Genomic DNA, 57671 nt, shown 5'->3' with positions numbered 1-57671 from the left:
GCGAAGGCCTCACGGAGGCGTTGCTCGGCACCCTCACGGATCTCAGCGCGCACCGTTCCCGCGGTGAGCGCGCACCCGGTGGCGACGTCGGTGAGGACGGGGATGAGACCCGAGCCGAGCTGGGAGACGGCGTCGAAGACGGCCGTGGACACCGCCTCGGCGGCATCGAGGTAGGAACGGGGCTGCTCCGTGGGGGGAGGTTCGGTCGCGAGCTCGCTCGGCGGGGCCCAGACGGGACCGATCGCGTCCCGGAGCTTCTGCAGGTCCTCACCGGCGGTCTCGGGATCGCCGTCGGTCACCGACGCCTCGGCGAGGATCCGGGCGATGCGATTGCGCAGCTCCTGGGAGGCATCGAGCGTCGGGATCTCCGGGGGAGTGTCGAGGCGCAGTCCGCACCCGGAGAGGAGGCCGAGCCCTGCCCCCGCCGCGCCGACGATGAGGACGGAACGACGGGTGAGGGGAGAACGCATAGGGCAATCGTAGCGGATGCTTAACCTTCGCCCGGGGTCTCGCATAGGGTGGGATGCACCGGTGACGGGACCGGCTCGGCGGCCCTCGGAAACGAGGGCGGGACGGCTCCCGACCGGTGTGGTCAGCAGTCGTCACGAGAGGAACGGAGAGAGCATGGACGAGGACGTCGCACGGATCGAGGCGCTGCTGAGGGAGCCCCTGGCCGAGGCCGGGTTCCACCTCGAGACCGTCAAGGCCGTCGCCGCGGGACAGCGGCGCACGCTCACGGTCGTCGTCGACCTCGACGAGTCGACCGCGGAGCCGATGTCGATGGACAAGATCGCTGAGTCCACGCGCATCGTCGGCGATGCCCTCGACTCCGTGGAGGTCTTCCGCGACAAGCCCTACCAGCTCGAGGTGACGAGCCCCGGAGCGACCCGGAAGCTCGAACAGCCGCGTCACTTCCGGCGGGTGCTCGGGCGCCGGCTCGAGGTGAGCACGAAGAAGGAGAGCTTCAAGCTCGACCTCGAGGAGGTCGCCGACGACGCGATCAGCGGTACCGACCCCGCCCGGCGGGAGAAGCGGACGGTCGGCCTCGGCGACATCGTCAAGGCCCAGGTGGAGCTGAAGTTCCGGTGAGGGCAACTGCGATACACTGGTTCGCCTGATAAGTGAACACCGACAATTCAATGCGTCAGGCGGTCAGCGGCACGACCGCACCGCCTGGGGCCGGAGAGGATAAGGGCCATGGATATCGATCTCGATGTTCTGCGCGTCATCGAACGTGAGCGCGAGATTCCGTTCGACACTCTGATCGAACTCATCGAGCAGGCGCTCTTCCTTGCCTACCAGAAGACCGAGGGCGCGTGGCCCGATGCCCGTGCCGAACTCGACAAGTCCACCGGAGAGGTGCGCATCTGGGCGGTCGAATTCGACAACGACGACAATCCCATCGGCGAATTCGACGACACCCCCTCAGGCTTCGGACGCATCGCCGCGCAGACCGCGCGCCAGGTCATCCACCAGCGTCTGCGCGATGTCGAGGACGAGACCCTGCTCGGCTCCTTCAAGGGGCGGGAGGGAGAGATCGTCTCCGGCACCATCCAGCAGGGTCGGGACCCGCAGATGGTCCAGGTCGACCTCGGCGAGGTCGAAGCGGTGCTGCCCCCGCACGAGCAGGTGCCCGGCGAGGAGTACAAGCACGGCACCCGTCTGCGGGTCTACATCGCCGACGTCCACAAGGGACCCAAGGGCACCTCGGTGACCGTCTCGCGCACCCACCCGAACCTCGTCCGCCGGCTCTTCGCCCTTGAGGCGCCCGAGATCGCCGACGGCACCGTCGAGATCGTCTCCCTCGCCCGAGAGGCGGGCCACCGCACGAAGCTCGCGGTCCGCGCGACGAAGCCCGGCGTCAACGCGAAGGGCTCGTGCATCGGCGAACTCGGCTCCCGTGTGCGTGCGGTGATGAACGAGCTCGGGCAGGAGAAGATCGACATCGTCGACTACAGCGACGACCCGGCGAAGTTCGTCGCCCACGCGCTCTCCCCGGCGAAGGCCACCCGCGTCGACATCCTCGACGCCGGCAGCCAGGAGTCCCGGGCCGTGGTCCCGCGCGACCAGCTCTCGCTCGCGATCGGCAAGGAGGGCCAGAACGCGCGCCTGGCCGCGAAGCTCACCGGCTGGAAGATCGACATCGTCGCCGAGGACTGAGGGCGACCGCCTCGGCGAGGCGTGCTGCGGTCCCGACAAGGCGCCCGAACACCTCGGCGTGATCCCGACCACGTTCGCCGGTGGCGGAACCGGGAATGGAAGTGCTGTAGAATTGTTGACTGTGAATGCTGGCAGTGCACCTCAACGGACGTGCATCGCCTGCAGGCAGACAGCGGATCGGGACGAGCTCATGCGCTTCGTGCATCGCCCCGACGAGCGGCCGGCCATCGTCCCCGACGTGTCGAAGACACTGCCGGGACGAGGGGCCTGGATGCACCCGGATGCGAAGTGCCTCGAGAAGGCGCGGACATCCGCTCCCTTCGCCCGAGCCTTTCGGACGAAGATCACCGCTTCGGACCTTCCGGAGCTGGACACCGAACCCAGACAGAACGGGTGAGCCAAGAATGGATGACAAGTAGTGAGTGTCGTGCGATGACACCCTCACCGGAATTCGAGAGAGCAGTGTAATGAGACCTGCTCTTCATTGATGAGGTTTCTTCCTGACCGGGAAGGAACCCGGACAGGAGAACTGTGGCAAAGCCCCGTGTCCATGAGCTCGCGAAAGAGCTCGGCACAACCAGCAAGATCGTCCTCGAGAAACTCAAGGACATGGGCGAATTCGTTTCGTCCGCCTCCTCGACGCTCGAAGCCCCCGTCGTGCGACGGGTGAAGGAGGCATTCGCCGATTCCGCGCCTGCCGGCGGCAAGGCCGGAGGCGATTCGACCAAGAAGCCGGCTGCGAAGCCCGGAAAGGCCGCGGCCAAGCCCGGCGCTCCGGCTGCCAAGCCCGCAGCGAAGCCCGGCGCCAAGCCGGCGGCGAAGTCCGAGTCCGCTGCCAAGCCGGCGGCGAAGTCGGCACCCAAGCCTGCCGCGAAGCCTGCGGCCGAGACCCCGGCCTCCCCAGCGGCCGGCGAAGCCCCGGCACGTCCGGCGGCTCCGAAGCCCGCAGCAGCCCCGAAGCCGGGTGCGGCCAAGCCCGGTGCTCCGAAGCCCGGCGGTCGTCAGGGCGGTGCGGGCAGCGCTCGTCCCGGCAACAACCCCTTCGCTCCCTCGCAGGGCATGCCGAAGCCCGGTGGACGCTCAGGTGCCCCGAAGCCCGGCGGCCGTCAGGGCGGTCAGGGCGGTGCGCGTCCCGGCAACAACCCGTTCGCGAACTCGCAGGGCATGCCCAAGCCCGGCCAGCGTCCTCCGCGCCCCAGCGGTGAGGCAGGCGCAGCCGGTCCTCGGCCCGGCGCCCCCCGCCCCAACCCGTCGATGATGAAGAACTCCGCGCTCAACAAGCCCGCTCCGGGCCGGGGACGCGGAGGCGGTCGCGGCAACGCTCCCGCCGGTGGACCCGGCGGTCCCGCCGGCGCACCCGGCGGCGCTCCGGCAGGACGTCGCGGACCGGGCGGAGGCCCGGGCGGCGGTCGCGGTTCGGGTCGCGGTCGCGGCAGCACCCAGGGTGCGTTCGGCCGCGGCGGCGGTCCCCGCCAGAAGGGCCGGAAGTCGAAGCGGGCCAAGCGCGCCGAGCTCGAGCAGATGCAGGCACCGTCGATCGGCGGTGTCACGGTTCCGCGCGGCGACGGCGAGACGCCGCTGCGCCTGCGCCGCGGCTCGTCGCTGGCCGACTTCGCCGAGAAGATCAACACCGACCCGACGAACCTCGTCACGGTGCTCTTCCACCTCGGCGAGATGGCGACGATCACCCAGTCCCTCGACGAGGACACCTTCCAGGTGCTCGGTGAGGAGCTCGGCTACAAGATCGAGATCGTCTCACCCGAGGACGAGGACCGCGAGCTGCTCGAGACCTTCGACATCGACCTCGATGCGGAAGCCGCCGAGGAGGACGACGACGATCTCGTCGCCCGCCCGCCGGTCGTCACCGTCATGGGTCACGTCGACCACGGTAAGACGAAGCTGCTCGACGCGATCCGCTCGGCCAACGTCGTCGCCCGTGAGGCCGGCGGCATCACCCAGCACATCGGTGCCTACCAGGTCGAGGTCGAGCACGAGGGCTCCGAGCGTCGCATCACCTTCCTCGACACCCCGGGTCACGAGGCGTTCACCGCCATGCGTGCCCGCGGTGCGAAGTCGACGGACCTCGCGATCCTCGTGGTCGCCGCCGACGACGGTGTGATGCCGCAGACGATCGAAGCGCTCAACCACGCTCAGGCGGCGGATGTGCCGATCGTCGTGGCGGTGAACAAGATCGACAAGGACGGCGCCAACCCGGCCAAGGTGATGCAGCAGCTCACCGAGTACAACCTCGTGGCCGAGGAGTACGGCGGCGACACGATGTTCGTCCCGATCTCCGCGCTCAAGCGCGAGGGCATCGACGAGCTCCTCGAGTCGGTCCTGCTCACCACGGACGCCGCGCTCGACCTGCGGGCGAACCCGAACAAGGCAGCCCGCGGCATCGCGATCGAAGCGAAGCTCGACAAGGGCCGCGGCGCCGTCGCGACCGTCCTCGTCGAGTCGGGCACGCTGCGCCAGGGCGATGCGATCGTCTGCGGCACCGCGTTCGGCCGTGTGCGTGCGATGTTCGACGAGAACGGCAACTCCGTCTCCGAGGCGGGACCCTCGCGTCCCGTCCAGGTGCTCGGACTCTCCTCGGTCCCGCGCGCCGGCGACTCGTTCATCTCCACCGATGACGACCGCACCGCACGCCAGATCGCGGAGAAGCGCGACGCCATCGAGCGCAACGCCGCCCAGGCCCGCGGCCGCAAGCGGATCAGCCTCGAGGACTTCACCAAGGCACTCGCCGAGGGCAAGGTCGACATGCTCAACCTCATCCTCAAGGGCGATGTCTCCGGTGCCGTCGAAGCGCTCGAGGACTCGCTGCTCAAGATCGACGTCGGCGACGAGGTCGACCTCCGGATCATCCACCGCGGCGTCGGTGCGATCACGGAGAACGACATCAACCTCGCCACCGTCGACAACGCGATCGTCATCGGCTTCAACGTCCGACCCGAGGCCAAGGCCCGCGACCTGGCCGACCGCGAAGGCGTCGACGTGCGCTACTACTCGGTCATCTACCAGGCGATCGACGACATCGAGAACTCGCTCAAGGGCATGCTCAAGCCCGAGTTCGAAGAGGTCCAGACGGGCTCGGCGGAGATCCGCGAGGTCTTCCGGTCCTCGAAGTTCGGCAACATCGCCGGTTCGATCGTCCGCGACGGGGTCATCACGAGGAACTCGGCGGCGCGGGTCACCCGCGACGGCGTGGTCATCGGCGACAACCTCAAGGTCGAATCGCTGCGGCGGTTCAAGGACGATGCGACCGAGGTCCGCGAAGGCTACGAGTGCGGCATCGGACTCGGCAGCTTCAACGACCTCAAGGTCGGCGACATCATCGAGACCTTCGAGATGCGCGAGAAGCCGCGCGACTGACGCTCTCGTGAGCTGATTGGCCAAGCGGCCGGTGCGATCACGCACCGGCCGCTTCGCTCCTTATAGACTTCTTCCCAGCACTCACCGGCACCCGACCGGCCACGACAAAGGACACCACATGGCAGACGCAACCCGCGCACGCAAGATCGCCGACCAGATCAAGGTCATCGTCGCGAGCACGATCGAACGCAGGCTCAAGGACCCCCGGCTCGGCTTCGTCACCGTCACCGATGTCCGCGTCACCGGCGACCTCCAGCACGCGACGATCTTCTACACCGTCTACGGTGACGGCGCCGACCTCGAGTCGACGGCCAAGGCGCTCGAATCCGCGAAGGGCTTCATCCGCTCCGAGGTCGGCAAGGGTCTGACGATCCGGCTGACCCCGAGCCTCGAGTTCATCGCCGACGCCGTCCCCGAGGAGGCGCTGCGCCTCGACAACCTCCTCGCCCGAGCGGCCGCCGACGACGCGCGCATCGCCGATCTCAAGAAGGATGCGAAGCCCGCCGGCGACGCCGACCCGTACAAGCGGTCCGAGGTCGAGTCCGACGAGTCCTGAGACATCCGCCGAGGTGAGGGCGGGCGGTCCCGGCGCCGACCCGTGTGCCGCACCCTCGCCGAGGCGGTACCCGGGTGGGGGAGCGGAAGCGACCTTGCTCACGATGGGCAGAAAAATCCTGCGTAACAGTTTTGTTATCTTTCCGCGATGCCCTAGACTTTTTCGGGTAACGATCTGATTACGACTCTGTTAAGGGATTTCTGCATTGGGTAAGCACTCTTCACCAAAGCCCGGCTTCGCCAAGCAACTGATCCGGGACCTCGCTCCCGCGGCCAAGCGCTCGACCGGTCGGCACTCGGCTGAGGCCCCCTCGACGGCCACGTCCGTGCTCGCCACGGTCAAGCAGCGGCCCGTCGTCGCAGCGATCGCCGTGCCGGCCGCCGCGACGGCCGCCGTCGTCGGTTCGAGCGTCGTCATGGGACCCCCGCAGACCGGGGAAGTGACGACCGAGGCCGCGAGCACCTCGCAGCAGCAGGAGGCGCCCGCCTCCACCGGCGTGAGCCAGGAGGAGATCGACGCACAGCGCGAGAAGGCCGGCAAGGAGTACATCGAAGAGGTCAAGAAGGACCCGAAGTACAAGAACAAGACCTCCTCGAAGACCACCCTCAACGTCAAGACCCCGAAGCCGAAGCCGACCCAGGAGTCGAGCGCGCAGGCCTCGAAGAGCGCGTCGGGCTCGAAGGGCGAGGAGAAGTCGGAGTCGAAGGGCGGCGGCAGCACCCCGTCGGGCGTCGAGACGCCCCCGTGCAAGGTCTCGTCCTCGATCGAGTCGGGTCTCCTGCCCAACGCCGTCAACGGCTACCGTGCCGTGTGCGCGAAGTTCCCCGAGGTCAAGACCTTCGGTGGCCGTCGCCCCGGCACCGGCTCGGACCACAACACCGGCGAAGCCGTCGACATCATGATCGCCGGCTCGACCGGCGACCGCATCTCCGAGTACCTCATCAAGAACGCGAAGGCGCTCAACGTCAAGTACGTCATCTTCGAGAAGCGCATCTGGATGCCCGGCCGCGGCTGGAAGTCGATGGAGGACCGCGGTTCGGCGACGCAGAACCACATGGACCACGTCCACGCCTCGTTCAACTGACCAGGTGAGCGAGACTTCCCCGCAGGGCATCCTCGTCTGCGACAAACCGCAGGGGCTGTCCTCCCACGCCGTCGTCTCCCGCATCCGCCGCGGGTACGGCACCCGCAAGGTCGGCCACGCCGGCACCCTCGACCCGATGGCCACCGGCGTCCTCGTCCTCGGCCTCGGTCGGGGAACGAAGCTGCTCGGCCACATCACCGGGGTGTCGAAGACCTACGCAGCGACGATCCGCCTCGGCGCCGGCACCCCGACCGACGACGCCGACTCCGAACCGGACGTCTTCGCGGACCCCGCGCGCCTGGCTGCGGTCACGGACGCCGACATCGCCTCCGGGGTCACCGCCCTGCGCGGGCCCATCGACCAGGTCCCGAGCGCCGTCTCGGCGATCAAGGTCGACGGCAAGCGCTCGTATGCGCGCGTGAGGGCCGGCGAGGACGTCGTCCTCGAACCCCGCCGAGTCGAGGTGACGCAGTTCGACGTCCTCGAGACCCGGCGGGACAGTGCCGGGGGCGGACACATCGACCTCGACGTCGTCGTCGACTGCTCCTCGGGAACGTACATCCGGGCCCTCGCCCGCGACCTCGGTGCGGGCCTCGGGGTCCACGGTCATCTCACCGCACTGCGCCGCACTCGGGTCGGGCCCTTCGACCTCCAGGGCGCCGTGACGATCCCCGACGACCTCGACACCCCCGCCCCGCCACTCATCCCGCTCGCCGAGGCGGCCTCCCAGCTGCTCCCGACCGTGACCGTCGATGCGGCCGGGGCGAGGGACCTCATGCAGGGCAAGCCCCTGGCCGGACCGTGGACGACGACCGGGGTCGACGGCAGCGACGTCGCCGTGACCAGTGACGGCGAACTCGTCTCCGTCGCCGAGGTCCGCGCAGACGGCAGCCTCAAGTCCCGCACGGCCTTCGCCATCGGCCTCGCCTGAGCCGAGGCGGGGCGTCGCGAACAGACCGATCGGGCGGAAACCGACTCGCTGCGGCCGCTCCGCGCGCATGCAGGGCCCCGCTGAGGACCGGTTCGCACGCGTCATCCCACTGCGATACTCTGAGTCGGTGCACGGAAGGAGCAGCGCTCGAGTGGAGATCTATCACGGGCTGGACGAGGTCCCGCAGGACGGCATCGGCACCGTCATCACCCTGGGCAACTTCGACGGCGTCCACCGTGGCCACCAGACCGTGCTGCGCGCCGTCGCCGCCGAGGCTGACGAGCACTCCCTGCGATCGGTCGCGATGACCTTCGACCCGCACCCGCGCACCGTCCACCAGCCCGAGACGCCGACGCAGATGATCACGAGTGTGCGCCAGAAGTCGCAGCTCATCGCTGAGACCGGCATCGACGCCCTCTTCATCCAGCCCTACGATCTCGACTTCGCCGCTCAGACCCCTGAGGAGTTCGTCTCCCGCTACTTCGTCGACGGCCTCGACTGCCGGTGCGTCGTCGTCGGCGACGACGTCCGCTTCGGCCACGACAACGCCGGGACCATCGAGACCCTGCGCCGCCTCGGCGAGGAGTTCGGGTTCACCACCGTGACGATCGACGAGGTCGGACGCGGGGGACGGTACTCGTCGTCGCGGATCCGTGACCAGATCATCTCAGGCGATGTCGCCGAGGCGGCTGATCAGCTCGGCCGCTACCACCGGGTCGAGGGCACCGTCGTCCACGGCGACGCCCGCGGACGCGATCTCGGCTTCCCCACGGCGAACCTCTCCGCCGACGGCGAGGGCCTCATCCCCGCTGACGGCGTCTACGCGGGCTGGGCGAGCTTCGAGGGGGAGGACCACCCGTTCCCCGCCGCGATCTCGGTCGGCACGAACCCGACCTTCGAGGGCTGCGACCGTCGGGTCGAGGCCTATGTGCTCGACAAGGAGTTCGGGGAGTTCGACGTCTACGACCGGCACATGGTCCTCGAGTTCGTCGCCCGCATCCGCGGTCAGGTCGCCTTCTCCGGCCTCGACGACCTCATCGCGCAGATGCACGAGGACATCGCCGATGTGCGCGAGGTGCTCCACACCTGATAAGCTGATCTCTGCCGTTTTCACCGGCCGCGGTCCCATAGGGCTGGAACAGACAGGTTCCGGCGCCGCGCAACGATACGTCAGGAGAACTCCATGGCTCTCGATACTGCCACCAAGCAGGAGATCATCAAGGAATACGCGACTCACGAGGGCGACACCGGTTCTCCCGAGGTTCAGGTTGCCCTGCTCACCCGCCGGATCACCGATCTCACCGAGCACTTCAAGGACCACAAGCACGACCACCACTCGCGTCGCGGCCTGCTGCTCCTCGTCGGCCAGCGCCGTCGTCTGCTCAAGTACCTGCAGGCGGTCGACATCGAGCGCTACCGCTCGCTCATCAAGCGCCTCGGTCTGCGCCGCTGATCGCATCCGATCTCGTCCAACGCCCCGCCCTCACCGGCGGGGCGTTCGTCGTCTCCGGGCCTGGGAGTCGTCTCCGGGCCTGGGAGCAGGCTCACTGGCCGTCATCGGCGTCTGCTGTAGACTGACCGGCGGACGCCCATGGACGTTTCGGTCCTCGGTAGTGGCCTCCGGAGGGAACCTTCCGTGGGCCCCGATCGATGACCGGCCCTGATTCCATGGCGTCTTCCACACTGTCCGCCGACAGGGCGAGCACCCGTCGCCCGGACTCGGCACCGAACAAGGAGATCACGTGGGAACCACCCCTGAATCCACGGTCGCAACGATCGACAACGGTCGCTTCGGCACGCACACCATCCGCTTCGAGACCGGTCGCCTGGCCAAGCAGGCCGCCGGCTCCGCCGTCGCCTATCTCGACGACGACACCATGCTGCTGTCGGCCACGACGGCCGGTAAGAACCCCCGCGAGGGCTTCGACTTCTTCCCGCTCACCGTCGACGTCGAAGAGCGCATGTACGCCGCCGGCCGCATCCCCGGCTCGTTCTTCCGCCGCGAGGGCCGTCCCTCGACCGATGCGATCCTCACGTGCCGCCTCATCGACCGCCCGCTGCGCCCGTCCTTCGTCAAGGGCCTGCGCAACGAGGTCCAGGTCGTCGTCACCGTGATGTCGATCAACCCCGACCACATCTACGACGCCCTGGCCATCAACGCCGCGTCGATGTCGACCCAGCTCTCGGGTCTGCCGTTCTCCGGCCCCATCGGCGGTGTCCGCATCGCCCTCATCGACGGCCAGTGGGTCGCGTTCCCGAACTTCTCGCAGCTCGACGACGCCGTCTTCGACATGGTCGTCGCCGGTCGCATGGTCGGTGACGACGTCGCCATCATGATGGTCGAGGCCGAGGCCACCGACCAGGCCCTCGACCTCGTCAAGACCGGGGCCAAGGCCCCCACCGAAGAGGTCGTGGCCGAGGGGCTCGAGGCCGCAAAGCCCTTCATCGCCGAACTCTGCCGCGCCCAGCAGGAGCTCGCCGACCTCGCCGCGAAGCCGACCGTCGAGTTCCCCGTCTTCCGCGACTACCAGGACGACGTCTTCGAGGCCGTCAAGGACCTCGCCGAGGCGAAGCAGACCGAGAACTTCCAGATCGCCGACAAGCAGGAGCGCGAAGCCGCGGGCGAAGAGCTCCTCGCTGAGCTCTTCGACAAGCTCGGAGAGCGCTTCGAGGGCCGTGAGAAGGAGATCGCGGCGGCTCTCAACGCGCTGACGAAGCAGATCGTGCGCAAGCGCATCCTCACCGAGCAGATCCGCATCGACGGTCGTGGGCTCAAGGACATCCGTCCGCTCTCGGCCGAGGTCGACGTCATCCCGCGCGTCCACGGCTCCGCTCTCTTCCAGCGCGGTGAGACCCAGATCCTCGGCATCACGACGCTCAACATGCTCAAGCTCGAGCAGCAGATCGACTCGCTGTCCCCGGTGACCTCGAAGCGCTACATGCATCACTACAACTTCCCGCCCTACTCGACCGGTGAGACCGGCCGTGTGGGCAGCCCGAAGCGCCGCGAGATCGGTCACGGCGCCCTCGCCGAGCGCGCGCTGGCTCCGGTCCTGCCCTCCCGTGAGGACTTCCCGTACGCGATCCGTCAGGTCTCCGAGGCCCTCGGCTCGAACGGGTCGACCTCGATGGGCTCGGTCTGCGCCTCGACCCTGTCGATGCTCTCGGCCGGTGTGCCCCTGCGCGCGCCTGTCGCCGGCATCGCCATGGGCCTCGTCTCCGACGTCATCTCCACCGACCAGGGCGAGCAGACCGCGTACGCGGCACTCACCGACATCCTCGGTGCCGAGGACGCCTTCGGCGACATGGACTTCAAGGTCGCCGGCACCCGTGACTTCGTCACCGCGATCCAGCTCGACACGAAGCTCGACGGTCTGCCCTCCTCGGTGCTCACTGCCGCCCTCAAGCAGGCCCGCGAGGCCCGCATGGTCATCCTCGACGTCATGGCCGAGGCCATCGACGCCCCGGGTGAGATGGCGGCGACCGCCCCGCGGATCATCTCGGTCAACATCCCGGTCGACAAGATCGGCGAGGTCATCGGCCCCAAGGGCAAGATGATCAACCAGATCCAGGAGGACACCGGCGCCGACATCAGCATCGAGGACGACGGCACCGTGCTCATCGGCGCGACCGACGGCACCTCCGCCGAGGCGGCCCGGTCGATGATCAACGCGATCGCCAACCCGCAGGTCCCCGAGGTCGGCGAACGCTACCTCGGCACCGTGGTCAAGACGATGAGCTTCGGCGCGTTCGTCTCGCTCACCCCGGGCAAGGACGGCCTCCTGCACATCTCCGAGCTGCGCAAGCTCAACGACGGCAAGCGCGTCGAGGACGTCGAGGACGTCGTCGGCGTGGGCCAGAAGGTCCAGGTCGAGATCACGAAGATCGACGACCGCGGCAAGCTCTCGCTCGCTCCCGTCGTCGACGGTGAGGACGAGGACTCCGAGGGATCGGACGAGGAGTCGGAGAACTGATCTCCCAGTCTGCCCACACCGGGGAGGACGCACCGATCGCTCGGTCCGTCCTCCCCGGTGGTCTCACGGTCATCACCGAGCACATGCCCGGTCTCGCCTCGGAGACCATCGGCATCTGGGTCGCAGCGGGCTCCCGCGACGAATCCGCGGACACCGCCGGATCGACCCACTTCCTCGAGCACATGCTCTTCAAAGGCACCTCGACGAAGGACGCCCTGGCCATCGCCGCCGCCTTCGACCGCACCGGCGGGGACTCGAACGCGATCACGGCGAAGGAATTCACCTGCTACTACTCGCGGTGCCTCGTCACCGACCTGCCCGACATCACCGCGCTCCTGCTCGACATGGTCTCGGACTCCACCCTCGAGAGCGCCGAGTTCGAGCGTGAGCGCGGCGTCATCATCGAAGAGCTCGCCATGGCCGCCGACGATCCCGGCGATGTCCTCTTCGAGGACTTCGACACCCTCGTCTTCGGCGACCACCCCCTCGCCCGCCCGGTGGGCGCGACGAAGGAGCAGATCCGCGTCCTCGGACACCACACCCTCCTCGACCACTACGCGTCGACGTACGTGCCCCGCCGGCTCATCATCGCCGCCGCCGGGGGAGCCGACCACGCCGAGGTCGTCGGAATGGTCGAGCGGGCGCTGGCCGAGACCGGGGCCTTCGCCACGACCGTCGCCCGGGACGCGGAGACGACCGACCGCCTCGGCGGGGCGCAGATCCTCACCCCGGGGACCGTCGGGGGCGGACATCCCCACGCTGCCGCCTCGGCGCGGACCCGGCCGGACTTCCTCACCGGACGCTCTCACACGGCCAAGGACACCGAGCAGCTGGGGATGCTGCTCGGATGCGAGGGGCTGCCCGAGGGCCACCCGGACCGGTTCGTCTATTCGGTCCTGCTCACCCTCCTCGGGGGCGGGATGTCGTCGCGGCTGTTCCAGAGCATCCGCGAGGAGCGGGGGCTGGCCTACGCGGTCAACACCACCGCCAGCCAATTCACCGACACCGGGACGTTCGGGATCTATGCCGGATGCAGCCCCGAGAACGGGCAGGCCGTCCTCGACCTCGCGCTGAGCGAATGGGACCGTCTCGCGCAGCACGCGCCGAGTCGCAGCGAACTCGACGAGATCGTCTCCCAGCTCTCGGGCTCGATGGTCCTCGGACTCGAATCCTCGGCGGCGCGGATGAATCGCCTCGCTCGGGCCGAGATCTTCGGGATCCCCATCGAACCTCCGCTCGACCTCATCGAGCGCATCCGCTCCGTCACCCCGGAGCAGGTGAGCGGCATGGCCGGACAGCTGCTCGGCCAGCCCAAGGCGCTCTCCCTCGTCGGACCTCCCACCGACGTCGCGATCTGAGCAGACCGTCCCGCGCCTGAACGACCGTTGAGTACGATGGACGCTCATGGGGCACTCCGCCCCGCTACCGGACGGCAGCGTCCGGGACTGAGCAAGGATCCGTCGAGGGGATGGCAATGGGCCGGAAGCGGGCATCGGTGCGCCGGGAGGAGATCCTCGCGGCGACCGTCGACGAGATCGAGGCGACCGGACTGCGTGCGCTGCGCGTCGCCGACGTCGCCGGGCGCCTCGGCCTGAGCGCGAGCCTCGTCATCTACCACTTCCAGACGAAGGAGGCCCTCGTCGCGGCCGCCTTCGCCCACGCCGGCGAGTCCGACCTCAACCGCGCCCGCGAGATCGTCGACACCGACGCCCCGGCGACGGCACGACTGTCCGACCTCCTCGCGTGGTACCTGCCCAGCGGGTCGACGCGGGCGTGGACGATCTGGATGGACGCGTGGTCCTCGGCGCTCTTCGATGCGGAGATCCAGAGCACGCTCACCGTCCTCGACCGGGAATGGCAGGACGTCTTCGCCAGAGTCATCGCCGACGGCGTCGCCACCGGGGAGTTCGCCCTGGACGGCGAGGACCCGGGGGAGCCTGCCGCGGTCGCGGCGACCCGGCTGCTCGCCTACCTCGACGGCCTCTCCGTCCGCCTCATGGTCGGCCCGGGAGAGGAGGAGCGGGCGACGATGCTCGCGTGGGTCGAGGAGTTCGCTGACACCCTCCTCGCCCGCGATGCCACGTCCGCGGCACCGGGCGGCAGAGCACCCGGGGAATCACTCCCACCGCACTCTTGACGCACGGTCCTCCGGCGCGTCAGACTGGGTCTCAGACGTTACTGAACCGCGGTTCAGTTAAAGACTCGGAGGCCCCATGTTCTTGGACATCACCTGGCAGGATCCCGTCACCGGCACCCACGGATTCGTCGTCATCGACACGCTCGTGCGGGGAAGCGCGTCCGGCGGGCTGCGGATGCGGGAGGGCTGCACCCTCGAGGAGGTCCGCGGTCTCGCCGAAGGGATGACCCGCAAGGAGGCGATCCACCTCGTGCCCGGCCGACGCTACGTCCCGCTTGGGGGCGCGAAGGGCGGCATCGACTTCGACCCGCGCGCCGAGGGTGCCACGGACGTCCTCGAGCGCTTCCTCGTCGCCGTCAACCCGATCATGCGGGCGTACTGGGCGCTCGGTGAGGACCTCGGGGTGCGCCAGGACGACATCGACGAGATCCTCGAGCGCCGGGCCCTCGGCAGCGGACTCGCCGCCGTCGAGAAGCTCATGGACGATCCCGAGGACTCCGCCAGGCGCTCGCTCGCCGCATTCGACACCGTCGTCGACGGCATGCCCCAGGACGAGCTCGTCGGCGGGCTCGGCGTCGCCACCGCGGCGCTCACCGCACTTGCGGCCGACGGACGCTCCCCGGAGGGGGCGACCGCGGTCATCCAGGGGTTCGGGTCGATGGGCGGGGCCACCGCCCGCTTCCTCGCCGAGGCGGGGGTCCGGGTCGTCGGCATCGCCGATGCCGACGGCTTCGTCTCCAACCCCGAGGGCCTCGACGTCGAGACCCTGCTCGCGACCCGGGACCCCTTCGGCGGGGTCTCCCGAGACGCCCTGCGCCCCGGCGACCAGGTCGGCGACCGCGACGACTGGCTCGCCGCCGACGCCGACATCCTCATCCCTGCCGCCGTGAGCTATGCGATCACCCCGGAGAACGCGGGACGGATCACAGCGAAGTACATCGTCGAGGCCGCGAACATGCCCGTCCTGCCCGAGGCGGAGGAGCTGCTCGCCGCGCGCGGTGTGGTCGTCGTTCCCGACTTCCTCGCGAACTCCGCGACCAACGCGTGGTGGTGGTGGGTCGCATTCGGCGACATCGACGGCAGCTGGGAGCAGAGCCGGGAGATCATCACCGACACCCTCGGGGCGCTGACGAGCGAGGTCCTCTCCACGGCGAAGGACGAGGGCATCAGCCCGCGCGCCGCCGCGCAGCGGAAGGTCGACGCGAACCTCGTCGAGCTCGAGGCTGTCACAGCTTCAGCGGGCGGGAGGTAGGTCCGACGTGGACGTGTTCTTCGATCCGCGCAGCGTCGCCGTCCTCGGGGCCTCGAACGACCCCGCGAAGTGGGGGTTCTGGCTCGCCGCCGGAGCGCTGACCGGAGCGGAACGACGCCGGGTCTTCCTCGTCAATGCGCGCGCAACCTCGATCCAGGGGGAGCGGACGTGGGCACGACTGCGCGACCTGCCCGAAGTGCCCGAACTCCTCGTCGTCTCCATCCCCGGCACCGCCGTGGCGGGCGTCGTCACCGAGGCGCTCGACCTCGGCGTGCGCGCCTTCCTCATCATCTCGACCCGGGTTCCGCAGGCGGAGGAGCTCGCCGAGGCGATCACCGCGGCCGGCGCCCGTCTCATCGGACCCGGGTCGCTCGGGCTCGTCGACTCCGCCAACGAGCTCCTCCTCGCGTGGGGGCACTTCACCCCGGGATCGCTCGCCGTGGTCACCCAGAGCGGACAGCTCGGTTCGGAGATCGCCACGCTCTCGGCGCGCAGCGGACTCGGCATCTCCCGTTTCGCCTCGATCGGCGGACAGTCAGACGTCCGCGCCGCAGAGATCCTCGATTCCCTCGTCGACGATCCGGACACGAGCCAGGTCGCGCTCTACCTCGAATCCTTCACCGGAGGCACGGCCCTCGTGGCGGCGATGCAGCGCCTGCGGGCGGCAGGGAAGCCGACGATGATCCTCACCACCGGGGCGTCGAATGCGGGACAGCGACTCGCGCGCTCGCACACGGGCTCGCTCACCTCGGCGATCGATGCCGTCGACGCCGCGTGCCGGAAGGCCGGCGCGATCCGCCTCGCTTCGCCCTCGGAGATCGTCGAACTCGCCGGCTTCTTCGCCTCGTCGTGGCTGCCCGGCGGGCGTCGGGTCGGCATCGTCTCCGACTCCGGCGGTCAAGGGGCGATCGCCGCGGACATCGCCGAACTTCACGGGCTCACCGTCGACCCCGTAGCCGAGCCCGTGCGCGCCCGCGTCGAGGCGCTCCTACCCGAGGCCGGGCACGTCGAGAACCCCGTCGACCTCGACGGGGCAGGAGAGTCGGACCTCGGCATCTACGTCCGCGTCGTGCGCGAACTCCTCGCCGACGAGCGCGTCGACGCCGTCGTCCTCAGCGGCTACTTCGGGTGCTACGGGGAGAACACCCCCGAGCTCCTCGAGGCGGAGCTGGCCGAGGTCGAGGAGCTCGGCCGGGCGGCGATGGAGCACCGCAAGCCGCTGCTCGTCCATTCGATGAGTGCGGACTCCCAGGCCGTGGCCGACATGTGGGCCCGCGCCGTGCCCTGCTACCGGTCGATCGACACGACGATGCGGGTGCTCTCCCGCGCCGCCTTCTACTCCTCCCATGCGGGGCGGATCGCCGAGGCGTTCGAGCTCTCGGGCACCGTCACCCCGTGGGGCCGCGGGTACTCGGCGGCGCGCGAGACGATCATCTCCGCAGGTGTTGAGGTGCCCCGTGCCGTGACCGTGGCCGAGGGTGATGACCTCGCCGAGGCGGTCGGTGCCGCCGAGCTCACCCCGCCGTTCGTCCTCAAGGCGGGGTGGCCTGCGCACAAGACCGAGGTCGGGGGCATCGCCCTGGGCCTGCGGGATCTCGCCGCACTCGAGGCAGCGCACAAGGACATGGTCTCCCGCCTCGGCGCCGGCGAGTACATCGTCGAGGAGATGGACGGACGCAATCACGTCGTCGAGATCCTCGTCGGCGGGCGGCAGGACGAGAACTTCGGGCCGATCGTCATGGTCGGGGCCGGCGGCACGGAGACCGAGCTCTACAACGACACCCGGCTCGAGCTCGCCCCGGTCTCGCGCGCGGAGGCCCACGACATGCTCACCCAGCTCACGTGCTACCGCCTGCTCCAGGGCTGGCGGGGCCGGCCGGCGGCCGACGTCGAGAGCCTCGTCGACGTCGTCGTCTCCGTCTCCCGGCTCATCGCCGCGAACAACGAGATCGCCGAGGTCGAGATCAACCCCGTCCGCGTCGCCGAATCCGGCGCCATCGCCGTCGATGCCCTCGTCCTCACCGCGACCGGAGACGACGCCGAGGCGACCGGAGAGGACGCCGAGGCGGGCAGCGAGGACGCCGCCTCCACGGCGGCGGCTCCCGTCCACCGCACGAACGACGTTTCAGAGGAGATGCGAGCATGACCGAACTCACCGGCGGCGGCCACCTGGCCAAGGCACTGGCGGCCGAGGGCGTCACCCGCGTCTTCGGCATCCCCGGCACCCACAACCTCGAGGTCTTTGCGCAGCTGAGCGCCGAGGGCATCGACATCGTCTCCCCGCGCCACGAGCAGGGGGCGGGGTACATGGCCGACGGTGCGGCCCGGACCACCGGCGACATCGCGGTCGTCGTCACCACCACGGGCCCAGCCGTGCTCAACGCGCTCACCGCGCTGCTCCAGTCGTTCACCGACTCCGTCCCCGTCCTCCTCATCGGCCCCGGCATGCCGCTGACCCACCCCGGCCGCGGCACCGGACTCCTCCACGAGGTGCGCAACCAGGCGCTCGCGATCGAGGCGATCCTCGGTGACAGCCACCGGGTGACGAGCGTGCCCGAGGTCTCCCTCGCCGTCGGTCAGGCGCTCACCGTGATGCGCTCGGGACGGCCGCGGCCGGCGTTCATCGAGATCCCCCTCGACCTCATCGAGGCGAGCGGCCCCGGCGTCCTCCACCCGTCCGTGACCCGTCCGCTGCCGCAGGTGAGCGTGTCCGCGATCGAGTCCGCCGCCGAGGCGCTCGCCGACTCCCAGCATCCTCTCCTCATCGTCGGGGCCGGGGCCCACGGGGCGGGGGAGGAGGTCATCGACCTCGCCGAGGCGCTCGGGGCGGGGATCGTCCTCTCGTCGAACGCGAAGGGCGCCGTCGCCGATGACCATCCGGTCGTGCTCGGGGCGATCGGGTTCCTCCCGGAGCTGCCGGAGATCCTCGGGCAGGCCGACGCCGTCGTCGCGATCGGCACCGAACTCGCGCCGAGCGACTTCTGGCCCCAGCCACTGCCCCTGCCCGGCACCGTCGTGCGCATCGACATCGACGAGATGCAGATGCTGAGGAACGCCGTCGTCACCCACCCGATCGTCGCCGATGCCAAGGAGGCGACCGCCGCACTGACGGCCCAGGCGGGAAGGGTGCGCGAGGCGGGGTCGACGGACGCAGCACGGTCGTGGCGGGTCGGACTCAGGGACGAGGCGATCGCCGCCGCCCGTGAGGGCGCGCCCTGGGCGCCGCTGTGCGAGGGGCTCAACGCATTCACCGCGCTCTCGGAGTCGCCCGTGGTCATCGCCGCGGATTCGACGATGGCCTGCTACTACGGCGTGCAGACCGGGTGGCGGGCCAGACACGGCGACCGTTTCCTCTATCCCGCCGGTGCCGGCACCCTCGGCTACGGGCTGCCCGCGGGGATCGGGGCGAAGATCGCAGCCCCCGAGTCGCGTGTCATCGCCGTCGAAGGCGACGGCGGGTCGATGTTCACGATCGCCGAGCTCTCCGCCGCAGTCCAGGCGCAGGTTTCGCTCACCCTCGTCATCGTCGACAACGGCGGCTATGGGGAGATCCGCAATGAGATGGCCGACAGGGGCGACGTCCCGTCCGGCGTCGTCCTCACCGCCCCCGACTTCCCGGCGCTCGCGACGGCGATGGGTGCCCACGGCGTCCACGTCGAGAGTGCCGAGGAGCTCGCCGCCGCCCTCGCCGAGGCGGTCGAGCGTCCCGGTCCCACCCTCATCCACCTGTTCGAGGACTCCCGCGCCGCCGCGGACATGCTCGGACCCTGACCCGTACCGGCTGACCCTGACCCGCAACGACCGACCCTGACCCAAGGCGACCCACCCCGGCCGACCCCGACCCCACGATCGACCGCCCGCCGACCGGGCGAGACGAAGGAGAACCATGAGCTACACCCCCTGGCCGCTCAGCGACGAGCAGCGCGACGTCATCGACCTCTGCCGGTCCTTCGCCGCCGAGGAGATCCGACCCGCTGCCCGCGCCGTCGACGAGGCCGACACCGAGTCCCCGGTCGGCATCTTCCGGGCTGCTGCGAAGGTCGGGATCACCGACTTCATGATCCCCGAGGAGTACGGAGGCGGCGGATTCACCGACGTCTTCACCCAGTGCCTCGTCCAGGAGCAGCTGTGCTTCGGGGACCCTGGCATCGGGAACTTCGTATGCTCGAACGGCTTCTTCGCCGACCCGATCCTCGCGCTCGGCACACCCGAGCAGAAGGAGGCGTGGCTGCGGCCGCTGACCGGCGACGACCCGAAATTCACAGCACTGGCGACGACGGAACCGGGGTCGGGGTCGGACTCGGCGTCGATCATCACCCGCGCCGACCGTGCCGACGGCGGCTATGTCCTCAACGGGCAGAAGGCATGGATCTCCAATGCCGGCCTCGCCGACTTCTACGTCGTCTTCGCCAAGACCGACCCCGCCCAGCGCTCCCGCGGCGTCACCGCGTTCCTGCTCGAGAAGGACACCCCGGGCATGGAGTTCGGGGCGCCCATGAAGAAGATGGGGCAGCGGGCTATCGTCTGCCGGGAGATCTTCCTCTCCGACGCCTTCGTTCCCGAGGCCAACCGCCTCGGCGGGGAGGGAGAGGGCTTCTACGGGCTCATGCGCACCTTCGACATCTCCCGCGTCGTCCTCGGGGCGGCGGCACTCGGGACCGCGCGGGCCGCGTACGAGTACGCGCGTGACTATGCGCGGGAGCGCACCCAGTTCGGCAAGGCGATCATCGACCATCAGGCGGTGGCGTTCCGGCTCGCGGATATGTCCGCCCGCATCGACGCGGCGTGGCTGCAGGTGCTCAATGCGGCGCGGATGATCGACGCTGGGTCCGCGGTGCCGCGTCAGCGGGTGACCGCCTCGGCGGCGATGGCGAAGCTCAACGCCTCGGAGACGGCGATGTTCTGCACGTGGGCGGCGGTCCAGACGCTCGGGGGCTGGGGCTACTCGCGCGAGCACCCGGTCGAGCAGTGGATGCGCGATGCCAAGCTCGAGGAGATCGAGGAGGGCACGAGCGACATCATGCGCGTGCTCATCTCCCGCAACCTCGTGTGAGGCGCGGCAGCGGGCCTCACACGGGTGGGGGCCGAGATCCGGCACAGGTGGGGTTGTGCCCGCGCACGAGCGGGGCAGAAGGCGTCGAGCGACGACTCGACGCGCGACGATCATTTCTCGTGAGAACCGGAATAGCGCGGTCGATGGGTGTGTTGTTCGAGATGAGGCCCTGATATAGGGTCGAAAATGAAGCCGCCGGACCAGGCGGGCATCAATTCTCTTCAGGAGGAATCACATGGCTGAGCAGTACACGCTTCCGGAACTGCCCTACGACTACTCCGCTCTCGAGCCGCACATCTCGGCTCGCATCATGGAGCTGCATCACGACAAGCACCACGCGACCTACGTCAAGGGCGCGAACACCGCGGTCGAGCAGATCGCCGAGGCGCGCGAATCCGGCAACCTCGCGAACCTGCCCAAGCTCATCCGTGACCTCTCGTTCAACCTCGGCGGTCACGTCAACCACTCGATCTTCTGGCAGAACATGTCCCCGGACGGCGGCGACAAGCCCGTCGGCGAGCTCGCTGCCGCGATCGACGACCAGTTCGGCTCGTTCGACAAGTTCCGCGAGGTCTTCACGACCGCTGCGACGACGATCCAGGGCTCGGGTTGGGCCGTGCTCGTCTACGATCAGCTCGGCGGCAACCTCTTCGTCGAACAGCTCCACGACCAGCAGTCGGACATCCAGCAGGGCGGAACCCCGATCCTCCAGCTCGACATGTGGGAGCACGCGTTCTACCTCGACTACCAGAACGTCAAGCCGGACTACGTCAAGGCCTGGTGGAACATCGTCAACTGGGAGGACGCCGGTGCCCGCTTCGACCGCGCGGTCAACCAGACCAAGGGTCTGCTCCTCGGCTGAGGCCCTTCTGATCTGAGCGCTCGCCCCGACCGGGTATGAGGTGGGTGGCGATCACGCTCGCGCGACGGCTCGGACTCCATGGCGGAGTCCGAGCCGTCGTCGTGTCTGCGGAGCACCAGCGGCACCATCGCGGTCTGCCCGCACACATTCGAGCAACCCTCCGGGGCGTTCAACAACCCAGCGTGAGGTTGCCGAGTGCCCGGAGGGTGGCTGGAGTCGACACCGCTAGGGTGAGACCATGACCGTGCACGTGAGATCGTGGTCGACGGACGACGCCGAGGCGCTCGTCGACATCTACGCGAACGCCGACGCTGAGCTGCGATCGAATATCCCCGACGACCGCGGAATCTCCGGGGCCCGCGAATGGCTCGACCGCGTGCTCGCTGCGAAAGCCGACGGTACCGGGTGGGCGCTCGCAATCGTCGAAGCCGACGGCGACCTTTTCGGCAATGTCATGGCCTCATGCATCGAACAGCGGCATTCGACGGCGTGGATCTCGTACTGGCTCACCGCCTCGGCGCGCGGTCGCGGGCTTGCATCGTCGGCGTTGCGCACCCTCGTCGATGTCGCCCATGACGAGCTCGACGTCTACCGCCTCGAACTCGGCTACCGGGTGAACAATCCCGCGTCGGCCGCTGTCGCACGGGCTGCCGGGTTCCTCGTCGAAGGCCGGGAACGCGAGAAGCTGCTCTATGACGGCGTCCGCTTCGACACTGAGGTGTGCGCCCGCCTCTCCGGCGATCCGCGGTCACCGGGTCGCCGCCTCCCGGTTCGGCAGTGACGCAACGTCGCGGTTGCTGAGTGTGCTGCTCGTGTCGACCCCGCCATCCGAGCAACCCTCCGGGGCGCTCAGCAACCCAGCGTGAGGTTGCCGAGTGCCCGGAAGGTGGCTGAGCGCGGCTCGATCGCTGACAACGGCACCGAACCCGAGTCGCTAGACTGTCCTGCGGACGAATGCGTCCGGACACAGCAGGTTCTCAGAGGGAGTGAGCGCACATGAAGGTCGCCGTCATCGGAGCACACGGGCGCATGGGTGCGCAGGCCGTCGAGGCAGTCAAGGACGCCGACGGGCTCGACCTCGTCGCCGCGCTCGGCAGCTCCGACTCGCTCGAAACGCTCACCGACCTCGATGTCGACGTCGCCGTCGAGCTCACCGTGCCCAAGGCGACCGAGGACAACGTCCGCTTCCTCGTCGAGCACGACATCGACACCGTCGTCGGCACCACCGGTTGGGACGCGGACCGGCTCGACCGCCTCCGCGACCTCCTCGCCGACCACCCTGACACCGCCGTGCTCATCGCCCCGAACTTCTCGATCGGCGCGGTGCTGGCGATGCGCTTCGCCGAGGTGGCCGCCCCCTACTTCGATTCCGCCGAGGTCGTCGAGATCCACCATCCCCGCAAGCTCGACGCCCCCTCCGGCACGGCCGTGCACACCGCCCAGCGGATCGCCGCTGCCAGGAAGGCCGCCGACCTGCCAGCCGTTCCCGACGCCACCGACTCCGATCCTGACGGTGCGCGCGGAGCGGTCATCGACGGCATCCACGTCCACGCCATCCGCCAGCTCGGCATGACCGCCTCCGAGGAGATCCACTTCGGTGCGGCAGGGGAGGCCCTGACGATCCGCACGGACTCGTTCTCCACCTCGGCGTTCATGCCGGGGATCATCACCGCGGTCCGCGCGATCGGGGACCGCACCGGCATCATCCACGGCCTCGAGAACATGCTCGACCTCTGATGTCGAAGGCGAAGATCGGAGCGATCGTCGTCTCCGTCCTCCTGGCGTTCTACTTCGTCATCATGGGACAGCGGGCGTGGATCCTCATCCGCGAACCCGACCTCGTCCCCAAGCTCATGGGGGTGGCGCTCTTCGTCCTGCCCGTCGTCGGTGCCTGGGCGCTCATCATGGAGCTCCTCTTCGGCGCGCGCATGGAGAAGCTCGCCCGGATCCTCGAAGCCGAGGGCGGCCTGCCCGTCGACGACCTGCCCCGCACACCGGGCGGCCGGATCGTCCAGGAGGCCGCCGACGAAGCCTTCGCCCAGTACCAGTCGGAGGCCGAGGCCGCACCCGAGGACTGGCGTTCATGGTTCCGTCTCTCGTGTGCCTACGACGCGAGCGGCGACCGCAGGCGAGCCCGGTCGACGATGCGCAAGGCGATCACGATGGAGCGGACTGGCCGGGCCTGAAGCCTGCGCGTCGGGACTGACGTCTGCACGGAGGTTTCCGAGGGCTCAGGCCTCGCGGCTCAGACTCCGCCGGACCCCTCGCGGGACTCCTCTCGCTCCGGTCGTTTCGGACTGACCGCTTTGACGAGCGAGGCGATCACCCCTTCGAGCGGTCCGCGCGGGCTGACGAAGAGCTTCCACACGATCGCGAAGACGATGAAGCTCACCGCATGGATGGCGTACTCCGTCGTCAGCTTGACGGGGTCGCCCGACTCGACCATCGGCGCGGGCTGGAAGTACGGGTGCGTGATCTCGACGAGGATGACGTGAGCGGCGTAGACCGTCAGCGGCATCGACCCCGGTGCGCTGAGGGGAGCGAGGAGCCATGACCGCCTACCCAGCAGAATCGCGGCGGCCTGGCAGACGGCGATCGCCGCAAGCGAAGTGCCGGCGGTGGAGATGAGGTCGAAGGGCGTGGCCGAATGCGGTCCCGCGATCGCCAGCCACCACCATGAGTCCGGCGGGGTGACGCCGTAGCTGTTGACGTACAGCGCCGCTGTCAGGTCGGCGCCGCTGGCCGCGGCGACGGCTTCGAGCTCCTGCAGGCCGCCGGCGACGTTGAGGAGCAGCCACGACGCTCCGCGGCCGATGAGGAAGAGCGCGACTCCTGCGACGAACAGCGCAGTGAGGTGCTTGCCGATGTCGATCTTCGCCACCGCCATGCCGAGGAGGATGTACGCCATCCATTGGAGGATCGGATAGTACCCGGTGAGGACGAGTTCGAGTGCCGCGTTCTCCAGGGATCCGAGGTCGGTCCACGACATCGGCAGGTATGAGGGCTCCAGGCCGAAGCTGCTTCGCAGCCACATCGAGACGATCGGGCTGACCACCATCCATACGCCGGCGAGCGTGAACAGCGCCCAGGCCCGCAGGCGGAGGAAGAGGAGGGCGATGCCGAACATCACCCCGTAGTTGACGAGGATGACGGCGAGGTTCGTCGTGATCGCACCGAGGAACAGGCCGATGACGATGATCGAGGCCGCTCGGACGAGCACACCCGGCGCGACGTCGCGCAGACGCCCGGTCGCAGCCAGCGTGCTCCGCGTCGAGAGCACCAGCGAACACCCCGCGAGCACCGCGAAGAGCGCCGAGGCCCGACCGGAGAAGACCGTCGCCCACGTCGGCATCGCCTCATCGGTGAGGGGGAAGATGTGCGTGATCATCATCGTCAGCAGCGCGAGTCCGCGGGCGGCATCGAGGCCGACGAGGCGACCGTGGGGGCTCAGGCGGGCGAGGATCCCCGCCGAGGTGGTCGCCGGTTGAGTGCTCATGGAACGATTCTCACATGGTTGCCCAGATATCAGGGCACGTTGGGTATCTTATTGCCATGACCTTCAACCCGAACGCTGACATCAGCACCAACCGGACGAGCCGCCGCGGCCGGAATACGGCGATCGCCGGAGGCGGTGTCGGTGTGGTCGGCCTCCTCGTCTTCCTCATCGGTCCCCTCCTCGGCGTCGACCTCACAGGGCTCATGGGCAGCACGATGCTCGACAGCGGCGAGCAGCAGGGAACCTCGAACGAAGCGGCGATGCTCCAGTGCGACACCGGCGAGGACGCCAACCGCTCGACCGACTGCCGGATGGCCGGCGCACAGGTCGTCCTCGACGACTACTGGGCGCAGAATGTCGAAGGGTACACCCCGCCGCGCCTGACGATCGTCGACGGTCAGACACCCACCCAGTGCGGCACAGCCTCGAACGCGGTCGGCCCCTTCTACTGCCCACCCGAGCGCGGGGTCTACATCGACCCGTCGTTCTTCGACGTCATGCGCCAGCAGTTCGGCGCCTCCGCCGACGACCTCGCGCAGCTCTACATCGTCGGGCACGAGTGGGGCCACCACATCCAGAACATCACCGGCACGATGGAGAAGTACCCGAACAACGGCACCGGACCGGAGAGCAACGGTGTGCGCACGGAGCTTCAGGCCGACTGCTACGCCGGAGCGTGGCTCGGCGACGTCACCACGCTCACCGACGACAACGGCACTCCGTACCTCGAGCCGCCGACGCAGAAGCAGCTCGACGACGCCCTCAACGCGGCATTCGTCGTCGGCGACGACTACATCCAACAGCAGTCGGGCTTCGTCAACCCCGAAAGCTTCACGCACGGCACGAGCGAGCAGCGTCAGCGCTGGTTCACCAGCGGCTACAACGAGGGCCTCGGCAGCTGCGACGCGTTCGCCGTACCCGGCAGCCAGCTCTGACCGTTTCCCGAAGCAGACCCTGACCGTGCGGCGAGCCCGCCCTGACCGCGCGGCGAGCCCGCCCTGGCCGCGCGGCACACAGAGACGAGACACCTCTTCCGCGGTTATCCATACCGTGATATGAATTACGGGTCAGCACCCGCATGCATCAAGGACGATCCATGTCTCACCTCTTTCCGCACCTCTTCGAGCCGATCACCCTGGGTCCTCGGACCATCCGAAACCGCATCGTCTCATCCGGTCATGACACGGTCCTCGCCGACCATGGGCAGATCGGCCCCGACCTCGTCGCCTACCACGAGGCCCGGGCACAGGGAGGCTGCGGACTCATCGTCCTCCAGGTCTCCGGCGTCCACGAGACCGCCCGCTACACCAACCACGTCCTCATGGCCACCGATGACTCCGCGATCCCCGGCTATCGCGCCGTCGCCGAGGCCGTCCACCGCCACGGCGCGACGATCTTCGCCCAGCTCTTCCACCCCGGCCGCGAGGTCATGGACGGCGACCAGGGCATGGCACCCCGTGCCGTCGCTCCGAGCGACGTCCCGGAGGAGCGGTTCAGAGTCGTCCCCGAAGCCCTGAGCACCGCCACGGTCAAGGACATCATCGCCGGGTACGCGGACTCCGCGGCGCGGATCGCCTCGAGCGGCATCGACGGCGTCGAGATCGTCGCCAGCCACGGCTACCTGCCCATCCAGTTCTTCAACCCGCGCATCAACACCCGCACCGACGACTACGGCGGAACCCCGGAGAACCGACGCCGCTTCCTCACCGAGGTCGTCGAGGGCGTCCGCGCCGCAGTCGGCGACGATGTCGTCGTCGGCCTGCGGATCTCCGGGGAGGAGAAGACCGAGGACGGCCTCGTCGCCGACGAGATCCTCGACCTCATCGGCCACCTCGATGCCCTCGACTGTCTCGACTACTACTCCGTGACCGCCGGGGACTCCTCGACCCTCCAGGGCGCCGTCCACATCGTCCCCTCGATGCAGATCGACCCGGGATACGCGACGACCCTGTCCGCACAGGTGAAGAAGGTCACCGACAGGCCGGTCATGGTCGCCGGCCGGATCAACCAGCCGCACGAGGCCGAAGCGGCGATCGCCGAAGGCCGCACCGATATGGCGATCATGACCCGGGCGATGATCTGCGACCCGGACATCGCAGAGAAGTCCGCGCGCGACGCCGTCGACGAGATCCGCGCGTGCATCGGCTGCAACCAGGCCTGCATCGGCCACTTCCAGATGGGCGTGCCCATCTCGTGCATCCAGCACCCTGAGACCGGCCGCGAGCTCACCTTCCTGCCCCGCCCGCGCGTGCGCCGGGCCGAGCGCGTCCTCGTCATCGGCGGGGGACCGGGCGGTCTCAAGGCAGCCGCCGTCGCCGCCGAAGCAGGACACGACGTCGTCGTCTGTGAAGCGAAGCCCCACCTCGGCGGGGCCGTCCTGCTCGCCCAGACCCTGCCGTACCGGGCGGAGTTCGGTGGGGCCGCGACGAACCTGACCGCCGAGGCGGCCCGCGCCGGAGCCGAGCTGCGCACGTCGACGCCGGTGACCCAGGACGTCCTCGACGATCTCGCCCCCGATCATGTCATCGTCGCCACCGGCGCCGTCGAGCGGATGCCCGCTCTCGAGATCGCCGACGACGCCCTCGTCATCGGGGCCCGCACCTACCTCACCGAGGAGCCGACCCTGCCGACCGGGCGCATCCTCGTCGCCGACTGGAAGGGCGACTGGATCGGGTTGGGAATCGCGCTGCGCCTCGCCGAGGCGGGCCGGCCCGTCACGCTCGCCACCGCCGCGAACTTCGCGGGAGCAGCGATCCAGCAGTACACGCGCACCTTGCTCGTCTCGCAGGCGATGCGGGCCGGGGTCGAGTTCCTGGCCGACGCGCGCCTGGTCGGCATCGACGAGGACACGGGCTACCTCCAGTCGACGCTGTGCGAGATCGTCCACGAGGTCGCGGGGGTGACGGCGACCCTCGTCTCCGCCGCGCCCCGTTCGTCCACCCCGGACCTCGACTTCAGGGGAGCGGACGTCACGGTCATCGGCGATGCCCTGGCCCCGCGCACCGTCGAAGAGGCCGTCTACGAAGGGCTCGTCGCCGCGACAAACCTCTCCCGCACCGAGGCGGTCGGAGCGTGAGCCCGCGACCTCAGCTCGACCCCGCCGAGGTTGCCGCGAGACGCTCGGCGATCCTCGAGGCGACGATCGACGAGATCGTCCGGCGCGGACCCGAGAACGTGCGGATGAAGGACGTCGCCGCCGGTGCCGGAGTCTCCGTCGGCACGGTCCAGTACTACTTCGCCTCCCGCGACGACCTCCTCGTCGAGGCGTTCTCCGCCCACAGCCGAGCCGTCATCGCGGCGATCGCGGACCTCTCCGGCGGATCGGGGACCGCATGGCAGCGGCTCCGGTCGACCTTCGCCGCCGTCCCGACCGTCGGGTCCCACGAGCAGCGGGCGATCGTCTGGGTCGAACTCGTCGCCGCATCCCGCCGCAGTCCCGTTCTCAAGGATTCCGTCGCCGAGGTGTTCGCCGGGTGGCGGACCCACCTCCGTGATCTCATCGCAGGGGGAATCGCCGAGGGCTCCTTCACCCCGCGCATCGGCATCGACCTCATCGTCGACACCCTCATCGCGCAGATCGACGGTTTCGATCTCGCCGTCGCGGCGGGACGGACCGACTTGCGACCCGACCGGATGAGCACGTCGCTCGAAGCGACGGCCGCGTCGCTCCTCGGCGTCGACGCCGCAGCGGCGGCTCACCGGTGACGCGGCTCACCCTGGCATCAGCGCTGCACTGACGCGGCTCGCCCCGGGCCTCAGTCCGGCACTGGCCGAGCCCCGCTGTCAGAGCCTGGCGATGGTCTGGACGTCGTCGCGGAACTCCCGGGCCGTCTCCTCGGACACGGTCGCCCTGGTCGCCCGCAGCGCGTCGAGGTAGTTCTCCGTCGTGAGCACGTCCGTGCGGGCGTCGATGGGCACCCGGTCCTTGCCGAGCGAGGCGGCCAAGGCCTCCTGCGAGGCCCGTCTGGCCGCGTACTCGATGTCGGCCGGGGTGAGCCCGCTGCTGGCATCGACGAGTGCGTCGACGTCGATGTCGCCGATGACGTGGTCGGGGATGTAGCGGGACCAGATGGCGTGCCGGGCGGTCTCGTCGGGCAGGCCGATGGGGATGACGTAGTCGAAGCGGCCATGCCGGAGGAATGCGGCGTCGAGGGCCCGGACGAAGTTCGTCGCACAGATGAGCAGCCGGCCCTCCCGGTCCCGGAACTCCGCGACCTGTTTGAGGAGCTCGTTCGTCACCCCCTGGGTCGGCGACGGCGGTTCGCCGCCGCGCTTCGAGGCGATCTCCTCGACCTCGTCGATGAAGACGACCGCATGCTCGAGCTCGCCGATCTGCTCGAACGAGGTCCGCAGACCCGCGGCCACCCCACCGGGCTCCCCGGACAGGCGGGAGGGGAAGAGCTCGACGAACGGCCAGTCGAGACGGGAGGCCACCGCCTTCGCAAACGTCGTCTTCCCGGTGCCGGGAGGACCGAAGAGCATGACCGCCCGTGGTGGGACGACACCGAAGTGATCGGCGAGGTCGGGTTCGGACAGGGGCACGACGAGACGATCCTCGAGCATGTCCTTCTCCTCCTGCATTCCGCTCACCGCATCCCACAGATGGCGGGGGAGGATGCGGCCGCCGACGCTGCGGAGCAGATCGAGCTCGCGCCGCTGCACCGGCATCTGCCGTTCGAGATAGCGCAGCTGCGAGCGGACCTGGAAGCCGTTGGACTCGAGCCCCGCGAACGCCGGGGACTCCTCAGGCACGAGGATCGAGAGCTTCCCCAGCCCCAGCGGCATGAAATGGCGTTCGAGGGCGTCAAGCAGCCCCGCCTCGGCGTGCTCACCCTGTCCGGACTCATCGGCCACCTCGGCGAGGACATGGAAGAAGACGATCCACCCCTGGGCGTGCGCGGCCCGGCCGACGGCGGCACCGACGATCTCCTCACCGCGGACGGCGACGACGGCATGGTCGTTCTGGCACGACGCGATGACCTCGGGCAGCGAATAGACGGGGGCGGCGGGGGAGGCCTGCGCCGCCTCCCAGAGGCGGACGATCCCGTCGAGGTCGTCGTCGTGGAAATCGCGGATGCGTGTGCGGCTCATCGAACTCTCCTTCGGTGCAGTCGTCACGGGGCGTGAGCACAGCCTATGTGATCTGCGTCTCAGCCGACCACCTCGGCGCGCCTGGACCGGTTCCCCGCAGGTGAGGGCGGCGGCGGTATCCTGGTTCCATGGCGATTCTCGGGGACAGTGCGGCGACCGCCGCGATCGAAGCGTTCGGCACCGTCGGCACGGCAATGGTGACTCCGTTCAACGACGACGGGACCATCGACTGGGCGGGCGTGGAGAAGGTCGCCGACCACCTCGTGAACCTCGGCAACGACATGCTCGTCGTCTCCGGCACCACGGGGGAGTCCCCGACGACGACCGACGACGAGAAGATCGAACTCCTCCGCGTCGTCCGCGGTGCCGTGGGCACCCGCGCGAAGCTCATCGCCGGCACCGGGAACAATGTCACCGCGCACACGGTTGACCTCAGTGAGCGCTCGGCAGCCGCCGGCGCGGACGGCCTCCTCGTCGTCACCCCTTACTACTCGAAGCCGACGCAGCCGGCGATCGCCGCGCACATGCGGGCGGCGGCGGACTCCACGGACCTGCCCGTCATGCTCTACGACATCCCCGGTCGCTCCGGGGTGCCGATCACGACGGAGACGCTCCTCGGACTCGCCGACCACCCGAACATCCTCGCGGTCAAGGACGCCAAGGGCGACCTCTTCGCCTCGCAGACGGTGATGGCCGAATCGTCCCTCGTCTACTACTCGGGGGAGGACGCCCTCAACCTTCCGCTACTGGCCATCGGCGCCCTCGGACTCGTCTCCGTCGCCGGACACGTGTGCTCCGACCGCTTCGCGGCGATGGTCCAGGCCGTCTACGACAACGACCTCGACACAGCGAGGCGGCTGAGCTACGAGACCGCCGGCGTCGTCGACGCCCTCATGAACCACATGCCGGGAGTGATCTCGGCGAAGGCCGCATTGCAGGCCCAGGGAATACTGACCAACCGCGGTACCCGGATGCCGCTGCTCCCAGCAGATGAGGAGCAGACGGCGTTCGTCACCGCCCAACTGACCAGGAGTGGTTACCTCAGTGAATAACGCATTGACCCAAGAGCTCGGTCCACCGCCGAAGATGGACCCGGAAGCGGTCCGCATCGTCGCCCTCGGCGGCCTCGGCGAGGTCGGGCGCAACATGACCGTGTTCGAATACCACGGCAAGATCCTCATCGTCGACGCCGGCGTCCTCTTCCCCGAGGAGGAGCAGCCCGGCGTCGACCTCATCCTCCCCGACTTCTCCTACCTCGACGACCGCCTCGACGACATCGTCGGCCTCGTCCTCACCCACGGCCACGAGGACCACATCGGAGCCGTGCCCTACCTCCTCAAGCGCAAGCCCGACATCCCGATCCTCGGCTCGAAGCTGACGATCGCGCTCATCGAGGCGAAGCTCAAGGAGCACCGGATCAAGCCGATCACCCGCGTCGTCGCGGCCGGTGACACCGACCAGCTCGGGCCCTTCGACCTCGAGTTCGTCGCCGTCAACCACTCGATCCCCGACGCGCTCGCCGTCTTCATCCGCACCGGTGCCGGCAACATCCTCCACACCGGTGACTTCAAGATGGACCAGCTCCCGCTCGACGGCCGGATCACGGACCTGCGCGCCTTCGCCCGCCTCGGCGAGGAGGGCGTCGACCTGTTCATGACGGACTCGACGAACGCCGAGGTCCCCGGCTTCACCGCGCTCGAGAAGGACATCGGCCCGGTGCTCGAGAACCTCTTCGGCCACGCCGAGCGCCGCATCATCGTCGCCTCGTTCTCCTCGCACGTCCACCGCGTGCAGCAGGTGCTCAACGCCGCGAGCGCGCACGGACGCAAGGTCGCCCTCGTCGGCCGGTCGATGGTGCGCAACATGAAGATCGCCGCCGACCTCGGCTACCTCGACGTGCCCAAGGGCGTGCTCATCGACATCAAGGACGTCGACGACCTGCCCGACGACCAGGTCGTGCTCATGTGCACCGGGTCCCAGGGCGAGCCGATGGCAGCGCTCTCCCGCATGGCCAACCGCAACCACCGCATCGAGGTCGGCGACGGCGACACCGTCATCCTCGCCTCCTCGCTCATCCCCGGCAACGAGAACTCCGTGTTCAAGGTCATCAACGGCCTCATGAAGCTCGGCGCGAAGGTGATCTCGAAGGCCGATGCGAAGGTCCACGTCTCCGGTCACGCGTCCGGCGGCGAGCTCCTCTACTGCTACAACATCGTCAAGCCCCGCGGCGTCATGCCCGTCCACGGCGAGTGGCGACACCTGCTCGCCAACGCCCGCCACGCCGAGGCGACCGGGGTCGACCCCGACAACATCGTCCTCGCTGACGACGGTTGGGTCGTCGACCTCAAGGACGGCCACGCCGAGGTGGTCGGTGCCGTCGACTGCAACTACGTCTTCGTCGACGGTTCGTCCGTCGGTGAGATCACCGAGGCGGACCTCAAGGACCGTCTCGTGCTCGCCGGTGAGGGCTTCGTGACGATCTTCCTCGCCGTGAACTCGCAGACGAAGACGCTCATCGCCGGCCCTGAGATCCATGCCCGCGGCGTCGCCGAGAACGACTCCGTCTTCGACTCGATCATCCCCAAGGTGACCAAGGCCGTCGAGGAGGCCCTCGAGTCGGGTACGACGGACCAGTACCAGCTCCAGCAGGTCGTGCGCCGCACGGTCGGGCGCTGGGTGTCCTCGAAGCTGCGGCGCAAGCCGATGATCGTCCCCATGGTCGTCATCGTCTGAGGATCTGCGCGGTCGCCCGCGGCCGGTCGCTTGTCGGCGACCGCTGGGTGCTGCTTGAGCGCGGTGAGCCGACACGCGCGTGGTGATTTCACCGCGTTAGTGTCGGTTCACCGCGCTTTTGCCGTTTCGGGCCGTGTGTGCGGCGGCATGGCGGGCGGATTGCCCGGAGTCGAGGACGCCCAGTGTCGATTCTGGACACCCGAATCGACACTGCGGGTCCTCAAGTCGCGGGGTGAGAGAGGTGCCGGCGCCCGCCGGCGTCAGGCTGAGCGCCCGCTCGCGCCCAGTGCCCACCACGTCAGGCGTTCGCGACGAGCGGCTTTCCTGCCGACTTCCGCGCGAGGACGACGAGGACGATGAGGCCGACGACGACCGCGCTGAGCACCACCGTGCCCGCATTCGCGCCCAGGCCGTTGATGCCAATGAATGCGAGAGCCCCGGCAGTGAGCGCGTAGACGAGCATGGGGATCGACGTGCGCCGGATGAGCTCGCCCTCGCGCCCGATGAGACCGACCGTCGCCGAGGCGGCCACGACGTTGTGGACGGCGACCATGTTTCCCGCCGCCCCGCCGACGGCCTGTGCGGCCACCACCGTCTCCGGCGAGGCCGCACCGATCGCGACGCCGGTGGAGAACTGGAACTGGGAGAACATGATGTTCGAGACCGTGTTCGATCCCGCCACGAATGCGCCGAGCGCCCCGATGAAGGGGGCGAGCAAGGGCCAGGCGTCGCCGACGGTGGAGGCGGCCGCCTCGGCGAGGGTGACCGGCATCGAATCGAGGCCCGCGTTGTTGTAGTCCGACCCGGAGTTGATGAACACGCGCACGAGCGGCAGGGAGCACAGCAGGGCGACGGCGGCCCCGGCGATCTGGCCACCGGCGATCCGCCACGACGACCCGATCTGCTCCTTCGTCATTCGGTGGATGAGGTAGGTCAGTCCGCACGCGAGGGCGAAGATCGCGCCGGGCGACCAGAGCAGATCCATGTTCTGGTTGATGGGGGTGCCGAAGATCCCCTCGATCTTGATCACGGCCGGCCCGTTGAGGAACTCCTTGATCGGGGGCACGTTGCGGGTGATGAGGAGGAGGGCGACGACGATGAGGTAGGGCGCCCAGGCTCGGGCCAGTGACATCTTCTTCTGCAGGTGGGCGGCCTCGTCGGCGGGGTCGACGGTGCCCATCCAGAAGGCCGGCCACATCGACCGGGGCGCGAAGTCCCAGGTCTGCTTCGGCATGAGGAAGCCCATCCGGGAGGTGGTGACGACGATGGCCAGCCCGATGAGGCCGCCGAGCAGGGAGGGGAACTCAGGGCCGAGGAACCTCGCGACGAGGAGGTAGGGCACGATCATCGCCAGAGCCGAGTAGATCGCGAACGGTGCGACGGCGAGCCCGTCGGCGAAGCGGCGCCGCTCCCCGAAGAACCCGGTCATCAGGCATGCGAGCAGCAGCGGGATGAGGATGCCGCACACCGCGTGGATGAGCGCGACCTGGACGGCGGTGTGGGCGACGAACTGCGACTGGTCGAGTCCGAGCTGGGCGGCGCGGGCGGCGACGTCAGGCGACATGCTCCCGTCCTCCTGCGCGAGGCCGGTGCCGATGCCGACGACCATCGGCGTGCCCACGGCACCGAAGCTCACCGGCGTCGACTGGATGATGAGCCCGGCGAGCACAGCGGCGATCGCGGGGAACCCGAGGGCGAGCATGAGCGGAGCGACGACGGCCGCCGGAGTGCCGAAGCCCGCGGCGCCTTCGATGAAGGAGCCGAAGAGCCATGCGACGATGATGACCTGGACCCGCCGGTCGGGGGAGATCGAGACGAATCCTGCGCGGATCGTCTCGATCGCCCCGGACCGGGTGATCGTCGCGAGCAGGAGGAGCGCGCCGAAGACGATCCACAGCAGCCCGATCGCCACGAGCAGGCCCTGGACGACGGAGGCGGCGATCGTCACCCATTCGATCTGCCACGCGAAGTTCGCGACGAGGGCTGCAGCGATGAGTCCGATCGGCATCGCGTACTTCGCCGGCCAGCGGAAGCCGATGAGGAGGACGCCTGCGAGCAGGATCGGGGTGAGCGCGAGGAGCGCGGCCACGGCAAGGTTGTCCATCGTCGTTCCGATCCGTGGCGACGCTGCCACTGGTAGGGGAGCCGCGGTGGGCACGGCCTCTGGTGTCATCTTTGCCCGGACCGATGTCCCTGGTCAAGGGTGCAGTCCGCTCGCCGAGGCGGGGTGAGGTCGATCGGTCGGGTGGCGTCATCGGTCCGCCGAGGTGGCCCGCCGCCCCCCGCCGAGGCGGCCCAGCCGTGTCCGCCGATGCGGCCCGGCCATCCCCGGCGAGGCAACTCACCCACCCGCTCCGAGGCGGCCCCCACCCCCCCCGCCGAGGCGGCCCAGCTGTGCCCGCCCGACCGTCACCGTGGCCGCCAGCCCATCCTCCCAACCGGCCTGGTCCGGACGCCAAGGTCGCCTGTGGGTCTTGAGTCGGCTCGCCAGGGCCGATAATGTCGTCAGTGTCGGGCGTCACACGATCTCCGGCGGGAGAGCTCCACCCGGAGAACTCCGGCTGGGGACCTCCACCAGGGGCGTGGGCCGCTCGCTCGCACACAGCGCACCGCTGGCAGTCGGCTGCCCGCGGCTGACGAAGGAGTCGGAGCTCATGACGTTCATCCCCAGAGAGTCAGACGAGACGATTCCCGGCCTGCCCGAGGTCGTCGACGCCGACACGTGGCGCGACGCCCGGGCCCGGCTGCTCGACCGGGAGAAGGCCCACACCGCCGAGGCGGACGCCATCGCCGCCGCCCGTCGCACCCTGCCGATGGTCGAGATCGACGGTGACGCCGAGGTCCATGGCGAGGACGGCGCCGTCGCCTTCCGCGAGCTCTTCGACGGCCGCGACGAACTCATCGTCTACAAGCACATGTGGTACGACGGCGCACCCCACCAGGGTCAGTGCGAAGGCTGCACCGCCGTGGCATGGAGCCTCCAGGACTCCGTCTACCTCAACGCCCGCGGCGTCTCCTTCGCCGTCCTCACCTCCGGGGCGTGGTCCGAGGTCCGCCCGTACGTCCACTTCATGGGATACGAGCAGCCGTGGTTCTCCGTCCGCGGTCTCGACGAACCGCTCGGTGGGGACATGGGGTCCCTGCTCAGCTTCGTTCGCCGAGGCGACCGGGTGTTCCTCACGTATTCGACGACCGGACGGGGTGTCGAACCGGTGACCGGGTTCCTCGGTCTCCTCGACATGACTCCCTTGGGTCGGCGCGAGGGGTGGGAGGACGTGCCCGAGGACTGGCCTGAGGTCCCCGACGCGGGATCGCCCGTCGGCGGACGCGGGTCGCCGGTCGGATGGTACTGGCGCACCGACGACGCGGGACGGGCCACATGGGGCCCGACATCTCGCCCGGTTCCCCAGTGGACGCGGCACGGCGCGGCGCCGGTGACCTCGCTCGGACGCGACGGCCACAGTCACTGAGAACCGCGCCGCCTCGCCCGACGCGGAGACCGGCGCCCCCGGTCCCCGACGCGGGGTGCAGGCACGCGGCCCCCCGGTGCTGGGCACCCGTCCGGGGTCCCCGACGCCGACGCCGGGAACGGGGCGACTCGGGGTGGTCCCGCCTCGGCGAGGGGGTGTGCGGACACGGCTCCGGCAGAGGTTTGACGAGACGTGGATCACGTCATAGTCTTTTCGGTGTGTGAACAATAAATTTCACGATGTGAAAGTTTCGCCGGTCAAACCCCGTTGCCAGCGATACTCGACGCACCGCAGAGGTGCTGTAGAAGGAGAACCACCGATGACTGCTCATATCGAGAACCTCGACGTTCCCGCAGGGATGGAGATCAGGGGCGAGCTGCCCGACGGGGCGGAGAAGGTGCTCACCCCGCAGGCGCTCGAGCTCATCGCCGAGCTGCACCGGAAATTCAACGGGGACCGCCTCGAGCGTCTCGAGGCCCGACGGGTGCGCCAGCAGGAGATCGCGAACGGCGCCGACCTCGACTTCCTTCCCGAGACCAAGGAGATCCGCGAGGACGAGACCTGGCAGGTCGCCCCGCCTGCGCCCGGCCTCGAGGACCGTCGCGTCGAGGTCACCGGCCCGACGTACAAGAAGATGACGATCAACGCGCTCAACTCGGGCGCGAAGGTGTGGCTGGCCGACCAGGAGGACGCGAACACCCCGCAGTGGGACTCGGTCATCGGCGGTCAGATCAACCTCCTCGACGCCCTCACCCGCGAGATCGACTTCACCTCGCCCGAGGGCAAGGAGTACACGCTCGCCCCCGACGAGGAGCTGCCGACGATCGTCGTCCGCCCCCGCGGGTGGCACATGCCGGAGAAGCACATCCTCGTCGACGGTGAGGAGACCTCGGGGTCGCTCGTCGACTTCGCGCTCTACTTCGCCACCGCCGGGCAGCTCCAGATCGAGAAGGGCAAGGGCCCGTACTTCTACCTTGCGAAGATGGAGTCCCACCTCGAGGCGCGCCTGTGGAACCAGGTCTTCGAGCACGCTGAGGACTCCTTCGGCCTCGCCCGCGGTACGATCCGCGCGACCGTGCTCATCGAGACCTATCCGGCGGCGTTCGAGATGGAGGAGATCCTCTACGAACTCCGCGAGCACTCCGCGGGCCTCAACGCCGGCCGCTGGGACTACATCTTCTCCGTCATCAAGAACTTCCGCTCCCGCGGCTCCGACTACCTCCTGCCCGACCGTTCGGACGTGACGATGACGGTGCCCTTCATGCGCGCCTACACCGAGCTGCTCGTGCGCACGTGCCACAAGCGCGGGGCGCATGCGATCGGCGGCATGAGCGCGTTCGTCCCGGCCAAGGATCCCGAGGCCAACGAGGCGGCGTTCGCCAAGGTCCGCGAGGACAAGTCCCGTGAGGCCGGCAACGGCTTCGACGGCTCGTGGGTCGCTCACCCGGGCATGGTCGCCCTGTGCAAGGAGGTCTTCACCGAGACCCTCGGCGACAAGCCCAACCAGATCGACAACAAGCGCGAGGACGTCTCCGTCACCGCCGCCGAGCTCCTCGACGTCAAGTCCACCCCGGGTGCCATCACCGAGGCGGGGCTGCGGACGAACATCAGCGTCGGCATCCAGTACCTGCGGGCGTGGCTCGAGGGCAACGGTGCGGTCGCCATCCACGGGCTCATGGAGGATGCGGCGACCGCCGAGATCTCCCGCTCCCAGGTGTGGCAGTGGCTCGACGCAGGCGTCGAACTCGACACCGGTGAGAAGGTCACTCGGGAGCTCGTCGAGAAGCTCGTCGCCGAGGAGGTCGCGAAGCTTCCCGGTGACGAATCCGACTGGAAGGACGCCACCGACCTCTTCCTCTCCGTGGCCGTCGCCCCCGACTACGTCGACTTCCTCACCCTGCCCGCGTACGCGAAGATGGCCTGAGGTCCGAGGCCTGAGGCCTGAGGCGCGGGCGTCGTCCGGCGATCAGGCGGCACCGACGCGGTGATCCGACACTCCGCAACCACCGACGCGGTGATCCGACAAAAACGCGGTTAGCAGACCGCGTTTTTGCCGGATCACCGCGTTGTTGTTTCTGGTCGGTTGTGTCACCGCGTTGTTGTCGATGTGGTCCAGTGGTGTTCCCTCGCCGAGGCGGGGCCGGGGTCACGATGTCGTCGTGGAGTCGGCGAGGGCGTCGAGTTCGCGGGGGAGCGTGCGCATCCCGACCAGCGGGGAGATGAGCACCGGCAGGGCGGAGAGCACGGCGAGGCCCGCGAAGATCCACAGTGTGGCAACGATGCCGATCCCCTGCGCGATGGTCCCGCCGAGGAACGCGCCCACGGGCATCGGACCCCACACGAGGAAGCGGATCGAGGCGTTCATCCGCCCGAGCAGCGGCTTCGGGCACAGCCGCTGGCGGAAGCTCACCTGCGTGACGTTGTAGACGACGACGCAGCATGAGAGGACGAGCCACCCGATGAGCAGCGTCGGCAGCGACGGGAGGACGGAGGCGAGGGGGACGGCGAGTGAGGTGAGGCCGGACAGCGTCGCCGAGACCGCGATCGAGCGGCCCTCGCCGATAACCTTCTGCACCCACGACGAACTCAGTGCCCCGACGATGCCGCCGACGGCACCAAGGGACATGACGAGTCCGAGTTGGAACTGGTTGAGGTCGAGGGTGCGCAGCGCGTAGAGGACGAGGAGTGCGAAGATCGCCGAGGAGGCGAAGTTCGACAGGCCCGTGCATGCGACGATCCGGCGCAGCAGCGGGTGTCCGAAGACGAAGGCGAGGCCCTCGCGGATGTCGGCGACGAGCGTCGGTCTGCTGTCGGGCTGTGGCGTGTCTTCGCGGTGGCGGATGCGGCTGACGAAGAGGCTCGAGAGTCCCATGCACACGCTCGTCACCGCGATCGTCAGTGGTCCGCCGATGAGGCCGACAAGTCCTGACGCCGTCGAGGGGCCGACGACGAGGGCGGTCTGCTGGCTCGCCTGAAGTTTGCCGTTGCCGTCGCCGATCTGGTCGCCCGCGACGATCTCGGGCAGATAGGACTGGTTCGCGACGTCGAAGAAGACGGTGACGACGCCGACGCATGCTGCGACGATGCAGAGCTGGACCATGGTGAGCAGGTCGAGCGCCCACGCGAGCGGGATCGTGAGGAGGAACGCGGCGCGGAGCAGATCGCCTGCGACGATGACCTGCTGCTTGCGCATCCGGTCGACCCAAGCGCCGGCCGGGAGGCTGATGAGGAGGAAGGCGGCGTTCTCGAGCGCGGCGAGGACGCCCATCTCGAACGCGTTCGCCTCGAGCAGCTGCACGGCGATGAGAGGGAGGGCGAAGAGGACGAGCTGGTTGCCGAAGACGGAGACAGTGTCGCCCATCCACAGCTGCCGGAAGTCGTGGTGGCGCCACAGAGAGCGTGGTCCGGTCGGAGAGCCAGAGCTCGACGACGAAGTCGGCAGAGCGCTGTCCGCGGGTGAGGACCTTGGCTCGGTCTGTGTCGCAGTGTCGCTCGACGGTGCTGTCGGGGGCATGCTGCTTGACGACGTGCTTGCGTTCGACGGTGAGTCCGGGGGAGTGGTGCTCGGGCACGATTCCGCCGGCTCTGACTGAGAGGCCGGTGCGGGCAGCGGTGAAGGCATCGGGGGCGGTGTCGTCGGCACCGGTGTAGTCGGCGGATCAGTAGCGTCGTCTGTGCTCATGGGCTCTTCTTCGAGTCAGCGGGAATCACAGCAGTGATTGAGTTCTCTCAATCAGTAGTCTGACACCACTGCGCTCGGCGGACAATGCCCCATTACGAAGTGATTGACTTCTCTCAACCGTTGGCTAGCGTTGACGGCATGAATGCGGAGACGCCATGAACGCGAAGCCGGCAATGCCTGGCGAGGGGCGAGAAGGCCCACCGCCAAGCACTGGCCGCGACAGCGAGCCCCTGACCCGCGGCGCCGAGCGCCCCACCCGCGACGCCGAGCGCCCCACCCGCGACGCCGAGCGCCCCACCCGCGACGCCGAGCGTGTCGCCGTGGCGATCGAGCGCCGCGACGCCACCGACGCAGAGGCAAAGGCGCTCGCCTCGAGTGTGCGGCTCCGGATCCTGCGCCTGTGCCTCAATGAGGCGCTGACCAACCGTGAGATCGCCGAGGCGACCGGGCTCAATCCTGCGACCTCCCTCCACCACGTGCGGATGCTCGCCGACACCGGGTTCCTCGCGGCCCAGGAGGTGCGCCGCGGTCGCCGCGGCGCACGGGAGATCCCGTACCTCGCGACCGGCAAGAGCTGGTTCATCGACGCCGGTGACGTGACGAACCCGATGATCGATGCGTTCTCCGCGGAGTTCTCGGCAGCTCCGTATGAGGAGCGGACGATGAGTCGGATGGCCGCGATGCTCACCGCTGAGGAGGTCGACGAGTTCCGGCAGCGACTCGAGGACCTGCTCGAGGACTTCCGCTCCCGGAACTCCGCTGCCCGCAGTGACGGCGCCGAGGCGCGCGAGTGGGCGGTCTTCGTCGCCATGCACCCGAGCGCGCGCACCAGTTCTCCCGGCGACCGCCTCGGCGGCCCCGACGACGAGCAGCCACCGACGCGGTGATCCGACACAAACGCGGTGACGCGACGCCCCTCCGAACACCGACGCGGTGATCCGACAAAAACGCGGTTAGCAGACCGCGTTTTTGTCGGATCACCGCGTCGAAGCAACACGACCCTCAAGGCGCGCCGAGACCTCCGGATTTGCAGGCCCCGCGCGCCGAATCGCCCTAGGATATGGAGCATGGCGACCAGAACGACTTCCCCCGCTTCTGGTACCGGAAAGCGCTCTGCCTCTAAGGCGGCCTCCAAGGCGAAGGGCGGTTCCGGACAAGCGGGGACCGAAGACCCCGGGACAAACGTTGTCACCGGTGCGTGGAGGGGAGTGGCCCACATGGCCGGAAACCGTGCGCGAAAGATCCTCAGTGACGAACCGGACGAGCAGTCACCGACGAAGAGGGACGGCACGGCCTTCTTCCTCGTCGGGCTCTCGATCGTCATCGCCGCCTTCGAATGGTGGAACATCCCCGGCGCGATCAGCGATGTGGTCCGCAACGTCGTCGAAGGCACCTTCGGCCGCGTCGCACTCGCCCTGCCGGTGGTCTTCCTCGCCTATGCGATCCGCCTCTTCCTCCGCGGCGACGACAACCGCGGCAACAACCGGATCCTCATCGGCATCGTCCTGCTGCTCCTCTCGGCGGCCGGACTCGCCCACATCGCCGCGGGCAACCCGAGCTTCGTCAACTCCCGCGAGGCGATGGCCAACGGCGGCGGAGCGCTCGGCTTCGTCATCTCCTCCCCGCTCGTCATCGCCACGACCGTCTACGTCGCCGTCCCCCTGCTCGTCCTCCTCGGACTCTTCTCCCTCCTCGTCGTCACCGCGACCCCGGTCCGCGCGATCCCGACCCGGCTCACCGCGCTTTACCAGCGCCTGACCGGCGGAGCCCGGCCGACCCCGAACGCCGAGGATGCCGACACCGCCGAGGCGAACTCGACCGATCTCGTGGCCGAGAACACCCATACCTCGAGCCTCAAACCGGTCATGGGCGCCAAGCGCCGCAGCCGGAAGAAGAAGACCGAGATCCCCGAGCTCGACACCCCCGTCGACGACGACCTCGCCGACAAGGCCTACGACAAGGCCTACATCCGCGAAGAGGAGGTCTCCGACGAGGAGGCCGCGACCACGGTCATCGAGACCGAACCCCAGTTCAAGCCCGGGGAGCGCCGCCCGACGAAGGCCGAACGCGAGGCCTCGGCGCTCAAGAAGGCCATCGGCATGGAGGACGCGCCGACCGTCGCGCACACCGCGAACTCCGCTGCCGCCTCGGCGCCGGTGCCGACGACAAACACCCCGGCACCGCCCCCGACCGAGCAGCTGCCCGAACGCGTCGAACAGCTCACCCTCGCCGGCGACGTCACCTACACCCTGCCGAACTCGGACTACCTCGTCCCCGGACCGCCCGCGAAGGAGCGCTCCGAGGCCAACGACCGCGTCGTCGAGGCCCTGCGCGACGTCCTCGAGCAGTTCAAGATCGACGCCCAGGTCACCGGGTTCTCCCGCGGACCCACGGTCACCCGGTACGAGGTCGAACTCGGTGCGGGCACGAAGGTCGAGAAGGTCACCGCGCTGTCGAAGAACATCGCCTACGCCGTGGCCAGCGCCGACGTCCGCATCCTCTCGCCGATCCCCGGCAAGAAGGCGATCGGCATCGAGATCCCGAACTCGGACCGCGAGAACGTCGCCCTCGGCGATGTGCTCCGCTCGAAGGCCGCACGCAAGACCGACCACCCGATGGTCATGGGCGTGGGCAAGGACGTCGAAGGCGGATTCGTCGTCGCCGACCTCTCGAAGATGCCCCACCTCCTCGTCGCCGGTGCCACCGGTGCCGGTAAGTCGAGCTTCGTCAACTCGATGATCACCTCGATCATGATGCGCGCGACCCCCGACGAGGTGCGCATGATCCTCGTCGACCCCAAGCGCGTGGAGCTGACGATCTACGAGGGCATCCCGCACCTCATCACGCCGATCATCACGAACCCGAAGAAGGCCGCCGAGGCGCTCGAATGGGTCGTGCGCGAGATGGACGCCCGCTACGACGACCTCGCGAACTTCGGCTTCAAGCACATCAAGGAGTTCAACAAGGCCGTCCGCGAGGGCCGCGTGCAGGTGCCGCCCGGGTCCGAGCGGGTCCTCCAGCCCTACCCGTACCTCCTCGTCGTCGTCGACGAGCTCGCCGACCTCATGATGGTCGCCCCCCGCGACGTCGAGGCCTCGATCCAGCGGATCACGCAGCTCGCCCGCGCCGCCGGCATCCACCTCGTGCTCGCCACCCAGCGTCCCAGCGTCGACGTCGTCACCGGCCTCATCAAGGCCAACGTGCCCTCCCGGCTCGCGTTCGCGACGTCCTCGCTCGCCGACTCCCGTGTCGTCCTCGACCAGCCCGGTGCGGAGAAGCTCATCGGTCAGGGTGACGCCCTGTTCCTGCCGATGGGTGCGGCGAAGCCGATGCGCGTCCAGGGTGCGTGGGTGAACGAATCGGAGATCGAGAAGGTCGTCGAGCACGTCAAGGGCCAGCTCACCCCGAACTACCGCGAGGACGTCGCCGTCGAGGCGCCGAAGAAGCAGATCGACGAGGAGATCGGCGACGACCTCGAACTCCTCCTCCAGGCCGCCGAACAGGTCGTCACCACCCAGTTCGGGTCGACCTCGATGCTCCAGCGCAAGCTCCGTGTCGGCTTCGCGAAGGCCGGTCGCCTCATGGACCTCATGGAGTCCCGCGGCATCGTCGGCCCCTCCGAGGGATCGAAGGCCCGCGACGTCCTCGTCCGCCCCGAGGATCTGCCGGCGACCCTGGCCGTCATCAAGGGGGAGACCCCACCCGCCGAGGCGGCAGGTCCCTCCGCGGGTGCCTCGGCTGCCGATGACTTCGCCGAGGACTTCGACGACGACTACGGTGACTCCGGCGACGAGTACGGTGCGTCCGATGACAGTCGGGGGACCGCCTCGGCGAGGGAGGACCGCTACGGCAACGGCGTCGGCCATGCCGAGGATCTGCGGGTCGGCGACATCGACCCGGAGACGGGACTCGAGGTCGTCGAGGCCTCGGGAGAGGACGCCTGGCAGCTCACCGGCCGCTGAGGCCACGGGCCGCTGTGACGCGGCCGGCATAACGATTGCGGAGTCGATCGCCCACGATGGGCGGTCGGCTCCGTCTCATTGCCAGGGGTCTCCGATAGGGTTGAGGTGTGAACGAACGAGCTGAGACCCCACCCGAGGCCGCCCCGAGCAACTGGAACCTCCCCAACGCGCTGACGGTCGTGCGGATCCTGCTCGTTCCCGTCTTCCTCGTCTTGCTTCTGGGCGATGGCGGGCAGAACATGACGACGCGGTGGTGGGCGCTCGCGGTGTTCCTGCTCGCGATGCTCACCGACAAGATCGACGGCGACCTCGCTCGCAAGTACAACCTCATCACGGACTTCGGCAAGATCGCCGACCCCATCGCCGACAAGTCGCTCATGGCAGCGGCTCTCATCGGCCTCGCCGTCGTCGGCGAGGTCCCGTGGTGGGTGCCCGTGATCATCCTCGTCCGTGAACTCGGCATCACGGTGCTGCGGTTCTTCATGATCCGCATCGCCGTCATGCCCGCCTCCCGCGGCGGCAAGATCAAGACCGTCCTCCAGACCGTGGCGATCGGCCTCCTGCTCCTGTGGAAGCCGCTCGCGTTCCTCGTGCCCGGTGTCGTCGCCGTCGTCCTCCTCGTCATCGCGTGGCTCGTCCTCGTCGCCGCGATCATCGTCACGATCGTCACCGGCGTCGACTACTGCATCCAGGCGGCGAAGCTCGCCCGCGCCGCGCATGCGGGGGAGGCAGGCGCACCTGCCGGCAATGCGGACAGCGGCGGCAACCTCGGCGAACGCAACCCTGGTGGCACTCGCGATGACGGCACTCCGGGCCAGTCACAGTCCGACGATGGCCGCTGACCTTCTCGCGACGTGCCGGGGCATCATCGCCACGTGCACGCGGCTGGGACTCTCGGTCGCCTCGGCGGAATCGCTCACCGCGGGACGCTTCATCTCCACTCTCGTCGACGTCCCCGGCGCCTCCGCGGTCGTCCGCGGGGGACTCGTCACCTATGCCACCGACCTCAAAGCGACCCTTGCCGGGGTCGATGCCGACCGTCTCGAGGAGACCGGACCCGTCGACCCGCACGTCGCCGCGGAGATGGCCGTCGGAGCCGCTCGCGCCTGCATCGCCGACATCGGGGTCTCGTGCACCGGGGTCGCCGGACCCGATCCGCAGGACGGCAAGGAGGTCGGACTCGTCTTCACGGCTGTCGCCTTCGGCTCCCGAGCAGAAGTCCTCGAGCATCACTTCACGGGGGACCGGGAGGCGATCCGGCGGGCCACGGTCGAGACCATGGTCGAGCGCCTCGGCGAGTTCACGACGAAACTCGCCTTCGGTCCCGGCGGTGAATGAGCGCGGAATAAGTTCCCTGTCTCAGCGGTTGTCTCATCAACATGACATACGCACTGAAATGCCACCGTGCCGGTTTCTCCGAAAGGACTGGCAATACCCCGATCTCACCCGCCCAGGTTGGCGCGTCCGCGCGGCCGGGCTGTAAAGTTGAATGCACGATCGCGCGAGCAAAGGGAGGGACGCACAATGTTACTGAGAGTTGAAATCGGCGACGCCCTGCGTTCCGCTCGCCGCCGTCAGGGACGGACGCTGCGCGATGTCTCCACGGGAGCCAGCGTCTCGCTCGGCTACCTCAGCGAGATCGAACGCGGACAGAAGGAAGCCTCTTCCGAACTCCTGTCGGCGATCTGCGAAGCCCTCGATCTCCCCGTCTCGGCGCTGCTCACCGAGGTCTCCGATCGCTTCGCCCTGGCAGAGGGCGTCGAGATCCCGGACACCATCCCGCAGGAGCTCTCGGACAAGATCCTCGGACACCCCGGCGGATATCCGTCTCCGCGGCTGGCAGCCAAGCCGTAATGCGCCACACCCTCTACTGGACCCTCATGAATGAGGAGTTCGGTGAGGCTCGCGCGGCCTCACTCCACACCGACCTCACCCTGAGCAGCATCGGGTCGATCACCGCCGCCGAGGCGTTCCGTCGCGGCATCGAACCCCGCGACATCTGGATCGCCGTGTGCGATTCGATGGGCGTCCCCGATTCCCGTCGCCTCGGCAAGGAGAAGCCCCGGTCGACGCCGTTCTGACCTCATCCGGGGCTGCGGCATGCCTGGTGGTTCGGACAGATCTTCGCCCGACACGCCGACATATATCGAACACCTGTTCCCATATGGGCTATGCTGGTGAGCGAATCACGGGACCTGTGACCACGAGTGGCCGACTGTCCACAGGGGAGAATCCTCCTCTGTCCTCATGTCAGTGCCGTCTTCTAGCGTTGGTCTCACAGGAAACGACACCTTAGGAGAGGTCATGGCGCGTACACCCAAGAACCTGCAGATCCCCACCGGCGGCGACAAGTCGAAGGCCCTCGACGCCGCCCTCGGACAGATCGACCGCAACTACGGCAAGGGCGCGATCATGCGCCTCGGCGAAGGAGTCCGGGAGCCGATCGAGTCGATCCCGACGGGTTCGGTCTCCCTCGACATCGCCCTGGGCATCGGCGGTCTCCCGCGCGGCCGCGTCGTCGAGATCTACGGTCCGGAGTCCTCCGGTAAGACGACCGTGGCCCTCCACGCCGTCGCGAACGCGCAGAAGGCCGGCGGCATCGCTGCGTTCATCGACGCCGAGCACGCCCTCGACCCCGAGTATGCGAAGAAGCTCGGCGTCGACACCGACCAGCTGCTCGTGTCCCAGCCCGACACCGGTGAGCAGGCGCTCGAGATCGCCGACATGCTCATCCGCTCCGGCGCCCTTGACATCATCGTCATCGACTCGGTGGCGGCGCTCGTGCCCAAGGCCGAGATCGAGGGCGAGATGGGCGACAGCCATGTCGGCCTCCAGGCCCGCCTCATGTCGCAGGCCCTGAGGAAGATCACCGGAGCACTCGCCCAGTCGAAGACCACCGCGATCTTCATCAACCAGCTCCGTGAGAAGGTCGGCGTCTTCTTCGGCTCACCCGAGACCACCTCGGGCGGCAAGGCGCTGAAGTTCTACGCCTCCGTGCGCATCGACGTCCGCCGCATCGAGACGCTCAAGGAGGGCCAGGACGCGATCGGCAACCGCACTCGGGCGAAGATCGTCAAGAACAAGGTTGCCCCGCCGTTCAAGCAGGCCGAGTTCGACATCCTCTACGGCCACGGCATCTCCCGCGAAGGCAGCCTCATCGACATGGGCGTCGACAACGGGATCATCCGCAAGTCCGGTTCGTGGTTCACCTACGACGGCGACCAGCTGGGCCAGGGCAAGGAGAACGTCCGCAACTTCCTCCGCGACAACCCCGGCCTCGCCGAGGAGATCGAGCTGAAGATCAAGCACAAGATGGGGCTGATCAAGGTCGACGAGGATCCCGCCGACGCTCCTGCCGCTGAGGAGTCCGACGACGTCGAGGTCTCGTGAGGCCATGAGCGAGGACCCGACGACGCTCACCGACCTTCGCCGGGCCCTGTCGGACCTCGAGTCTCGACAGGCCGCCGGCGGGACGGGCTTCTTCGCGCGACTCGACGCCGGTGACGCCGAGGAGACGTCGGGCACCGGTTCCGAGGGTGCGGTGGGTTCGACCGAATCCGCCGAGGCGGGGCCGGGTTCGGCACGTTCCGCTCAGGGAGTGCCCGGCGCGGGTCCCAGCGCGGGGGAGTCGGCCGGTACCGTGCCCGACGAGCCGTTCGCGGACTCTCCGGAACTCGCCGAGGCGTATGCGAAGGCGAAGAGGACCGCGCTCAACATGCTCGCGATGCGCGACCACTCGTCGACCGAGCTGCGCGAGAAGCTCCTGCGCCGCGACATCGACCCTGCGGTCGCCGACCGCCTCATCACGAAGCTCGAGCGCTCGAACCTCCTCGACGACACCCAGTTCGCCCAGCGGTTCGCCAAAGCCCAGCGGGAGAGCCGGAAGCTCTCCCGTTCGGCCCTGCGCCGACAGCTGGTGAAGAAGGGCATCGACGAGGAGACCATCGCCGTGGTCGTCGAGGAGGTCGACGGCGAGGAGGACCTCGCCCGCGAGGTCGCCGAGAAGAAGGCGCGCTCGACCCGGGGTCTCGCCCATGAGGTCCGCGAGCGTCGCATCCTCGGGATGCTCGCCCGCCGTGGCTTCTCCTCGACGATCTGCCTCAAGGTCACTCGAGAGGTCCTCGCTGAGACCTGAGCCGGAGACAGTGGCGTGCTCGACGGCGGTAGAATGGTGGGGCCATGACTGAACTCATCGACGCCCCGCACGCCACCGACGCTCACCCGCGCAGCTACGAGGTGAAGACCTACGGCTGCCAGATGAACGTCCACGACTCCGAACGCCTGTCCGGACTCCTCGACGACGCCGGATACGTTCCCGCCGATGTCGAATCCCAGGCCGACGTCGTCGTGTTCAACACGTGCGCGGTGCGCGAGAACGCCGACAACCGTCTCTACGGCAACCTCGGCCGCCTCGCCAAGGTCAAGGAGCAGCACCCCGGTCTGCAGATCGCCGTCGGCGGATGCATGGCGCAGAAGGACCGCGACACCATCGTCAAGAAGGCCCCCTGGGTCGACGTCGTCTTCGGCACCCACAACATGGGATCCCTGCCCGCGCTGCTCGAACGCGCACGCCACAACGACGAGGCCCAAGTCGAGATCCTCGAAAGCCTCGACGTCTTCCCTTCGACTCTGCCGAGCCGTCGCGAATCCCAGCACTCCGGCTGGGTCTCGATCTCCGTCGGCTGCAACAACACGTGCACGTTCTGCATCGTCCCGAGCCTGCGCGGCAAGGAGAAGGACCGCCGTCCCGGCGACATCCTCGCCGAGGTCGAAGCCCTCGTCGCCGACGGCGTCGTCGAAGTCACCCTGCTCGGCCAGAACGTCAATTCCTACGGCGCCGAATTCCGGGACAAGGGCGCGTTCGCGAAGCTCCTGCGCGCCGTCGGCAACGTCGAGGGCATCGAACGTGTCCGCTTCACCAGCCCGCACCCGGCCGCGTTCTCCGACGACGTCATCGAAGCGATGGCCGAGACCCCCACCGTCATGCCGCAGCTGCACATGCCGCTGCAATCCGGGTCCGACCGGATCCTCAAAGCCATGCGCCGCTCCTACCGGACGAGCCGGTTCATGCGCATCCTCGACTCCGTGCGCGACCGCATCCCCAACGCCGCGATCACTACCGACATCATCGTCGGCTTCCCCGGCGAGACCGAGGAGGACTTCGCAGGCACAATGGACATCGTCCGCCGGGCCCGCTTCTCCCAGGCCTTCACCTTCCAGTACTCGATCCGCCCGGGAACCCCGGCCGCGACGATGCCCGACCAGCTGCCCAAAGAGGTCGTCCAGGAGCGCTTCGAACGCCTCATCGCCCTCCAGGACGAGATCGCGTGGGAGGAGAACCGGGCCCTCATCGGCACCGAGGTCGACGTCCTCGTCACCGGTCTGCCGAGCGCCGACTCCCCGCGCCTGAGCGGTCGCGCCGCCGACAACCGCCTCGTCCACGTCGGACTTCCCGACGGCACACCGGCACCGCGACCCGGCGACTTCGTCACCGCGACCGTCACCGACGCCAAACCCTACTTCCTCCTCGCCGACACCGGGTACAGCGTGCGCCCCTCCCGCGCCGGCGACGCCTACGACCGCGCCCAGGCCGACTCGTGCGGCGCACCGAGCCCTGGCTCATCGGCCGGCGGTGCCACGGTCCTCGGCATGCCGACGATCCGCCCCCGCAGCTGAGATGGGCCGCCTCGCGCTCATCCCCTCAGCCCCCGTTCTCCTTCCCGACGTCGATCTCTCCGAGACAGAGTCCGTCGCCGAGGTGCGCGCCGGGATCCGTGCGACCCTGACCTCAGCCGACCGGTGGGCCCTGCCCGTCGACATGCTCCCGACACTCCTCGGCCTCGGCGGGTTCGGCATCGACCGCGGCATCGACACCCGCACGGGCAAACGCCTCGACGGGGCGGACTGGGTGGAGGCAGCGACCGAGCTCGACGAAGCCGAGCGCGAGCACTGCGTCACCGCCCACCCGGGACTGAGCGTCGCGTCTCTCCACGCGCATGATGCGGGCGTGACCATCGGACCGCTGGGCTCCAGTGACGACATCCTCATCCCGATCGACCTCTCCGCGGCCGCCTCGGCGGACTCACCGCTGGCACCGGTGGCCGGGGCACGCGAATTCGACACCGCCGTCGTCGACGCCGTGCGAGCCGGTGACCTCGAGCGACTGCGCGACCTCGTCGGCAAGGCCGCGGCAGTCCACGCCGACCTCGACCTCCTCGGTCGCGCGCTCGGTACGACAACGACGACCTCTCGTCACCGCACGACCATCATCGTCGACACGACCGTCCACGACGTCCGCACCCTCTGCGCCGAGATCGAGTACTGAGATGGGCGAGCACGCCGAGACCCACGAGCACCCACCCGTCATTACGGTCGTCGGAGCGACGGCGACGGGGAAGTCCGATCTCGCCCTCGACCTCGCCGCGCACCTCGGCGGGGAGATCGTCAACACGGATGCGATGCAGTTCTACCGCGGGATGGACATCGGCACGGCGAAGCTGCCGCCGGACGAACGCCGCGGAATCCCGCACCACCTCATCGACATCCTTGACGTCACTGATGAGGCGAACGTCCAGACCTTCCAAGAACAGGCGAGGGCCGCGATCACCGACATCCGCGCCCGCGGACACCGGCCCATCCTCGTCGGCGGGTCGGGTCTCTACGCTCGTGCCGCAACCGACCACCTGGACTTCCCCGGCACCGATGCGGAGGTGCGCGCCCGCCTCGAGACCGAGGTCGACGCCGACCGGTGGGCCGCCCACGCGAAGCTCGCCTCCCTCGACCCTGCGGCTGCGGAGAAGATCACCGTCAACGACGTCCGCCGCATCGTCCGGGCACTCGAAGTCATCGAGCTCACGGGGCAGCCCTTCACGGCGTCGCTGCCTGAGTACACGGCGATCGAACCGACGATCCACATCGGCCTCGCCCTCGACCGCAGCACTCTGCACGAGCGCATCGCCGCCCGCGTCGGTCTGATGTGGGACGCGGGGTGGGTCGACGAGGTCCGCACCCTCCTCGACCAGGGGCTCGCCCGCGGGAAGACCGCGTCGCGGGCGATCGGCTACGCGCAGATCCAGGACTACCTCGCAGGTGCCATCGACGCCGAGTCCGCCCGGGAATCGACGATAGTGCGCACCCGCCAGTTCGCCCGCCGCCAGGACACATGGTTCCGGCGCGATCCGCGCGTGACCTGGATCGACTCCGGAGTCGCCGAGGCGGGGGCGAAGCTCGACCGGGCCCTGGACATCGTTAGACTGGAGTCATGAATACCCCGTTCGCCGCACTCGCCGGCACCCGGTTCCACAAGGGCCACGGCACCGAGAACGACTTCGTCCTCCTCGAGGATGACGGCGGCGACCTCACCCTCCATCCCGAGACCGTCGCGCTGCTCGCCGACCGGCGCACGGGCCTCGGCGGCGACGGCGTCATCCGCATCGTCCGCTCCGCCGACAGCGGCATCCCCGGCGCCGACGAGCAGGCCGCTGCCGGCGCCGAATGGTTCATGGACTACTACAACCACGACGGCAGCCTCTCCGAGATGTGCGGCAACGGGGTGCGCGTCTTCGCCCATGCCCTGCTCGAGACCAGCCGGGTCCCCGCCGACAGCGAGGAGATCAAAGTCGGCACCCGGGACGGCGTCAAGACCGTGCGCATCACCCTCAACCCGGCCCTCGGCGAGACCGAGCCGTCGACGGCGTCGGCCCCCGGAGGCCCCGAGGACGCGTGGTACACCGTCGACATGGGCCGTTGGTCGATCGATGAGACCGCCGAGACCCTCGTCACCACCGACGGCATCGACGTCCCCCGACCTGGGCTCTCCGTCGAGACGGGGAATCCGCACACCGTCGTCGCCCTCGCCGAGGCGGCCGAACTTTCCGCAGCCGACCTCCGTGACGCTCCCGTCCTCGACCCCGTGCCCCCGCAAGGGTCGAACGTCGAGTTCATCGTCATGGAACCGGCCCGCAGCGACCTCGCCGGAGGCGAAGGCGCTCTGCGCATGCGGGTGTCCGAACGCGGAGTCGGCGAGACCCGATCCTGCGGCACCGGGGCGTGCGCGGCGGCCATCGCCGCCCACCATTGGGCGGGACCGACCTCACCGTTGCAGTGGCGTGTCGACGTCCCCGGGGGACGCCTGCGCATCGGCATCACCCCTGATGAGGGCGGTGACCAGGGAACCGTCACCCTCGCGGGTCCGGCCGTGCTCGTGGCCACGGGCACGATCGACTGAGCGACCGCCTCGGCGGGGGATGACCTGCTGGAACAGCCCGTGTCGGCGGGGGAAGCTCAGGCGTCCCTGTGGATCGTGAGGATCCGGAAGCCCTTCGACGAGGCGGTGCGCTCGGCGGTGAACCCCTCGCCGAGAATCCCGCGGATCCAGGTCAGCAGCGAATCGGCGCCGAGGTTCTTCGACACGACGAGGTCGGCGCGCCCGCCCGAGGCCAGGCGCGGCAGCCACGTCTCGAGGAGCTCGTGGAGGACGTCCTTGCCGACGCGGATCGGCGGATTCGACCGGATCGTCGTGAACTGCACATCCGCGGGCACCTCGTCGGCGGTGACGGTGCGGATCGAGTCGATCCCCAGCCGGGCCGCATTCGCCGCGGTCGACTCGAGCGACCGGGAGTTGACGTCGAGGGCCCACACCCGCAGATCCACCTCGGCGTCGGAGGCCTGGAGCGCGGAATGGAGGGCGATGGGACCCCAACCGCACCCGAGATCGAGGAGGTCGCCGGGTTCGGGATCGGGAAGATGCTTGAGCAGCACCGCCGTGCCGGGGTCGAGACGGGTGGGGGAGAAGGTCCCGCTCATCGTCTCCAGGGCCACGGTGCGACCGGCGAGATCGAGGGTGATCTCGCGGCGTTTGGCCTGGCTCGAGGGGCTCTCGGTGAAATAGTGGTCCGACACCGTCTCAGTCTAAACGGCTGTGGGAGAATAGATGGACGCACATGTGCGTTGTACTTCGTGTACAGCAGTTGCCACGAACAAAGGAATGAATGACGTCCACTGACAAAGAGCGTCGGGAAGCGATGCTCGATCGTGTCCTCGCCAGAGGTGCCCAGGCGCTGAGCCCGAAGGAAGCCGCCGCTGACGAGGAATCGCAGTTCGACCTCGCCGAGCGTGCCGCCCTGCGCCGCGTCGCGGGCCTCTCGACGGAACTCGAAGATGTCACCGAGGTCGAATACCGACAGATCCGGCTCGAGCGCGTCGTCCTCGCCGGACTGTGGAACACGACCCTCGACGAAGCCGAGAACTCGATCCGCGAACTCGCCGCCCTCGCTGAGACCGCAGGCTCCGAAGTCCTCGACGCGATCGTCCAGCGCCGCGACAAGCCGGACCCGGGAACGTATCTGGGCCGCGGCAAGGCCGCCGAACTCAAGGAGATCGTCGAAGCCGTCGGCGCCGACACCGTGATCATCGACTCCGAACTCGCGCCCAGCCAGCGGCGCGGACTCGAGGATGTCATCAAGGTCAAGGTCGTCGACCGCGTCGCGCTCATCCTCGACATCTTCGCCCAGCACGCGAAGTCCCGTGAGGGCAAGGCGCAGGTCGAACTCGCCCAGCTCGAATACCTCCTCCCGCGTCTGCGCGGTTGGGGTGAATCGCTGTCCCGGCAGGCCGGTGGCCGTGTCGCCGGCGGTGCCGGCATCGGCTCACGTGGTCCCGGTGAGACGAAGATCGAACTCGACCGGCGCCGCATCCGCACCCGGATGGCGAAGCTGCGCCGCCAGATCGCCGGCATGGCGCCCGCCCGGGACACGAAGCGGAAGAACCGCGCACGCAACCATGTGCCCTCCGTGGCGATCGTCGGCTATACGAACGCCGGCAAATCGTCCCTGCTCAACCGGCTCACCGACGCCGAGGTGATGGTCCAGAACGCCCTGTTCGCGACTCTCGACCCGACGGTGCGACAGTCCCGGACCTCCGACGGCATCACGTTCACCTACACCGACACCGTCGGATTCGTCCGCAACCTGCCCCACCAGCTCGTCGAGGCGTTCCGGTCGACGCTCGAAGAGGCCTCGGACTCCGATCTCCTCCTCCACGTCGTCGACGCCTCCCACCCGGACCCGCAGGGGCAGATCCGCGCGGTCCGAGAGGTCCTCGGGGACGTCGACACCGGTGACATCCCGGAACTCCTCGTCTTCAACAAGGTCGACCTCGCCGACGAGACCGTGGTCACGGCTCTGCGCGCCGAATACCCGGGCGCCCGGTTCGTCTCCGCAACGACGGGGGAGGGCATCGCCGACCTCGTCGAGACGATCGAGGAGAAGCTGCCGTCTCCGAACATCGAAGTCTCCGTGCTCATCCCCTACGAGCGCGGCGACCTCGTCTCGAAGATCTATGCGCTGGGCACCGTCGATCACGAAGAGCACGGTGAGGGCGGCACGGGCATGCACGCGAAGGTCCCGGCCGAGCTCGCCGCCGAACTCGAGGAGTTCCGCCGGCCTGACATGGTCATCGGCGAGTGAGCTCGGTCGCCGACCTGCTCTCTGCGACCGTCGGCGCCATCGGCGGGTCGACCCGTGAGGGTCAGACCGAGATGGCGCAGGCGGTCGCCTCGTCGCTCGACAAGGGCATCCACCTCCTCGTCCAGGCCGGCACCGGAACCGGCAAATCGCTCGCCTATCTCGTGCCCGCCGCAGAGTACGCGAGCCGCACCGGTGGGAAGGTCATCGTCTCCACGGCGACGCTCGCCCTGCAGACGCAGATCATCCACCGTGACCTCCCGCGCCTGTTCAAATCCGTGAAGAAGTCCCTCGACCCGCTGCCGAAGGCGGCCCTGCTCAAGGGGCGGCGGAACTATGTGTGCAAGCACAAACTCGCCGGCGGTTACCCCGACGAGGACGAGGGAATGCTCTTCGACCTCGGCGCCGATGCCGCCGCCGGACGGAAGCCCGCCGACCGGTCGGGCCTCGGCGAGGAGATCCAACGCATCCGCACGTGGGAGAAGACCACGGAGACCGGAGACCGGGACGACCTCATCCCAGGCGTCAGCGACAAAGCGTGGGCGCAGGTCTCCGTCAACGCCTTCGACTGCCTCGGCTCGAACTGTCCGCTCTTCACCGAATGCTTCGCTGAACAGGCCCGCAACGCCGCCGCCGAGGCGGACATCGTCGTCACCAACCACGCCCTGCTCGCGATCGACGCGTTCGGGGAGAACGCCGTCCTGCCCGAACACGACGTCATCATCATCGACGAGGCACACGAGCTCAAGGACCGGGTGACCAATGCCCTGTCCGGCCAGATCAACACGGGCATGCTCTCGGCGGCCACCTCGGCGGTGCGCAAGCACACCACGGTCGAGGACGGCGTGACCGCGATGCTCGACACCGCCTCGGCGGCCTTCGAACGCGCGACCGCCGGGGTGAGCGAAGGGCTCATGCTCTCTTTGCCCGAACCCCTCGCCCTCGCGCTCACGCAGATCCGTGACTCCGCCCGCCAGATCATCAACGACATCGGCGGCCGCAGCGAGGACGCCGACGCCGGCCGGCAGATGGCCAAAGCGCGGTGCCAGGAGATCTTCGAACTCGCCGAACGCTTCTGCGACCCCGGCAAGAACGACGTCGTGTGGCTGAGCCGCAGCACCTTCCGCGAGCGGGAGACGACGAACCTCGTCGTCGCGCCCCTGAGCGTGGCCGGAACGATGCGGCACGGGATCTTCGAAGAGTCGACCGTCGTCGCCACCTCGGCGACCCTGTCGCTGGGCGGGAACTTCGACGCCGTCGCCGCCTCGCTCGGTCTCGTCGGCCCCGACTCGCCGAGGTGGGACGGCCTCGACGTGGGATCGCCGTTCGACTACGGCCGGCAGGGCATCATCTACGTCGCCTCCCACCTGCCCAAACCCGGTCGCAGCGGGCTGAGCGAGGAAGCACTGGCCGAACTCGAAGCCCTCGTCACAGCCTCGAAGGGCGGGGCGCTCGGACTCTTCTCCTCGCGTGCGGCTGCGAACGCCGCGGCCGAGCACCTGCGCGACCGGCTCGATCTGCCGATCCTCCTCCAGGGCGACGACGGTCTGCCGTCGCTCGTCTCCCGGTTCGCCGCCGACGACGAGGCGTGCCTGTTCGGGACGATGTCCCTCTGGCAGGGCGTCGACGTGCCGGGCCGGACGAACCGGCTCGTCATCATCGACCGGATCCCGTTCCCGCGCCCCGACGACCCGCTCATGCAGGCCCGAGCGCGGGACGCCGATCGACGCGGGGTCAACGGATTCATGGCGGTGAGCGCGACGCATGCGGCGCTGCGGCTGGCGCAGGGTGCCGGGCGGCTCATCCGCTCGACGGGGGACAAGGGCGTCGTCGCGGTCCTCGACTCGCGTCTGCGCTCGGCCCGCTATGCCGGCTACCTCGTCAGTTCGATGCCGCAGATGTGGCCGACGACGGATCCGGCGGTCGTGCGCACAGCACTCGGGCGCCTGGCCGCGACGAAGGACGAGGACGCCGCGAAGGGGTGATGGCCCGCCGCCGGGTGGTAAAGTTCGCGCCATGGCCCGCAAGCGGAAGAAGAAGCCCTATCGGAAATACTGGCTGCCGTGCTTCCTTTCGGGTGTCGTCCTTCTCGCCGGAGGGGGAATCGGCTTGCTCATGGGTGCCACATATCTCAACGTCTGGCCGATCGTGGCCTTCGTTCTGGGCGGTCTCGCCATGGTGTTCACCCTGGTCGCATTGTTCCATGACGGGGAGTGGACGGAGGGCTATTCGACTGCCGACTCCATGACGGGCATATAGGGGCGGTTCGTGTCATCCCCGAGGCGGCCATTCATCCTTGCAGTGGCACAACCTCCCCTCGGCGGTAAAACCTCCCCGTAGCGACAAAACCTCCGCGCAGTTTCGCACCTCGCACCCGGAGCGCCAAAACCTCCCGGTGCACGGGGATGATTAGTCGCTCGAGGTGCCGGTCGGCAGAGCGCGAGGCCTGCGGCGACACGCACGCCAGCCGTCACCCGCCTGCCGGAGCATGCCGACTCGCCCCAGACACCTTTGCCCCCACCGCCGAGGCGCCCCAGACACGCCGAATGCCCACGACCACCAACGGTCGTGGGCATTCGCGTTTCCGGTCAGCCGCCTCGGCGAGGGGCGAGCCCACCCGCAGAGGCCCGCGAGGAACCCAACCTCAGAGCCGGCGGATGACGGCGACGACGAGGCCCATGATCTGGGCGTACGTACCGTCGATGGGGTCGTAGTCCTTGTTCTGCGGCAGCAGCCACTGGCGCCCGGCCTTGCGCTTGAGGGTCTTCACCGTCGCTTCGCCGTCGAGGAGGGCGGCGACGATCTGCCCGTTGTCAGCGGTGTGCTGCTTGCGCACGACGACCCAGTCGTCGTGGCAGATCGCGGCTTCGATCATCGAATCGCCGACGACCTTGAGGAGGAACATCTCACCGGAGCCGACGACCTGCGTGGGCAGGGAGAAGACGTCGTCGACCTCCTGCTCGGCGAGGATCGGACCACCGGCGGCGATGCGGCCGACGACGGGGACCTGGACAGTGTTGTTCGCGAGCTCCTCGTACTTCGCGCGCTCGGCCTCCTCCTCCTCGAAGGGATTGACGACCTCGATCGCCCGCGGGCGCTTGGGGTCGCGGCGGACGTAGCCGAGCCGCTCGAGCTGGGAGAGCTGATGGGCCACACTCGAGAGCGAGGCGAGACCCGCCGCCTCGCCGATCTCGCGCATGCTCGGCGGATAGCCGTTGGTGACGACGGCGCGCTCGATCGTCTCGAGGACGAGCCGCTGTCGGGGGGAGAGACGGAAGTCCCCGGCCCCGGTCGGACCGTCAGGGATCTCGACCTCGTCCTCTTCGCTGCGGGCCGCGGCGATCTCGCTGGCAACGTCCTCGTTGCGCGGCCTGCCTCTGCCTCGTTTGCTCT

At 68.8% G+C, this 57671-nt stretch carries 49 protein-coding genes (2 of these 49 cut by a window edge); 42 read left to right on the top strand and 7 right to left on the bottom strand.

The features are described 5' to 3' along the window. Positions 1–470, bottom strand: the 5' portion of a protein-coding gene (locus FJ887_RS17340; RefSeq protein ID WP_140955762.1) for a hypothetical protein. The gene continues 487 nt to the left of window position 1, outside the view; the window shows 470 of its 957 coding nt (coding positions 1–470); it begins with the start codon at positions 468–470; its stop codon lies off the left edge, out of view. Positions 471–624: 154 nt separating this feature from the next. Here FJ887_RS17340 and rimP point away from each other — a divergent pair, with 154 nt between their 5' ends. The 20 genes from rimP to FJ887_RS17240 all read left to right on the top strand — a co-directional run bounded on the left by rimP (position 625) and on the right by FJ887_RS17240 (position 23567). Continuing rightward, positions 625–1089 carry a ribosome maturation factor RimP gene (gene rimP / locus FJ887_RS17335; protein WP_095376483.1) on the top strand — a complete coding sequence of 155 codons (465 nt, stop codon included), beginning with the start codon at positions 625–627 and terminating at the stop codon, positions 1087–1089. 108 nt (positions 1090–1197) lie between these two features. Continuing rightward, positions 1198–2160 carry a transcription termination factor NusA gene (gene nusA, locus FJ887_RS17330; RefSeq protein WP_009378438.1) on the top strand — a complete coding sequence of 321 codons (963 nt, stop codon included), beginning with the start codon at positions 1198–1200 and terminating at the stop codon, positions 2158–2160. Positions 2161–2218: 58 nt separating this feature from the next. Further along, on the top strand, positions 2219–2557 hold the full coding sequence (locus FJ887_RS17325) for a YlxR family protein (RefSeq protein ID WP_311199570.1): 339 nt from the start codon (positions 2219–2221) through the stop codon (positions 2555–2557). Positions 2558–2691: 134 nt separating this feature from the next. Beyond that, entirely contained in the window at positions 2692–5532 is a 2841-nt protein-coding gene (infB, locus tag FJ887_RS17320; protein WP_095376485.1) for a translation initiation factor IF-2, read from the top strand. A 118-nt stretch (positions 5533–5650) separates the two neighbouring features. Beyond that, positions 5651–6088: a 30S ribosome-binding factor RbfA gene (rbfA, locus tag FJ887_RS17315; protein WP_009378445.1), complete on the top strand. Its 438-nt coding sequence runs from the start codon at positions 5651–5653 to the stop codon at positions 6086–6088. A 205-nt stretch (positions 6089–6293) separates the two neighbouring features. Then, entirely contained in the window at positions 6294–7172 is an 879-nt protein-coding gene (locus FJ887_RS17310) for a VldE C-terminal domain-containing protein (protein WP_009378447.1), read from the top strand. A 4-nt stretch (positions 7173–7176) separates the two neighbouring features. Further along, entirely contained in the window at positions 7177–8103 is a 927-nt protein-coding gene (gene truB / locus FJ887_RS17305) for a tRNA pseudouridine(55) synthase TruB (RefSeq protein WP_140955763.1), read from the top strand. A gap of 151 nt (positions 8104–8254) precedes the next feature. Continuing rightward, positions 8255–9193, top strand: coding sequence for a bifunctional riboflavin kinase/FAD synthetase (locus FJ887_RS17300; protein WP_063249018.1), 939 nt, complete (start codon positions 8255–8257; stop codon positions 9191–9193). 93 nt (positions 9194–9286) lie between these two features. Beyond that, the gene (rpsO, locus tag FJ887_RS17295; protein WP_009378450.1) at positions 9287–9556 is read left to right on the top strand and encodes a 30S ribosomal protein S15; all 270 of its coding nucleotides are present in this window, start codon (positions 9287–9289) and stop codon (positions 9554–9556) included. A 289-nt stretch (positions 9557–9845) separates the two neighbouring features. Then, a complete protein-coding gene (locus FJ887_RS17290) occupies positions 9846–12077 on the top strand; it encodes a polyribonucleotide nucleotidyltransferase (RefSeq protein WP_095376486.1) in 2232 nt (743 codons plus the stop codon). A gap of 83 nt (positions 12078–12160) precedes the next feature. Beyond that, positions 12161–13435 (top strand): M16 family metallopeptidase, encoded by a 1275-nt coding sequence (locus tag FJ887_RS17285; protein ID WP_095376487.1) that lies wholly within the window; start codon positions 12161–12163, stop codon positions 13433–13435. A gap of 110 nt (positions 13436–13545) precedes the next feature. Further along, positions 13546–14214 (top strand): TetR/AcrR family transcriptional regulator, encoded by a 669-nt coding sequence (locus FJ887_RS17280; protein WP_227007248.1) that lies wholly within the window; start codon positions 13546–13548, stop codon positions 14212–14214. Positions 14215–14290: 76 nt separating this feature from the next. Continuing rightward, complete coding sequence (locus FJ887_RS17275; protein ID WP_140955764.1) at positions 14291–15466, top strand: Glu/Leu/Phe/Val dehydrogenase dimerization domain-containing protein; 1176 nt, start codon at positions 14291–14293, stop codon at positions 15464–15466. A gap of 7 nt (positions 15467–15473) precedes the next feature. Beyond that, the gene (locus FJ887_RS17270) at positions 15474–17612 is read left to right on the top strand and encodes an acetate--CoA ligase family protein (RefSeq protein ID WP_101624760.1); all 2139 of its coding nucleotides are present in this window, start codon (positions 15474–15476) and stop codon (positions 17610–17612) included. After that, complete coding sequence (locus tag FJ887_RS17265) at positions 17609–19237, top strand: thiamine pyrophosphate-binding protein (protein ID WP_063249013.1); 1629 nt, start codon at positions 17609–17611, stop codon at positions 19235–19237. Before FJ887_RS17270 ends, FJ887_RS17265 begins: the two co-directional genes overlap by 4 nt. Before the next feature lie 115 nt (positions 19238–19352). After that, positions 19353–20519, top strand: a complete 1167-nt coding sequence (locus tag FJ887_RS17260; RefSeq protein ID WP_063249012.1) for an acyl-CoA dehydrogenase family protein — start codon at positions 19353–19355, stop codon at positions 20517–20519. A 235-nt stretch (positions 20520–20754) separates the two neighbouring features. Next, the gene (locus tag FJ887_RS17255; RefSeq protein ID WP_009378466.1) at positions 20755–21381 is read left to right on the top strand and encodes a superoxide dismutase; all 627 of its coding nucleotides are present in this window, start codon (positions 20755–20757) and stop codon (positions 21379–21381) included. A gap of 238 nt (positions 21382–21619) precedes the next feature. Continuing rightward, positions 21620–22162 (top strand): GNAT family N-acetyltransferase, encoded by a 543-nt coding sequence (locus FJ887_RS17250; RefSeq protein ID WP_009378468.1) that lies wholly within the window; start codon positions 21620–21622, stop codon positions 22160–22162. A 215-nt stretch (positions 22163–22377) separates the two neighbouring features. Then, a complete protein-coding gene (gene dapB / locus FJ887_RS17245) occupies positions 22378–23118 on the top strand; it encodes a 4-hydroxy-tetrahydrodipicolinate reductase (RefSeq protein ID WP_063249011.1) in 741 nt (246 codons plus the stop codon). After that, positions 23118–23567 carry a hypothetical protein gene (locus tag FJ887_RS17240; RefSeq protein WP_063249010.1) on the top strand — a complete coding sequence of 150 codons (450 nt, stop codon included), beginning with the start codon at positions 23118–23120 and terminating at the stop codon, positions 23565–23567. The genes dapB and FJ887_RS17240 overlap by 1 nt, the downstream gene beginning before the upstream one ends. A 59-nt stretch (positions 23568–23626) precedes the next feature. Here the strand turns inward: FJ887_RS17240 and FJ887_RS17235 are convergent, their stop codons facing one another. Continuing rightward, positions 23627–24877, bottom strand: a complete 1251-nt coding sequence (locus FJ887_RS17235) for a heparan-alpha-glucosaminide N-acetyltransferase domain-containing protein (protein ID WP_063249009.1) — start codon at positions 24875–24877, stop codon at positions 23627–23629. Between the two features lie 56 nt (positions 24878–24933). Between FJ887_RS17235 and ypfJ the strand changes: the two genes are divergently transcribed. The 3 genes from ypfJ to FJ887_RS17220 all read left to right on the top strand — a co-directional run bounded on the left by ypfJ (position 24934) and on the right by FJ887_RS17220 (position 28582). Next, positions 24934–25812, top strand: a complete 879-nt coding sequence (ypfJ, locus tag FJ887_RS17230) for a KPN_02809 family neutral zinc metallopeptidase (RefSeq protein WP_063249008.1) — start codon at positions 24934–24936, stop codon at positions 25810–25812. A 161-nt stretch (positions 25813–25973) separates the two neighbouring features. Continuing rightward, complete coding sequence (locus FJ887_RS17225) at positions 25974–27953, top strand: oxidoreductase (RefSeq protein ID WP_063249007.1); 1980 nt, start codon at positions 25974–25976, stop codon at positions 27951–27953. Then, entirely contained in the window at positions 27950–28582 is a 633-nt protein-coding gene (locus FJ887_RS17220) for a TetR/AcrR family transcriptional regulator (protein ID WP_009378480.1), read from the top strand. The genes FJ887_RS17225 and FJ887_RS17220 overlap by 4 nt, the downstream gene beginning before the upstream one ends. A 78-nt stretch (positions 28583–28660) precedes the next feature. Here the strand turns inward: FJ887_RS17220 and FJ887_RS17215 are convergent, their stop codons facing one another. Then, complete coding sequence (locus FJ887_RS17215) at positions 28661–29968, bottom strand: ATP-binding protein (RefSeq protein ID WP_063249006.1); 1308 nt, start codon at positions 29966–29968, stop codon at positions 28661–28663. 128 nt (positions 29969–30096) lie between these two features. Here FJ887_RS17215 and dapA point away from each other — a divergent pair, with 128 nt between their 5' ends. After that, entirely contained in the window at positions 30097–31020 is a 924-nt protein-coding gene (gene dapA, locus FJ887_RS17210) for a 4-hydroxy-tetrahydrodipicolinate synthase (protein ID WP_009378486.1), read from the top strand. Between the two features lie 34 nt (positions 31021–31054). Then, positions 31055–32701 (top strand): ribonuclease J, encoded by a 1647-nt coding sequence (locus FJ887_RS17205; protein WP_009378488.1) that lies wholly within the window; start codon positions 31055–31057, stop codon positions 32699–32701. Between the two features lie 298 nt (positions 32702–32999). On the opposite strand, the gene FJ887_RS17200 is transcribed toward FJ887_RS17205, so the two are convergent. Beyond that, positions 33000–34805 (bottom strand): L-lactate permease, encoded by a 1806-nt coding sequence (locus tag FJ887_RS17200; protein WP_140955765.1) that lies wholly within the window; start codon positions 34803–34805, stop codon positions 33000–33002. A 550-nt stretch (positions 34806–35355) separates the two neighbouring features. Here FJ887_RS17200 and FJ887_RS17195 point away from each other — a divergent pair. Continuing rightward, a complete protein-coding gene (locus FJ887_RS17195) occupies positions 35356–36171 on the top strand; it encodes a DUF899 family protein (RefSeq protein WP_009378495.1) in 816 nt (271 codons plus the stop codon). A gap of 319 nt (positions 36172–36490) precedes the next feature. Beyond that, positions 36491–38095: a malate synthase A gene (aceB, locus tag FJ887_RS17190; protein WP_095376491.1), complete on the top strand. Its 1605-nt coding sequence runs from the start codon at positions 36491–36493 to the stop codon at positions 38093–38095. Positions 38096–38317: 222 nt separating this feature from the next. On the opposite strand, the gene FJ887_RS17185 is transcribed toward aceB, so the two are convergent. Next, a complete protein-coding gene (locus FJ887_RS17185; protein ID WP_259823303.1) occupies positions 38318–39565 on the bottom strand; it encodes an MFS transporter in 1248 nt (415 codons plus the stop codon). 443 nt (positions 39566–40008) lie between these two features. Here FJ887_RS17185 and FJ887_RS17180 point away from each other — a divergent pair, with 443 nt between their 5' ends. The 12 genes from FJ887_RS17180 (at position 40009) to dapF (ending at position 52042) form a co-directional block, all read left to right on the top strand. Then, entirely contained in the window at positions 40009–40740 is a 732-nt protein-coding gene (locus tag FJ887_RS17180; RefSeq protein WP_082835024.1) for an ArsR/SmtB family transcription factor, read from the top strand. A 330-nt stretch (positions 40741–41070) separates the two neighbouring features. After that, positions 41071–43815, top strand: a complete 2745-nt coding sequence (locus tag FJ887_RS17175; RefSeq protein WP_140955766.1) for a DNA translocase FtsK — start codon at positions 41071–41073, stop codon at positions 43813–43815. Positions 43816–43922: 107 nt separating this feature from the next. After that, the gene (gene pgsA, locus FJ887_RS17170) at positions 43923–44657 is read left to right on the top strand and encodes a CDP-diacylglycerol--glycerol-3-phosphate 3-phosphatidyltransferase (RefSeq protein WP_131248106.1); all 735 of its coding nucleotides are present in this window, start codon (positions 43923–43925) and stop codon (positions 44655–44657) included. Then, positions 44647–45153: a CinA family protein gene (locus tag FJ887_RS17165; protein WP_063250564.1), complete on the top strand. Its 507-nt coding sequence runs from the start codon at positions 44647–44649 to the stop codon at positions 45151–45153. Before pgsA ends, FJ887_RS17165 begins: the two co-directional genes overlap by 11 nt. Positions 45154–45300: 147 nt before the next feature. After that, entirely contained in the window at positions 45301–45669 is a 369-nt protein-coding gene (locus tag FJ887_RS17160) for a helix-turn-helix domain-containing protein (protein WP_373270486.1), read from the top strand. After that, on the top strand, positions 45669–45896 hold the full coding sequence (locus tag FJ887_RS17155) for a DUF3046 domain-containing protein (RefSeq protein ID WP_063250563.1): 228 nt from the start codon (positions 45669–45671) through the stop codon (positions 45894–45896). The genes FJ887_RS17160 and FJ887_RS17155 overlap by 1 nt, the downstream gene beginning before the upstream one ends. A 223-nt stretch (positions 45897–46119) precedes the next feature. Continuing rightward, entirely contained in the window at positions 46120–47205 is a 1086-nt protein-coding gene (gene recA / locus FJ887_RS17150) for a recombinase RecA (protein ID WP_009378512.1), read from the top strand. Between the two features lie 4 nt (positions 47206–47209). Beyond that, positions 47210–47950 carry a regulatory protein RecX gene (locus FJ887_RS17145; RefSeq protein WP_095376493.1) on the top strand — a complete coding sequence of 247 codons (741 nt, stop codon included), beginning with the start codon at positions 47210–47212 and terminating at the stop codon, positions 47948–47950. 44 nt (positions 47951–47994) lie between these two features. Next, complete coding sequence (gene miaB / locus FJ887_RS17140) at positions 47995–49491, top strand: tRNA (N6-isopentenyl adenosine(37)-C2)-methylthiotransferase MiaB (RefSeq protein WP_063250561.1); 1497 nt, start codon at positions 47995–47997, stop codon at positions 49489–49491. Position 49492: 1 nt separating this feature from the next. Next, positions 49493–50140: a hypothetical protein gene (locus FJ887_RS17135; RefSeq protein WP_095376495.1), complete on the top strand. Its 648-nt coding sequence runs from the start codon at positions 49493–49495 to the stop codon at positions 50138–50140. A gap of 1 nt (position 50141) precedes the next feature. After that, positions 50142–51080: a tRNA (adenosine(37)-N6)-dimethylallyltransferase MiaA gene (miaA, locus tag FJ887_RS17130; protein WP_140955767.1), complete on the top strand. Its 939-nt coding sequence runs from the start codon at positions 50142–50144 to the stop codon at positions 51078–51080. Next, a complete protein-coding gene (dapF, locus tag FJ887_RS17125) occupies positions 51077–52042 on the top strand; it encodes a diaminopimelate epimerase (RefSeq protein WP_140955768.1) in 966 nt (321 codons plus the stop codon). The genes miaA and dapF overlap by 4 nt, the downstream gene beginning before the upstream one ends. 56 nt (positions 52043–52098) lie before the next feature. Here dapF and FJ887_RS17120 read toward each other — a convergent pair whose 3' ends face one another. After that, positions 52099–52716, bottom strand: a complete 618-nt coding sequence (locus FJ887_RS17120; RefSeq protein WP_140955769.1) for a class I SAM-dependent methyltransferase — start codon at positions 52714–52716, stop codon at positions 52099–52101. A gap of 89 nt (positions 52717–52805) precedes the next feature. Between FJ887_RS17120 and hflX the strand changes: the two genes are divergently transcribed. From hflX to FJ887_RS17105, 3 genes are read left to right on the top strand one after another with little or no spacing between them, the layout of a single operon-like run. Then, the gene (hflX, locus tag FJ887_RS17115; protein ID WP_063250556.1) at positions 52806–54281 is read left to right on the top strand and encodes a GTPase HflX; all 1476 of its coding nucleotides are present in this window, start codon (positions 52806–52808) and stop codon (positions 54279–54281) included. Further along, entirely contained in the window at positions 54278–56263 is a 1986-nt protein-coding gene (locus FJ887_RS17110; protein ID WP_140955770.1) for an ATP-dependent DNA helicase, read from the top strand. The genes hflX and FJ887_RS17110 overlap by 4 nt, the downstream gene beginning before the upstream one ends. 31 nt (positions 56264–56294) lie before the next feature. Continuing rightward, on the top strand, positions 56295–56537 hold the full coding sequence (locus FJ887_RS17105) for a hypothetical protein (protein ID WP_095376500.1): 243 nt from the start codon (positions 56295–56297) through the stop codon (positions 56535–56537). A gap of 385 nt (positions 56538–56922) precedes the next feature. On the opposite strand, the gene lexA is transcribed toward FJ887_RS17105, so the two are convergent. Continuing rightward, positions 56923–57671, bottom strand: partial view of a transcriptional repressor LexA gene (gene lexA, locus FJ887_RS17100; protein WP_009378532.1) — the 3' portion only. Its footprint extends 7 nt past the window's final position; 749 of the gene's 756 nt are visible here — the last part of the coding sequence; the start codon falls outside the window, past its right edge; the stop codon is at positions 56923–56925.

The organism is Brevibacterium sp. XM4083 (assembly GCF_006489205.2).
Classification (GTDB): domain Bacteria; phylum Actinomycetota; class Actinomycetes; order Actinomycetales; family Brevibacteriaceae; genus Brevibacterium.
This window is presented reverse-complemented; position numbering and strand designations above follow the sequence as displayed.

Bases quoted from the DNA above. Each gene is read 5' to 3' on its own strand.
- rimP (WP_095376483.1), top strand. From the start codon at position 625: ATGGACGAGGACGTCGCACGGATCGAGGCGCTGCTGAGGGAGCCCCTG.
- nusA (WP_009378438.1), top strand. From the start codon at position 1,198: ATGGATATCGATCTCGATGTTCTGCGCGTCATCGAACGTGAGCGCGAG.
- rbfA (WP_009378445.1), top strand. From the start codon at position 5,651: ATGGCAGACGCAACCCGCGCACGCAAGATCGCCGACCAGATCAAGGTC.
- rpsO (WP_009378450.1), top strand. From the start codon at position 9,287: ATGGCTCTCGATACTGCCACCAAGCAGGAGATCATCAAGGAATACGCG.
- FJ887_RS17285 (WP_095376487.1), top strand. From the start codon at position 12,161: ATGCCCGGTCTCGCCTCGGAGACCATCGGCATCTGGGTCGCAGCGGGC.
- FJ887_RS17280 (WP_227007248.1), top strand. From the start codon at position 13,546: ATGGCAATGGGCCGGAAGCGGGCATCGGTGCGCCGGGAGGAGATCCTC.
- FJ887_RS17275 (WP_140955764.1), top strand. From the start codon at position 14,291: ATGTTCTTGGACATCACCTGGCAGGATCCCGTCACCGGCACCCACGGA.
- FJ887_RS17265 (WP_063249013.1), top strand. From the start codon at position 17,609: ATGACCGAACTCACCGGCGGCGGCCACCTGGCCAAGGCACTGGCGGCC.
- FJ887_RS17260 (WP_063249012.1), top strand. From the start codon at position 19,353: ATGAGCTACACCCCCTGGCCGCTCAGCGACGAGCAGCGCGACGTCATC.
- FJ887_RS17255 (WP_009378466.1), top strand. From the start codon at position 20,755: ATGGCTGAGCAGTACACGCTTCCGGAACTGCCCTACGACTACTCCGCT.
- FJ887_RS17250 (WP_009378468.1), top strand. From the start codon at position 21,620: ATGACCGTGCACGTGAGATCGTGGTCGACGGACGACGCCGAGGCGCTC.
- dapB (WP_063249011.1), top strand. From the start codon at position 22,378: ATGAAGGTCGCCGTCATCGGAGCACACGGGCGCATGGGTGCGCAGGCC.
- FJ887_RS17240 (WP_063249010.1), top strand. From the start codon at position 23,118: ATGTCGAAGGCGAAGATCGGAGCGATCGTCGTCTCCGTCCTCCTGGCG.
- FJ887_RS17235 (WP_063249009.1), bottom strand. From the start codon at position 24,877: ATGAGCACTCAACCGGCGACCACCTCGGCGGGGATCCTCGCCCGCCTG.
- ypfJ (WP_063249008.1), top strand. From the start codon at position 24,934: ATGACCTTCAACCCGAACGCTGACATCAGCACCAACCGGACGAGCCGC.
- FJ887_RS17225 (WP_063249007.1), top strand. From the start codon at position 25,974: ATGTCTCACCTCTTTCCGCACCTCTTCGAGCCGATCACCCTGGGTCCT.
- FJ887_RS17215 (WP_063249006.1), bottom strand. From the start codon at position 29,968: ATGAGCCGCACACGCATCCGCGATTTCCACGACGACGACCTCGACGGG.
- dapA (WP_009378486.1), top strand. From the start codon at position 30,097: ATGGCGATTCTCGGGGACAGTGCGGCGACCGCCGCGATCGAAGCGTTC.
- FJ887_RS17205 (WP_009378488.1), top strand. From the start codon at position 31,055: ATGGACCCGGAAGCGGTCCGCATCGTCGCCCTCGGCGGCCTCGGCGAG.
- FJ887_RS17200 (WP_140955765.1), bottom strand. From the start codon at position 34,805: ATGGACAACCTTGCCGTGGCCGCGCTCCTCGCGCTCACCCCGATCCTG.
- FJ887_RS17195 (WP_009378495.1), top strand. From the start codon at position 35,356: ATGACGTTCATCCCCAGAGAGTCAGACGAGACGATTCCCGGCCTGCCC.
- aceB (WP_095376491.1), top strand. From the start codon at position 36,491: ATGACTGCTCATATCGAGAACCTCGACGTTCCCGCAGGGATGGAGATC.
- FJ887_RS17180 (WP_082835024.1), top strand. From the start codon at position 40,009: ATGAACGCGAAGCCGGCAATGCCTGGCGAGGGGCGAGAAGGCCCACCG.
- FJ887_RS17175 (WP_140955766.1), top strand. From the start codon at position 41,071: ATGGCCGGAAACCGTGCGCGAAAGATCCTCAGTGACGAACCGGACGAG.
- FJ887_RS17165 (WP_063250564.1), top strand. From the start codon at position 44,647: ATGGCCGCTGACCTTCTCGCGACGTGCCGGGGCATCATCGCCACGTGC.
- FJ887_RS17155 (WP_063250563.1), top strand. From the start codon at position 45,669: ATGCGCCACACCCTCTACTGGACCCTCATGAATGAGGAGTTCGGTGAG.
- recA (WP_009378512.1), top strand. From the start codon at position 46,120: ATGGCGCGTACACCCAAGAACCTGCAGATCCCCACCGGCGGCGACAAG.
- FJ887_RS17145 (WP_095376493.1), top strand. From the start codon at position 47,210: ATGAGCGAGGACCCGACGACGCTCACCGACCTTCGCCGGGCCCTGTCG.
- miaB (WP_063250561.1), top strand. From the start codon at position 47,995: ATGACTGAACTCATCGACGCCCCGCACGCCACCGACGCTCACCCGCGC.
- FJ887_RS17135 (WP_095376495.1), top strand. From the start codon at position 49,493: ATGGGCCGCCTCGCGCTCATCCCCTCAGCCCCCGTTCTCCTTCCCGAC.
- miaA (WP_140955767.1), top strand. From the start codon at position 50,142: ATGGGCGAGCACGCCGAGACCCACGAGCACCCACCCGTCATTACGGTC.
- dapF (WP_140955768.1), top strand. From the start codon at position 51,077: ATGAATACCCCGTTCGCCGCACTCGCCGGCACCCGGTTCCACAAGGGC.
- hflX (WP_063250556.1), top strand. From the start codon at position 52,806: ATGACGTCCACTGACAAAGAGCGTCGGGAAGCGATGCTCGATCGTGTC.
- FJ887_RS17105 (WP_095376500.1), top strand. From the start codon at position 56,295: ATGGCCCGCAAGCGGAAGAAGAAGCCCTATCGGAAATACTGGCTGCCG.